Source organism: Shewanella sp. TC10, assembly GCF_009663145.1.
Taxonomy (GTDB): Bacteria; Pseudomonadota; Gammaproteobacteria; order Enterobacterales; family Shewanellaceae; genus Shewanella.
The window spans coordinates 1-57,671 of the sequence record NZ_VKHR01000022.1; the positions used below are offsets into that span (position 1 = coordinate 1).

Consider the following 57,671-nt stretch of genomic DNA (forward strand, 5'->3'; position numbering starts at 1 on the left):
CTTCCGATCTCACTTGTGAAAAACTATCCATAACCAATACAGGCACATTCGATGGTGAAGTGTACAGTAAACGTATGGAAATCTTAGATAACGGCCAATTTATTGGTTACCGCAAAGCTTACGATGAGAGCCTAGAGCACAATAGCCTTCTTAATGAAAAAGTTGTTAGCCCAAGCGCTGAAGCATCTGTAGACAATCCTCAGCTTTCTGCTGTAAATGTATAGACTCCTGTAGCGTTAATCTTCTTTTAAAAGATGTTCTTGTTGCCACTCGCGTAATAACTCAACAAATTCTGCGGGTGGCCTATCAAGGCTATCAATCGAAACATACAGATGAAAGCCTAAATGACTCTCTAGTGTCTGGCATCGATGACCGAACATCGCAAGTACTCCTCGATACCTATCGCCATTGACGACAAGTGGCGTAAACTCCGCTCCTAAGTAGGTTTCTAAGCTCTGTAAGTCTTCATCTTGCGTTGCTGCTGTCATCAGTAGTGGACGTTGCTCTGTCAATAGGCCTGTGGCTAATCGAGGTGAAATACAATCGAGGATCGGGTTTATCTGTTTTAATTTAAAACCAATGTATGGCAGTTCTATTAACTCAAGGTTCTGAGTCACACGTGACACATCCACTCTGTGAATATTGTTCCAACCAATGTGCACCGTACCTCGATTGTGAAAGTAATCTAGGCCATTTTCAGTAAGTTTAAAACTCGCTTTGGGCTGGTTAATCTTGGCAATACCAAGGATCAAACTCACGCTACCAAAACCAAATAGAACAATGCCTATACCAAATAAACTTTTAGCATTAATGAACAGGATAAGGCTGATAAATAGCGCCAAACCGCCAAAAACACTAAGCGTTATGCCGTTTCTTTTACCGAATGGACTGATTAGTAATGTTTTTGTGTCAGCAAAATTCTCATTAGACATTGGTAATAAACCCTTTAATTTTAATCCAAAGCATACCCACATATTCATGAATTGAGCGCTGAGAAATAAATAAGTTTCCTGCACTAAAACGCCACCAGTATCCAGGTGAGCTTAAAAAGTTGGTGGGTGCTGCAACAGGGGATAATTTATTTGCAGTAAAAATCATCATAGAACGAGGCATATGGGTTGCCGATGTCACTAATATAAAAGGAGTATTACCGATTAGGCTTTTCATTGATTGTGCCTCTTCAATGGTATCTAAGGCCTCTGGAAAAGTAACAATACTTTGCTCTGGCACGCCTAACTCTATCGCAGCTTGTTTCATAATGAATGCGTGGGGAGTTGGGGTTAAGCCACCACTCCAGCCACTTACCACTAAAGTGCATTGATTATCAGCCAATCTAAGTTGTCTAATCCCTTCAGACAACATTGTTAATGCAGTTGAGGATAATTGCTGAACAGCACTTATTTCAGGGTTTTCACGATGCCCTGAGCCTAAAACCATCACATAACAAGCATCGTCATTGATTTGAGCTAGAGGCAGTTCATTAACAGGATATTGAGATTCTAAGCTATTTGCGAGGTTGGCAGAAATAAAAGAGTTGCTCAGTAACATCAAGGTAGAAATGCCCAGTAGCAAACATAACTGACCAAATGATTTGAACTTTTTAGCTTGGAAACGCCAAATGAAAAGTGCGAACAATAAACAGATTAATATAAACGGCACCGGCATGACGAATTGCGACAAACCTTTTTTAAACCAAAACATCAATTTCATCTGTTTTTATCTGCTTAATTAGAAGTATCTGAATTGTAATTCATCTATTGTATCTACTGTGGCTGCAGAATGCGAAAATATCAGGTTATCATGCGATTAAACACCTAGGGTTCAATAAAAATGGCGCTTTAACAGCGCCATTTTTGATTTCAATGAGTATAAAAACGAATGACTAGTGTTCGTTTTTGCCCCAAAGCCAAGCTGCACCGCGCACACCTGAAGAAGCGCCAAATTGGTTTTTAACCACAATCGTGTCGCATTCTCTTCCTACCACATACTTAGGTAGCACTTTTGGAAGCTCAGTATAAATAGCATCGATATTAGATACACCGCCGCCTAATACAATCACATCAGGATCAATCATATTAATCAAATGTGCTAGAGAGCGGGCTAAACGATCGATATAGCGTACAAAAGCTTGTGTGGCTAAAGGATGACCTTCTGACATCATTTGTGAAATTTGAATACCGCTATCAGCTTCACCACCAGCACGGCGGAAGTCTCGAACCCAACCTGTACCAGAGATAAACGTTTCAATACAATCTTTATTACCGCAAAAACATGATGTTGAATTGAACTCATCTGGAGTCATCCAAGGTAGCGGATTATGTCCCCACTCACCTGCAATACCATTGCCGCCGCCATGAACTCGGCCGTTAATCGACAGTCCACCACCACAGCCAGTTCCGATAATGACACCAAACACCACACCTTTTCCTGCAGCAGCGCCGTCAACAGCTTCTGAGACAGCAAAACAGTTAGCATCATTAGCAACGCGCACTTCTCTATTTAGTCGAGCACTTAAATCTTTATCAAGTGGATGACCATTAATCCAAGTGGAATTTGAGTTTTTAACTAATCCAGTAAAAGGTGAAACGACACCAGGGATCCCAACTCCTACGGAGCCTTGTTGATTTGTTTCAGCTTCGGCTTCGTCCACTAAACCAATAATGGCATCTAAGGTACTAGGATAATTTTTAGGGGTCGGTACACGTTTGCGAAACAGTTCACTACCGTCTTCAGCTAACGCCACTAATTCTATTTTTGTCCCGCCAAGATCCACACCCATGCGCATCATAACTTCTCTCTCCATTTAATTATAATTTGTAATTAGATACGCACTTGAAGCTGCAGTTTTAAGGTGTAATTACAGTACCGATGACTTATTTATCAATGTGCTACCACTTTAATACCCATTGATTTACAAGTTTATTTTTCAATACTAAAACGCGTTACGCTCAAACCACTTTGGTGATGCTGCTATAAAGTACGGATTTAAAATATCTTCTTTTTGGTTGTACTCAAGTGGGGTTAATTCAGGATGCTTAAGCACCTTACCACCTGCACTCTCTAATACTGCTTGTGCTGCACCTGTGTCCCATTCGCTAGTTAAGCCTAAACGTGGGTAAACATCTGCATTGCCTTCTGCTACCAAACAAAACTTTAGCGAGCTACCAACGCTTTGCATTTGGTGCTCACCAATATGAGCAACGTATTCAGCAAGCCCTGGACTGATATGTGAACGGCTCCCCACAACAATGGGTTTATCGTTAACTTGCTTATCAGTGATATCTAATGTTTGTGTTTTACCGGCAGTTTCAAGCCAAGCACCCTCAGTTAAAATACCTGAATAACATTTATCCAATACGGGTGCATACACTACGCCAGCTACTGCTTTTCCCTTATGGATCAACGCAATATTGACAGTAAACTCACCATTGCGCTTTATAAATTCTTTCGTGCCATCTAACGGATCAATTAACCAATAGGTTGTCCAACTCTTACGAACATCCCAATCGATATCAGCCGCTTCTTCACTCATCACTGGAATATCAGCAAAATGCTTATCAAGTTCAGCAACTATTACGTTGTGACTGGCTATATCAGCAGCGGTTACAGGACTATCATCTTGTTTGTGCTCCACTTGCAAGTCTGGCTTCGAATACACTTGCATAATGGCTTCACCCGCTTGTTTTGCTATGGTGACAACAGTTTTTAGTTGCGCTTTAGATAAACTAAATTCTTGTGCTAATTCTTTATCAGTCAAAGGGTATTCCTCAGAAAATACCGACATTTAAGCCGGGAAATGATCGACACATATTATGCCATTGACCGTATTAAAGATTTATAACTATTTAGTTTGTCTTAGACATTAAATTAAAATCACATTCATACTCGATTTAATGACTATTCTTATTCAATAAAAGCTTAGTCTTACTCAACTAAAGCTTAGTCTTACTCAATTAATGCCTAATCTCTTTGCTGATGCACTATCATTTTCAATCATTAGCCAAAGCTTATTGTTACTTATTTGTAACGTCAGCTTGATAGTAAGCCAAGAGCGAAGAGCTTAAAACCCTCAACGCCTTGACTGCATTCGTATTCAAACTTTTTATCTCGAACTCGAGTTATCAAATACCTCTTAAACTGAGTTCAGGTTATTTAGTCAGTTTTACGTTATCAACTTGCATCACCACACCACTTTGATTACCCCATGCAGGAAAGATAACTAAAGGTGTATCCACTTGAGTTAAATCTAAACTCGACCCTGTATTGGCAACAACATCAGCAAGCATAATCTTATAATGAGTCCAAGCCCCGACTTCAGGAGTATTAATTGAAAAATCTCCAGAACTACAAGGATGTCCACAATCAATTTTAATATTAAAATCCCTTACTTCCCGCGGATCTGTAGTCACATTCAAATCAAACTCAAGGTAATTAAAACTACTCACATCTTGTTGAAAGTTAGTGCTTTGAAAATACACAACGGCTTCGTTTGTGTTAAAACTGAATTGGCTTACAAGATTATTGTCACCACCAACATCGACCTGCTCAATGGCAACACTACCTGTCGCAGCATAATGGCCAATCGCAAATGGCGCTTTTACTGTGTCGTCATAAACAATTAATTCATCAGATTGAGACACTTCATATTCATAGCGCACATTATCAATTTGTAGGCTCATATTACCTAAAGGCTCTATCACAAAAGGATTGGTTACCGATGCTAAATCAGCAAAGCTCCCCGGTGAAAACCGATTGCCACTGGTGACAAGTTCAGCAATAGGTAAGCGAATTTCAGTCCAAGTATTTAGTTCGGGAATATCTATACTGATATCACTGACATTAGGCCAACCGCTGTCTATTTTAACTAACAAGTCAACGTCGGTATCCGTGCTCATCACGTTCAAATCAAACACTAAAACACCATTTGCCGACCAATGTGATAAATCTGCCGTTGGCGGATAGGAGAAATAAGCATTACCCGTTGCGCCAACCTTGTCTAACTGCAACACTTCGCCGCGCCCTTCGACTTCAACAGCGGTTAAAGTCACTGCATTGTCAGGGTTATAACTGTCTAAGCTTAAACCTTCAGCAAGTGCGTCTTCGTATAAAGTAAACACAGGTCCAGCGCCGATATCCGTTGAAGGCGTGGTAATTTCTGGCGCCACATGACCTTCGACAATTTCAGCATTTTCATCAACAGATGCGCAGCCTTGTCCTGTTTCAGGTGAGATACTACATTCATACACACGTACGTAGTCAACTTCTAAAGTTTGCGGAAAAACACTCTCATCCACACCAGTATTGTTGACATTAGCCGCCCAAGTTCCGCCAACAGCTAAATTTAAGATCATGTGAAATGACTGATTATATGGGCCATCTTCTAGTGCATTTTGAAGATTGCCATCACTATCGGTATATTGACTGTACCAACCTGTTGAGCGTTGTGTAGCAAAGTGAACATCATCAACGTACCAACGAATTTCATCTTTTTCCCATTCAAGGGCATAAACATGAAAATCATCAGCAGGGTTGGCCCCTTCTGGCAGTGAATACTCAGCACCTGAATAAACATTCCCAGGCCATGCTTTGCCGTAATGCAAAGTACCGTGAATTTTCGCTTCAGGTTCTGAGCCCTCGGTCACCACTTTTAAATTAACCGCCTCCATAATATCGATTTCACCAGAACCAGCCCAAGGGCCATAAGCCCAATCAGTGGGTAACATCCATATTGCAGGCCATGTTCCTTGGCCTTGAGGCATTTTGGCGCGAATTTCAAAACGTCCGTACTTCCAGTCACCTTTATTGGTGGAATCTAACCTTGCTGAAGTATAAGGCTGCTGTTTTGAGGTATCATCTGCATCGTAATTCGGGTCTCCTAAAGCCACGGCTGGACCACTGAAATCTTCACGTTCTGCGGTGATCACCAACATACCGTCAGCAACCTTACTGTTTTCATCACGCTGGGTATAACATTGGTGTTCTTGATTGCCCCCACCATAACAATTGTGAGCTAAATTCCACTTATCTAAGTCAATACTGGTACCATCAAATTCATCACTCCAAACCAGAGTCCACGCACTCTCTTGTGGCTGTTCGACGGTGTTATCGACAGGAGCGGTATCATTGGCTGCCTCTACTTCCGATGAACTATCTGAACCACAACCAATTAATAATACGGCAGCGACACTGACACTAGTGAGCGTTAAAGCTGGTGTTAATTTTTTCATTTTCCCCCCAAGGAAATAGCAAAAAATCTTGAAAAAAATCCAACAAAATCCCTTACAAAGTTAATTGCAAGTTCACAGCAGTGCAGGAGTAAAACCAGTTAGTCTTGACCGAAATAAAGACTAACTGGCATAAGGTTATTTAAGGAGCTGGACAGCTAATTGTGGCGTTATCTGCAGCATTTGGCACGATGAATAAATCACTGAAATTGATTTCAGCTTGGCCATCAGTAGCAAGATAAAATGGCGTGTTAATGTTGCTAAAGTCCACTTGCTTATTCGCAAAACACTTCAAATCAACACTAATCGTTTGCCAGTTTCCAACTGATGAATTTAATGCCGCTGTAATATCAACATCCGCGCGGCAATCTCGATCACATGCCATGCCTAACATCACAGGTTTTTCAATCTTATTAGTCGTTTTAATCAATACAGAAAGTGCGGCATTATTATTTGAGTAAGCTCGTAAGTCCCGTGGGAAGTTACTGATTAAGCCAACAAAGCCAAGCTCTGTTCCATTAAAGTTCACTAATCGAGCATCTTCTTGTACTGCTTTATCAAAGGTTCTTAAAGTTAATGCATCATTTTGCTGAATACTGCTACTCACCGTTTCCATTGAGGTTTCAGTACCCACAATCAGTTTCCATGGTGCTTTAACCGCACGCTCAAATAAAGCTAATGTTTCAAGCTTTGTTTCAGAGGCAAAGTTATCTTCTGAAAGCGTATTCGACACTTCACTTTTCTCACCATATTTAAGGCCGTAACCATAGGCAAATAAAGGTTGGTAATCTTCATCGTTTACATTAACTGAGGTCTGCTGCGGGGTTATTGGCCATGAGAAAGAAAGCTTACCCACAAAATCCGCATTCACTTTACCGTCAGAATTTGAAAATAACACTTGAGCCACACCGTCACCTTCAGTCCCCGGTAACCATGCCGCTACAAACGCATCTGATGCATTTAATTCAGGGTTAACCCACATTGGGCGGCCACTAATAAACACTGATACAACAGGAATACCTTGTGACTTTAATGAACTAAGCAAAGCTAAATCACGTTTGTCACCACGTTGATACTCAAGGTTATCAATGTCGCCATTACCTTCTGCATATGGCTCTTCGCCAAACACAACAATGGCAACGTCGGGTTTGTTCGCCGCATCAAATTGGCCATCAACACTTAACCAGCTTTGCCCGCCTGCTGCTTTTACTGTTTGTTCAATACCTGCATAGATAGACGTTGCACCTGGGAAGTCTTCATTTAAATTATCAGTTCCCTGCCATGTGATGCTCCAACCGCCGGACTGCTTACCTATGTTATCCGCTGCATCACCTGCTACCAGTACTTTGGTATTGGGTGCTAAAGGTAAAATGTTGCCATTATTTTTAAGCAACACTAATGATTCACGCACCGCTTGTCTTGCCACATCACGGTGAGCTTTAGCACCAATTAATTCCGTTTTACCTGAAATAGCGCGATTAGCAGGGCTTGGTTTTTCAAATAAACCAGCTCTGAATTTAACTCTAAGAATACGACGTACTGCATCATCAACTCTTGCTTGAGTGATTTCTCCCGCTTTCACTTGGGCAATCGTATTGTGATAAAGCGGTTTCCATGCACTCGTTGGCACCATGAATACATCAAGTCCTGCATTCGCAGCTTGTGCACAAGATTCATTAGTACATCCATCAACTTGTCCATGACCGTTCCAGTCACCTACAACAAAACCGTCAAAGCCCATTTTATCTTTTAACACATCATTGAGCAGATACTTCTCACCGTGGATTTTTTTACCTTGCCAACTGTTAAATGAGGCCATCACGGTTTGTGCACCTGCGGTTAACCCGCCGACATACCCCTGAGCATGGATATCAAATAAGTCTTGTTCTGAATCTAAGTTCTGGCCTTGATCTATGCCTTTCTCTGTACCACCGTCACCTAAAAAGTGCTTAACGGTAGAAATAACATGTTGATCTGATAAAAAGTCATCACCGACTTTGCCTTGCAAGCCTTCAACAATTGAGTGGGAATACGCTTTAACAATACGAGGATCTTCTGAGTAACCTTCATAGGTTCGTCCCCAGCGATCATCACGAACTACAGCAACCGTTGGTGCAAACACCCAATCAATGCCGGTTACCATCACTTCTTTAGCGGTTATTGCGGCAATATCACGGATCAAGTCGGGATTATTCGCAGCACCCAAACCAATGTTGTGTGGAAATAGCGTTGCCCCAATCACATTGTTATGACCATGAACCGCATCTGTGCCCCACATCGTAGGGATAGAAATACCATCAACGCTATCGTCAATGGATGCTTGATACATATCTTCAGCGAGCTTAATCCAGTCTGCTGGAGTTGCATGCTTATCATCATTTGGATATGCACCGCCGCCATTTAAATATGAGCCGAAACCATATTTACGCATATCTTCAACCGTGATATCGCGAATTTCAGGTTGGATCATCTGAGCAACTTTTTGCTCTAAGGTCATCTTTTCCATTAGCTTAGAAATACGTGCCTCTAATTCAGCATCTTTCGCTAACGGAATATCTAAAGTAGGCCAAATATCAATGTTATTTTTGACAGTGCTAGCAGCTTCATTTGTTTCTGAAACTTCCACTACTACTTGTTTATCTGACTCCGCTTCAGCTGGCATAGCCTTTTTATCATCATCCGAGCAAGCAGACAGCCCAACCAATACGGCGATGATTTGCAATGGCAACGTTAATTGCTTCCTTGCGATAACCTTATTTGCCTTTTTCATAAAATTTGCCTTATGTATTCTTGTCATAAATTCTAATCAGGTTGCCAGAATGCTCGTAGATGCAGCATTCACGGCAAATATTTTAAATTGCTTGCGGGCGTTTCGCTTTACTGCCAATTAAACCGTAATAAGCAATAAAGGCATAACACACTAGCGGTAAAATGAACGCCAGTTGAATGCCAAATGTATCAGCTAACATACCTTGAAGTAGCGGAACAATCGCACCACCAACAATTGCAAGACACAACACACCTGAACCCTGACTGGTATGTTGTTTTAAATCTGCCAACGCTAAACTGAAAATCGTTGGGAACATAATTGAATTACATAATCCCACTAATAATAATGCCCACATTGCCGTGGTACCTTCTGCAAGCATTGCTACTGCAACTAACAACACTGCACATGTCGCGTTAAATGCCAGTACTTTACCTGCAGCTATTTTCTGCATCACTAATGCCCCAATAAAACGACCAACCATCGCTCCGCCAAAGTAGTATGCGATGTACTTGGCAGCTTGTGCTTCAGTAAAACCGCCTATATCAGGTTGGGTTAAAAAGTTAATTAAAAAACTACCAATCCCAACTTCTGCGCCAACATAAACAAAAATGCCCACTGCGCCTAATACCAGATGAGGATATTTCCACGCACTGCCTGTTGATGTTGCATCAGCATCCGTTTTTTGCTCATTAATACCAAGAGTTGGGAGTTTAAGGACGAAGAAAATAATCGCTAATACACATAAGGCGCCAGCTAACATTAAGTAAGGCACTTGCACTGTACTGGCTTGATGAACGGCTTCAACAGTCGCTGTCGATACAGCCGAATCAGCAACACCTGATTCTGTGCCATGGCTCATGTTGCTTAAAATAAGGTAACTACCAAAAAATGGTGCGACCGTTGTACCTAACGCGTTAAAAGCCTGGGTCATGGTCAATCTTGAAGAGGCCGTTTCAGCAGGCCCAAGTGCGCTAACATATGGGTTTGCTGCGACTTGTAAAATAGTAATCCCTGCAGCAAGCACAAAAAAAGCACTCAAGAACATCCAATAAGATGCGTAACTGGCAGATGGATAGAACATCAAACAACCCACACAGGCAATCGCAAGCCCTGTCACAATCCCCTTTTGATAGCCAATTTTCCCGACAAGGTGCCCAGCAGGAATGGATACAATAAAATAGGCACCAAAGAAACAAAACTGGACCAACATGGCTTGGGTGTAGCTTAATTCAAACATATTCTTTAAATAGGGAATTAAGATGTCATTTAAGCAAGTTAAGAAACCCCACATAAAAAATAATGATGTTAATGCCATCAAAGCAAACCGAAAATTCCCAGTTTGATGAACACTCCCCATTTCTGCAGCATCTGCATTTAACGGTGCGTTAGCCATGACATTTCCTCTTTAATTATTATGTATTTATGGTTTAAGCCAATCTGAATTCTGTGTTCTACATCTTTTGTAGTATGTAAACAGCTTGTTTCGAGAATTATCTAAATCAATTATTGACGTTTGGTTAATTAATCACTAACCTCGATGTAAGCGCTTTCATTTTTAACATACCGATAACGAAAGTCAACGATTTTTATTAGTAAAAATTGTAACAGCACCTCAGTAACCGCTTGTGTTCAGGCCATTGAAGCGCTGTAGGCAGAATTACATCAGAAACATATTAAGTGAATAATAAATATGAAAATATCATTACCATCAGATTCTAAAATGCACTCAAAAGGATTTACTTTTGGTGTTGCAACCGCCTCTTTTCAAATTGAAGGAGCGGCTGATTCTCGCTTACCTTGTATCTGGGATACCTTCTGTGCAACCCCAAATAAAATCCGTGATGCTTCTGACGGCAAGCAAGCTTGTGAGCATGTGGCATTATGGGAAAACGACGTTGAGTTAATCAGTTCATTAGGTGTTGATGCTTACCGATTATCGATATCTTGGGGAAGAGTCATCAACCAAGATGGCAGCCTGAATCCAGATGGAGTGAGCTTCTATATTAATTTGATGGATGCGCTTATCAGTAAGGGAATTAAGGTATACGCCACGCTTTACCACTGGGATTTACCGCAACATATTGAAGACCAAGGCGGATGGCTTAACCGCAATACTGCATACCTATTTCAAGATTATGCCGATAAAATTACCCAAGCGCTGGGTAACCGCGTGCATTCTTATGCCACTTTAAACGAGCCATTTTGTAGCTCTTACTTAGGCTATGAAATTGGTATTCATGCACCAGGGCTTGCAACTAAAGCTTATGGTCGTAAATCAGCACATCATTTACTACTCGCTCACGGCCTTGCCATGCAAGTAATCCAGAAAAATAGCCCAGACTCTTTAAATGGTATTGTGCTGAATTTCACCCCTTGTTACCCCTATTCACAAAATCCTGCTGATATAAAAGCCAGCCAAATTGCAGATGATTATTTCAATCAGTGGTATATCAAACCCATTATGTTTGGTGAATATCCATCAATCATCGATGATTTTGATGATGGTGATAAGCCAGATATTTTTCCTGGTGATATGGATATCATTAGTCAACCAATCGATTTTTTAGGGATCAACTTTTATACCCGCGCTGTATATCAAGCCTGCAGTGACAATCAGTTTATCCAAATCGATATGAAAGATGCCCCTAAAACCGATATCGGTTGGGAAATTTATCCCGCCGCATTTACTGACTTATTAACCAGCTTGCATAAAACATATTCATTACCACCGATATATATCACTGAGAATGGCGCGGCTATGGACGATAAGATCGCCAATGATGCAGTGAATGATTTAGACAGACTTGAATATTATCAAGCCCACTTAAATGCCGTGAACAATGCGATGGAGCAAGGCGTTAAAGTTGATGGCTACTTCGCTTGGAGCTTAATGGACAATTTTGAATGGGCAGAAGGCTATTTAAAACGCTTTGGAATCGTGTATGTTGATTACCAAACTCAAAAAAGAACCATAAAGCGCAGTGGACTTGCCTACCGTGACTTTATCAGTCAAAGAACTGTTTAGTTGAAGCATTTTTTATGCTCGACACCCTATATTAAAATAATAATGACCCGAAAGAGGTTCGCATGATTAGCGTTAAAGAAAAAATAGCCTATGGATTAGGTGATACAGCCAGTAATATTGTGTTCCAAACTGTAATGTTGTTTCTAACCTTCTTTTATACTGATATTTTTGGAATTTCACCTGCATTCGTCGGCACTATGTTTCTTGCGGTGCGTTTTATTGATGCGATAACCGATCCTCTTATGGGGGCGTTAACCGACAGAACAGAAACTAAATGGGGTAAGTTTCGCCCTTACCTCATCTGGTTCGCACTTCCTTTTGGATTGATCAGCGTACTTGCTTTTACTACACCAGATTTAGCTGAAGAAGGTAAAATGATCTATGCCTTCGTCACTTACACGGCGTTAATGATGGTTTACACCGCCATTAATATTCCTTACTGCGCTTTGGGCGGTGTATTAACCGCTGATCCTAAAGAGCGTGTTTCTGTGCAATCTTACCGATTTGTATTTGCCATGATTGGCGGATTAATGGTATCGGCGTTAACTTTACCTTTAGTAGAATACTTTGGCCAAGGCGATCAAGCTAAAGGTTACCAGCTGACCATTGCAGCGATGAGCGCATTGGGCGTGGTGATGTTTATTCTGTGTTTTATGGGCACAAAAGAGCGATTACACCCACCTAAAGATCAAAACTTAAGCTTCAAAAAAGACTTCAAACTACTTTGGCAAAATGACCAATGGCGTATTCTGTCAATTGCAGCGATCTGGCTATTATCAGGCATGGTACTTAAAACCAGTTTAGCCATTTATTACGTGAAGTATTATTTGCATATGCCAGATTCAATTACCTTATTCATCACCCTAGGGATGATTGGTAATATTTTCGGCTGTATTTTGGCTGAACCACTGGCTAAAAGGGTTTGTAAGGTAAAAGCATATATTACGATTCAATTCATAGCCGCAGCTCTATGTATAGCGGCCTATTTCGTCTCAGGCGATCAAGTTGAAATCGCATTTGCGCTGTTTATTTTATGGGGCTTTACTTTCAATATGGGCACCCCACTACTATGGGCGAAAATGGCAGACGTAGTTGATTACGGCCAGTTTAAAACTGGGGTAAGAATTACCGGAATGATTTATTCATCGGTGATTTTCTTTATCAAGTTAGGTGTCGCTATTGGCGGCGCGGCAGCAGGTTGGTTACTCGCGCTATATGGTTATCAAGCTGATACCGAGCAAACACAAGCAACTCAACAAGGGATTTTGATTTCATTTACTATCTACCCTGCTGTGGGATCAATTATCGTTGCTATCGTCATGAAGTGGTACAAGTTAGATAATGAGCAAGTTGAGAAAGTACACGCTGCAATTACTCAATAAATGTGTTCAGTAGTCACTTATAAACCTTATATGACTAATGAATAATTATTTAAAAATTGTAGAATTTTATTAATTACAGAGCTTGATACAATTGATACGCTCAACAGATAATACTGTATATTTGGCGAACTGATTTATTAATGTTCGCCAAATAAAACGGTTTTTTAATGATTGTGCTAAATAGTTCATGCTAGTCTAACCGACGTTTTGACTCTCATCATTAGCTAGACAGAATTAAATAGGGATATATGGCGACAATATATGACGTATCAGTTTTAGCAGGCGTTTCACTCGCGACAGTGTCACGAGTGATGAATAACAACACTAAAGTCAGCGAAAAAACGAAACAGAAAGTATTAAGTGCAATGGATCAATTGGGATATCGTCCAAATACCATTGCGCAGTCCCTTGCGTCTAGCCGCTCTAATAGTGTCGGCGTTTTAGTCTCCCAGCTTGATGGTCCTTACTATGGCCCAATGATGACTGAGATTGAAACCGCTCTTCGTGCTGGCAATAAACACGTCATTATTGCTGCGGGTCATAGCGTAGAGTCTCAGGAAAAAGACGGTGTTGAGTTTTTAATGAGTCGTGGCTGTGATGCACTAATTCTTGACGTGGAAGCTGTTGATGATGAATACCTGATTAAGCTGCACCAGGGTGATACACCCATTGTGCTAATTAACCGCTATATCGAAGAAATTAGCGATTCTTGTGTTTATTTAGATAATGATCTTGGTGGTTACCTCGCCACCAAACACATTCTCAGCCATGGACATAAAGACATTGCGTATATCTCAGGCCCTAAATTTAAACTCGATGCCCAAGATCGCTTATTAGGCCATAAACGGGCATTAAAAGAGTTTGATGTCGAATTTGATGAGCAACTGTGCTTTGAGGGAGACTTTAAAGAACACAGCGGCAGTTTGGCGATGGAACACTTACTTAGCGTCAAAAAGACCTTTACCGCTGTGGTTTGTGCTAACGATCAAATGGCCTCTGGGGCTATTGCAGTTTGTCTTGAGAAGGGCATGAAAATACCCGATGAATTATCTTTCGTCGGTTACGATAATATTCCCTTCCCACAATACATTTCACCTAAGCTAACAACTATTAATAACCCGATTCATGAGATGGGAAAAATGGCTGCATTTTGGGTATTAAAGCATGTATATAACGACCCTAAAGCATCGGTTGAGAATACATTTATACCTACTTTAATTGTTAGAGACTCGGCAACAAAACCTGATAGAGAATTTTAATAATTTATATTAAAACCGTGTTTTTATTTTAAAGCGCGGTTTTTTTTATAAATTCTTTTAACCCAACCCATTAGCCAACCTCTTGATCAGTGTCGCTCCCCTCCTCTCTTTTCATTTGTTTTGTAGAATATCTATCAACATAAAAATAGCTTTCCTGACTCATTTTGACTTGAATAATTAACCGTAATTTTGAGCAATTCACCCTTTCATGAGCCGTCAAAACCTTTGGCTATTTGTCATACAAAATGCACCTTAATAGTGATGTAGCACCTTGAAATTGTTCTTGAATAAAAATTACCTTCCTAGATCAGCAACAACTCACCTCTCTAGCGCAAATTAAATAAAAAAAATGTAAGCGCTATCACAAAATTATTTCATTTATTATTTTAAAAAAAATGATAAAAATAATAATTATTAACCTTAAAAATCAGCAGCTTAAGCTAGTGTTAATTGTATCCTTTCAAAAGCAAGGTTAATAGATTGTAATAATTACTAGTAATTATTGTTGACGCTGTTAACAAATTAATCTAGTTTTATGTAAGCGCTTACATTAACTTTTACATAAAGGCTTTTAAAAGCGTTTAAAAATGATGAATAAACACATTACGTGAATACGTAATCCGAATAAAAAAATCAGAGAGTAGTAGCCTGAGATCTAGTCGAGGGGAGACTTAGATGAAATCTAGAACATTTAAAAAGACCAGAATTGCCACTAGTTTGTCGGTAGTACTGAGTGCAAGTACCATGATGCCAGTATTCGCAGCAGATGAAGTTGCTGTAGATGAAAACATTGAAGTACTTCAAGTCACGGGTATTCGCGGAAGCTTAATTAAATCAATGGATTTAAAACGTAGCTCTAACGGTATCGTTGATGCAATTAACGCTGAAGATATTGGTAAGTTCCCAGACAGTAACTTAGCTGAGTCTTTGCAACGTATTACCGGTGTATCAATCGACAGACAAAATGGTGAAGGTAGCCGAGTTTCTGTTCGTGGTTTCGGTGCAGACCAAAACTTGGTTATGCTCAATAACCGTCAAATGCCAGTAACAACCGGTTCTCGCTCTTTTGACTTCGCAAACATTGCATCAGAAGCAATTAGTGCTGTTGAAGTTGAGAAAACAAGCCAAGCGAAAAACTCAACTGGTGGCATTGGCGCAACCATTAATGTTCTAACTCATCGCCCACTAAGCTCTCCAGGCCTTAAAGCAACATTCGGTGTTAAAGCTGTTGATGATCAATCAACTGATGAAGGCTCTGTTACACCAGAACTATCAGGTTTATATTCAAATACATTTGCTGATGGCAAATTTGGTATCTCTATTTCTGCGAGTTACCAAGAACGTGAAAGCGGTAACCAACAAGCACAAGTCGGTACTGGCTGGCGTAGTTTCCCAGGTATTGTTGACCAAGACTGGGGCGGCGATAACGCTGAATGGGGTGGTGTACCAAAAGATGACAATCAAATTAACCGCCCAGGTGAAGATGATGTGTACGCTGTACCACAAACCACAGTTTACCGTTTTGAAGAGCAGCAACGTACCCGTACTAACGGTCAGTTAGTATTGCAATACGAGCCAATCGACTCTTTACGCGCAACACTTGATTACACATACATGCAAAATGATGTTGATACCCAGTCTCATGATGTATCTGCATGGTTTAACTTTGTTCCAACTCAAGAAAGTACTTGGTCTGACGGCCCAGTTTCTTCTCCATTGGTTTATTCTGAAACTTACCCTGATGGTGGCGCTGATTTATCAATGGCTGCTGGTGATTACGGTACTCGTGATGAAAGTGGTTCTTTAGGTTTTAACTTAGAATGGGATGCGACTGATAACTTATTCTTATCATTGGATTACCATACTTCTGAAGCAGAGCGCTCTCCAAATAGCCCGAACGGTAGTAACAGTAACTTAAGTACAGCTGCATTTATTCGTACAAGCGCAGCAACAGATTTCACAGGCGATGTACCAGTTTTAGCTGTTGGTGGTGGTAATGCTGTTCGTCCTGAAGATATGCGTGTTACCGGTTCAGTATTTGGTAATGCTCGTAATAAATCAGAAGTTGAGCAACTACAAATCAATGGTACTTACGTATTTGAAGAAGCAGGTAGCATCGACTTTGGTATCGCAGCAACTGACGTAAATAATCACTCTCAATCAGTTAACGTTCAGCGTAATGACTGGGGTGGTGTTGGCGCTGAAGGCGACTTTGACCCTTCATGGTTCCCAGCGGGTAGCGTTCAGGATAAATTTGATGGTTCACAAGGTGACTTCTCAGATTATGAAGGCTCTGCCTCTATTGACCCACAAGATGTGATTTTCCTTTGGGACTTCGAAGCGGTTCGCGCTCGTGCTGCAGAATTATATGGTTCAACTGCTGTTGGTGATTGTGGTAATGGTTTCTGCCCATCTACTGATTATGCAAGTGATACCGACAGATTTACTCAAGAAGAATCTCAATCAGCATACGTTCAATATAACTACGAAGGCGAATGGGGCAATATGCCATTTGATGTTCACTTCGGCGTACGTTATGAGAAAACTGATGTTGAGTCTAAGTCAGCAGTTTCATCTTATGACCAAGCGACATGGATTGCAGAGACAGAGATTGCACTTGAAAGCACTACATCTGATAACCGTGTATTTGGTACTCAAACAGGTTCGTATGATTACTTCTTACCAAGTTTCAACTTCAATATTGAAGTGGTAGAAGATGTTTATCTTCGTGCTGCATACAGTGAAACAATTGGTCGACCAGACTACACCTCTATTCAAGGTGGTACCTCAGTCGGTACTCTAGCAAACCGTGGTGGTGGTAGTGGTGAATCAGGTAACCCAAGCCTACTTCCACTTGAATCAACTAACTATGATTTCTCTGGTGAGTGGTACTACGCAGATGCAAGTTATGTCTCAGTCGGTTACTTCCGCAAAGACGTAACAAACTTTATTGATAGTAACCCTGTCAATTCTACTATCTATGAAATCCCAGACCCATCAAATGGTGTTTACGTTGCTGAAGCTATTGCCGCAGGAAATGTAACAGCAATTGATCAGCGTCAGTGGATTTACGACACTTATGGTGCAACCGATCCAAATGTCACTCTAAACCCAGATAACGGCAATATTGAGATCACTGGTAACCCTGGTGACCCAAGCCTTAACTTTGTACTAACTACCCCTTCTAACAGTAGCGACAGTTCTGTGATTGATGGTTGGGAGTTCGCTGTACAGCATTTCTTCGGTGAATCTGGATTTGGTATGCAAGCTAACTACACGTTAGTAAATGCAGGTGATTCTTATGACAATTTCAACCTAAACCGCCCTGGTGATGACCCGCAGAATGTATTAACCAATATCAGTGATACGGCAAACGTTGTTGCTATCTATGAAAACTATGGTTTCTCAGCGCGTCTTGCATGGAACTGGCGTGATGAGTTCTTGAACTCTACAGGAGACGGCACAGGTGCTAACCCATCATATACTGAAGAATACTCACAAGTTGACTTCAATATTGGTTATGACATCGCTGCAGTTGAAGGCCTAACAGTATTCTTTGAAGGTTTAAACATTACTGAAGAAAATACGCGTACTCATGGTCGTTCATATACTCAAGTGCTTAATTACACCCAAACAGGAGCCCGTTACAGTCTAGGTGCGCGTTATACATTCTAGATTGAACACTTTGTAAAAATGTAAACTAAGGTCGTTTGAGGTGACTATCATGGTCACCTCTTTTTTTAAGCTACATCCGTTTGCAACATGGACGTTGCACCTTTTTTATGAACTTACAATTCTCTTTCATTATTACAAATTATTACTTACAAACACTTGTAAGCGATTGAAAAATATTCAATGCTAGTCGAGCACTAGCAAAAAAGATAACTCTAACGATACGAATTAAAGTTACTAAAACAGGCCTTTACTACAAAAAATAAAATAGGCATTTTATGGCACAAGCGATTCAAAACATTATTATTGTTGGCGGCGGCACTGCGGGTTGGTTAACTGCGGGAATACTGGCTGCTGAACACAACGCTGATAATGGTAAGTTATCGCCCTCCCCTAAGCTCAATATAACCTTAATCGAATCCCCTGATGTGCCCACTATTGGCGTCGGAGAAGGCACTTGGCCTTCAATGCGAACTACCCTGAAAAATATCGGTATCAGTGAAACTGAATTCTTACTGAGTTGTGATGCAAGCTTTAAACAAGGCTCACGTTTTATAAATTGGACTCATGCCCAAAAAGCTAGCGGCAATTCAACAGAACATTATCTCCACCCTTTTAGCTTACCCATTGGCACTAACGAGTTAGATCTTTGCCCTCATTGGCTAGCACATAGAGACCAAGTTAGCTTTGCCGATGCAGTCGGCCAACAAAATCAATTAAGCCAATTAAGTTTAGCCCCCAAACAAATCACAACGGGCGAATACCAATTTCAAAATAATTATGGCTACCACCTCAATGCAGGAAAATTTAGCCAGTTATTGCAAAAGCATTGCACTGAAAAGCTTGGCGTGACTCATATTCAAGACCATGTCTGCACTATTCATAAATCAAAAAATGGTGATATTAGTCATTTATCAACGAAACAATCTGGTGAACTCAGTGCTGACTTTTTCGTTGATTGTACTGGCGTTAAGTCTCTATTACTGGGTGAGCAACTTAATGTCCCTTTTATTTGCCAAAAATCAGTTTTATTTAATGACTCAGCTCTTGCTGTACAAGTGCCCTATCCAAATAATGATACTGAAATAGCCTCTTGTACCCATTCAACTGCACAATCAAACGGTTGGATTTGGGATATTGGTTTACCTACAAGGCGTGGGGTCGGTCATGTTTACTCATCAAGTCACACAGACCAAGCACAGGCTGAAAAACAGTTAGTTGAATACCTAAAGCCGACAATCAATATTGATGCGGATAATCTTGAAATCAGAAAACTATCTATAGCGCCTGGCCATCGACAAGTTTGTTGGAAAAACAATTGTATGGCTATCGGCATGGCTTCAGGCTTTATTGAACCTTTAGAAGCCTCTGCATTAGCCTTAGTTGAGTGGAGTGCCAATACCTTAGCTCAGCAACTGCCTGCAAACAGACAAGTCATGGACATTGTTTCTGCCCGAGTCAATAAAAGGTTCAGTCAGCATTGGCAGCAGATTATTGAATTTTTGAAATTGCACTATGTACTCAGTAAAAGAACCGACAGTGATTATTGGCATGACCATCGAGAGTCTTGTTCTATTCCTGAATCATTACAGCAGCAACTTGAACTATGGCGCACTCAAGCACCAAATAAACATGATATCCAGCATACTGATGTGTTATTTCCCGCAGCCAGTTTTCAGTTCGTGCTCTACGGAATGGCGTTTCAAACCATGTTGCCGAGCCAGTTAAAGCCATCGCAACAAAACAGAGCTCAGCAGCTTTTCACTGAAAATATTAAACGCACTCAAGGTTTAAAGCAGTTATTACCTACCAACCGTGAGTTGCTAGCAAAAATAGCACAATATGGATTACCTAAAATTTAGAGCAAGGCTTAAATAAAATTCAAACAAGACTTAAAACAAAACTTAAAACAAAGAATAGTAAACCAACAATAAACGAATAATAAGCACAGCCAAGGCTGTATTTGATTAGGGTGTCAGCATGAACAAACCAGTATTACTTAATAGCGTAGATCATAAAGATTTAAAAATTATCACTGAACGCTCAGAAAAGTACGGTGATAATCTTTGGTACACGGTGACTTTCCCAGCAGAATTTAGAAGCGTACAAGCGCACTATCCTATCTTTTTTCAAAAAGACTCAAATACCGGCCAATTCTATTCAATTGCCATGTTTGGATTTCAACATAAAGAAAATTTATTCCTACAAGACGGTAAATGGCAAGCGGCATATATCCCGTTAACTGTTCGTCGCCAACCATTTTTAATCGGTCAGCAAACAGTACAGGAAGATGGTGTTGAGCAAATTCAACGAGTAATCCATTTAGATCCTAACAACCCAAGGATCAATGAAGACCAAGGTGAGCCGTTATTTTTCCCATACGGTGGTAACACTCCTTACCTTGATGAAGTCGGTGAAATGCTGGAAACCATTCACCACGGCTTAATTGATAGCAAAAATTTCATTGATACCTTAATCAAACTAGAGTTACTTGAGTCGTTCACTTTAGATATCGAATTAGATAACGGTGAAAAACATCAAATGATTGGTTTTTACACTATCAATGAACAAACCCTTGCCACGCTTCCTGCGGAAACACTCGCTGAACTGCATCAGCAAGGTTATTTGAATGCGATATATATGACACTGGCATCCCAATCTAATATCCGTCAATTACTGAACTTCAAAAATGCTCAGACAAGTGCTTAACCCTGTATCAGGCATATCTATAAGGTTGCTGTAAATGGATACCAAACTGACAGTAAGAGTGATTGAAAACAACTCAGTGAGTGACATCATTGCTGTGATTGAGTCAATCAATGAGCCGGTTATTTTTAAAAGAGCATGTGCCCACTGGCCTCTAGTGGAAGCTGGCCTTAAAAGTGCTGAAGATGCGGCTCAATACTTACTGTCTTTTTATCAGCAGACCCCAGTAACTGCTTATTACGTGGCACCAGAACATAAAGGCCGCGTATTTTATAACGAGCAAGTCAATGGCTTTAATTATCAGGCTGCTCAGCTCAATTTAAATCAAGTAATTGAGAAGCTGTTTGCTCACCAAGATGATGCATTGCCGCCAAGCATTTATATGGGTTCAACTGAAATTAATCATTTTTTGCCCGGGTTAGCCGCTGAAAACAGTTTACAACTTGAGTCAATCAAGCCATTAACCAGTGTTTGGTTAGGTAATCAGTCTCGTATTGCAGCTCATTTTGATTTTCCGCAAAACTTAGCTTGTAATGTTGTTGGAAAGCGCACCTTTACCCTATTCCCGCCCGAACAAGTGAGTAATTTGTATATTGGCCCGATGGAGTTTGCCCCGGGTGGTCAAGAAATCAGCATGGTCGATTTTGATAACCCTGACTTTGACAAATACCCCAAATACAAAGATGCCTTAGCTGCAGCGAGAACCGCTGAACTTGAAGCTGGTGATGTGCTTTATGTGCCCAGTATGTGGTGGCATCAAGTCAGTGGGATAGAGTCGTTCAATGTGCTGATTACCCATTGGTGGCGTGATACTCCGGCGTACCTTGGCAGGCCCAATAATGCCCTAGCAATGGCGATGTTAAGCCTTCGTTCATTGCCTAAAGCGCAAAGGCAAGCTTGGAAAGCCATGTTTGACCATTATGTTTTTGAACATGACGATGATGATGTTAGCCACATCCCCAAAGAAGCCCAAGGGATGCAAACCAAGCCACTTGATGAATTAAACGCTAGAAGATTAAGAGCTGATTTGATCAACAAATTAAAACGATAGGCTCTAAAGCATCATGCTTTATTGCTTGTTCATTAAAGATTTCAGATACGAATAAAGCGTTAATTACCAATGAGTGATTTAACCTTAAGGAAATACAGTTATGCAAAACCAAGCCTCCACTTCAGAAAGAGCGACTAGCGCAAAGAACAAACCAATTAAGAAAGTGGTCATCGCCGGTGGTGGCACCGCAGGTTGGATGGCAGCGGCTGCATTAACAAAATTATTAGGTAAAAACCTAGAAGTTGTTTTAGTTGAATCTGACGAGATTGGTACTGTAGGTGTCGGTGAAGCCACTATTCCTACATTACATATATTTCATCGCTTATTAGGTATTAAAGAACAAGATGTCATGGCGGCGACTAATGCCACCTTCAAGCTTGGGATTTCATTTGAAAATTGGCACGATGTGAATAAGAACTATATTCACTCATTTGGTTTTCTCGGTAAAGATTGTTGGGCCTGTGGCTTTCAGCACTTTTGGCTCAAGGGTCAGCAAAGAGGCATTGTCAGTGAAATAGGCGATTATTGTACTGAGCACTTAGCTGCTCGTGAAGGCCGCTTTGCCGTTTTACCAAATCAAGACTATAACCATGCATATCACATGGATGCGACCCTTTACGCTAAGTTTTTACGTGCTATCGCGGAGCAACATGGTATTACTCGTATCGAAGGTAAAATTTCAGATGTGTTGCAACACGAAGATACAGGCAATATCAGTGGCTTAAAATTGATGTCTGGCGAGCTTGTGGAAGGTGATTTATTCCTGGATTGTACTGGTTTTAGAGCCATGCTGATTGAAGGAACATTGAATACAGGTTTTGATGACTGGAGCCATTGGCTTCCTTGTGACAGCGCCATAGCTGTGCAAACAAAAACCACAGAAAAACCGATTCCTTATACGCGCTCAATCGCCCGAGACTCTGGCTGGCAATGGCGGATCCCACTGCAAAGCCGTACTGGCAACGGCATCGTTTTTTGCAGTAAATACATGAGTGATGAAGACGCAAAAACCACCCTAATGAATAACATAGAGGGCGAGCCGTTAACCGATCCCCGAGTGATCAAATTCCGCACTGGTAGCCGCCGTAAAACCTGGCATAAAAACTGTGTCGCAATTGGTTTGTCATCTGGCTTCTTAGAGCCACTTGAGTCCACCAGCATCCATCTAATTCAACGAGGTATTGTGCGTCTTCTGCAAATGTTCCCTTCACAAGGGATTGTTGAGGAGGACATTAATGAATTTAATGAGCAAACTCGTACAGAAACTGAAAACATCCGCGACTTTATCGTATTGCATTACAAAGTGACAGACAGAACTGATACCCGCTTTTGGCGTTACTGTAAAAACATGACTGTTCCAGCCTCATTGCAACACCGCATCGATATGTTTGATGCTTCAGGGAAAGTCTATAAACACGGAAACGAGTTATTTGGTGAAAGTTCATGGATCCAAGTGATGATGGGACAAGGTCTAGCGCCGAAACAATATCACCCTATTGTCGATATGATGGAAGATGAAGAATTAGAACACTTTTTAGGGTCTATTAAGGCTAAAGCCAAACAGAAAGTGGCCAATTTACCAGATCATTACGATTTTGTTCAGCATTACTGTAAATCTAAAATGCTGTAACCAATCATCTAACGGTCAATAAAAATAAAGGCAGTAAGCTTGTTATGACGCAGTCGAAAAACCAAACAGAAAGCTCTCAGACATCGAGTAGTCAAGAGAACAAGGTTAATGCTGAGGCTAAGCCATCGACATTAAATTCGATGGTCATGGTAAACAAGCCAATAAAACCTGAAATTCATTTTATTGGAGAGTCTAAAACTCCGGTCATTGTGATTGACGACTTTACTGCCGATATAGCTGATTTACAGCACTGTGCTAACCAAATCGACTTCACTTTAGATAAAGGCTCTTACTACCCAGGCGTAAGAGCAAAGCTGCCAAAAGATTATGTCATCGAAGTACTCAATCAAGTATTCCAATTGATTTATGATGTATATAAAATCCCTACTAATCTTCGTATAAAACCGCAAGCGACCTACTTTTCATTAATCAACCGTCAACCTGAAAGTTTAACCACCTTGCAGCGCATTCCACATTTTGATACTCCTGCACCTTATTATTTTGCGTTGCTGCAATACCTTAATGCTAGCCCCCATGGTGCGACCGCTTTTTTTAAACACGGGCCAACCAATTTTGAACGTATCACTCAATCGAATATGGATGAATACTTTCGGGCTGCAGAGCCTTATTTGCAACAGTTAGCCCCCTATCCAGCTAAGTATTTTGTCGACAGTAATGAGCAGTATCAGCAATATCATCAAATTGAATATAAACAACATCGATTAGTGATTTACCCAGGTAACTTATTGCATTCGACTTTAGTTAATCAGCAAACTGATATCGACAGCAATCCGAAAACAGGCCGCTTAACGGCAAACATATTCATTAATGTCAGTTAGCTTTACCACTACATTAATTTCATCAATTTTCTAAATGCTTTAAATAATCAATACTTAAAAGGGAGCCTCAGATGACACCGATAAAACGGTCAAAAATGAAAGCGCTTACAAAGAATAAACTTCGAGCTGTGTCGATGTCTGCTTCAATGCTGATACTTAGCAGCTCAGTTAGTTATGCCGACTCTTCCAATACTGCAGATTCATCAAGTACAGTGAAACAGTCACACGCATTATCAGTACTGAGTCAAAGTGAGCAACAACGTTTACAAAGTCGTTTATCAAAGGTTGAATCTGAAGTAGAGAGACTGTTACCGCAACTGACTTTGGAAGAGAAAGTATCTTTAGTCCATGCTGGCGGTAAGTTTCATATCCCAGCCATTGAGCGGTTAAATATCCATGAAATGTGGATGTCAGATGGTCCCCATGGTGTACGTTATGAAATCGACAGAAACTCATGGGCACCTGCTGGTTGGACTAATGATTACTCGACTTATTTGCCGCCTCTTACTGCAGTCGCAGCAAGCTGGGATCCAAAAATGGCAAGCCTACATGGCAATGTATTAGGCGCCGAAGCGCGTCATCGTAATAAAGATCTTATTCTCGGCCCAGGCGTTAACCTTGCTCGCCTGCCATTATACGGTCGCAACTTTGAGTATATGGGTGAAGACCCATATCTTGCTGCCACATTAGTCGTCCCAACTGTTAAAGCCATTCAAGCTAATGATGTCGGTGCAACCGTTAAGCATTATGCGCTAAACACTCAAGAGCTAAACCGTACTGGCGTCAATGCAAAGCCAGATGAACGTACGTTACGAGAAGTCTACTTACCCGCTTTTGAAGCGGCAGTAAAAGAAGCTAACGTTTATGCGATTATGGGCGCTTATAATGAGTTTCGCGGTACCAATGCCAACCAAAGTCATCACCTAATCAAAACAATTCTTAAAGGTGAATGGGAGTATGAAGGCGTTTTGCTAACCGATTGGAATGTTGATATTAATACCTATGATGCTGCAATGAATGGTTTAGATATTGAAATGGGCACCGCTGTCGAAAGTTATGATGAGTACTTTTTAGCAGCCCCGTTACTTGAAATGATTAAAGCTGGCAAAGTACCAGAGTCAGAGCTCGATGATAAAGTGCGCCGAATTCTGCGAGTTCAATTAAGTATCGGGATGATGGATAAGCAGCGATTATCGGGCGAGCGAAACACACAATCACATCGTGATGATGCTCGCACCATTGCGACCAATGGCGTAGTGCTATTAAAGAATGACAACCAGGTATTACCCCTTGATGCGAATAAGGTCAAAAACATCTTAGTGTTAGGACCTAACGCTGATAAACGACATGGGTTCGGTGGTGGTTCATCTGAAGTAAAAGCTTTATATGAAATTAGCCCACTTGATGGTTTAAAAGCAAAGTTTGAGCAAAGCAGCAACAAGGTCAACATTCAATACATGCGCCCTGCTAGCAGCCAATTTATGCCAATACCCAATGATTACTTAACGACCCGCCATTGGACAGGCACACCTTCTTGGCAAATCAATTACTATTCAGATAAACAACTGACGAAATTATCAAGCGAGTCTTGGATTGCAGATCCTCAATTTGACGCTAAAGGACAGCCTCAAAATGTTGAAATTTTAGCGAATATCAAGCCAATGGAATCAGGCAGCCATTCATTAAAAGTGCTTGGCGACGGACAAGTATCGCTATTTGTTAATGACGAATTGTTACTGAACGAAAATGCTAAACAAACCACAATTATCGATAAAGAAGTCAAACTAACAGCAGGTGAAACCTATGCCTTTAAATTAGTATATCAAGGTGACAGCAAGGTAACCCTAGGCTGGGAGACACCCAACAGCCTATATAATTCAGAATCTGAATATTTAACAGCGGCTAAACAGGCTGATGCTGTAGTTTATTTTGGCGGCTTAAGCCATGCAGATGACAGGGAGTCTATCGATAGACCTGATATGGTATTACCTGGTCAGCAAGATGAAATTATCAATAAGCTAATCAAAGCGAACCCTAATACTGTGGTATTCATGATTGGCGGATCTGCGGTTGAAATGCCATGGGCTGAAAAAGCAAATGCTATCGCTTGGGGCTGGTATGGCGGAATGGAAGCGGGTCATGCATATACAGATATATTATTTGGTGATGCGAACCCAAGCGGTAAAATGCCGATAACCCTTCCTAAAAAACTGCAAGATACTGCACCTATTTCGCTAAATGATTATAACGAGACAGAATCCTTATATTCTGAAGGTGTATTTATTGGCTACCGTTGGTTTGAACAACAAAAAATTGCTCCTGAATTTCCGTTTGGACACGGGCTTTCATATAGTAAGTTCACCTACGAAAATTTAACGTTTTCACAGAGTAAATTAAAAGGAGATGAAAGCTTAACTGTCAGTGCAAATATCACTAACACGAGTAAGGTTGACGGCGCAGAAGTAGCGCAACTTTACTTGTATGATGTTAAATCAAGCGTGCCACGGCCATTAAAAGAGCTTAAAGGCTTTGATAAAATTTGGCTTAAAGCGGGTGAAACAGGCCAGGTTAACTTTACTCTCAATCAACGCGACCTTTCCTTCTGGGATATCAATACTAATGACTGGTTAGCAGAATCTGGCGAGTTTAAAGTTATGATGGGTTCATCAGTTGAGGACATTCGATTACAAAAGAGTTTTCAATATCAACAATAACGAAATAGAAACAAGCTAAACTCCATCCCTCAAACTACGTAAACCGAGTAAATTAAATCTCGGTTTACGTTATTTATACTTCAGGCTTTTGTTTCAAGTTTTGTAGGCTCTGTTTGCTTTAGAGTTTTAAATATGCCCAATAGAGCCATGCCGAACACCATATAGAACAACTTAATGGCAGAAAACTCTAACGTCACTATTGGAGAATCCAAATGTCTTGATAACTCTTTAGAAGAAAAAACTTCAACAACGCTTAATATTAAAGGGTAACTAATCAGCAATAGAGCAGATAGCTTTAAAAAATGTGTAGATATTGGATATGATATGTAACGTGAGATTAATACAAGCGATAAGCCCATAATACTATTACTAATTAGCAGCAACCCTGCAGCTATTCTAATTTGCGCTTCATTAGCCCCCTTTGCAAATGGGTACACCTCTAGTAATTCTGCCATATAACTCATTGGCTGCAATACTCCCCATAATGGATAAAGTACAACAATTGCTGCAGCGGTGATTAACAATCCTTTGATAATAAACATGACTCTTCCCTAAACTATTTGTATACCTTACCTAAAAGCGCTGTTAAAGACACAAATAGGTATTTGAAGTTAAATAAGACCTGATAGCTGACCGCAAGTTCCAGTATTTAATCACAAACCCTATTTAACTTTCTGTTTAACTATTATTGAAGCGACAACTAGCAACATAGCAATGGCAAAAAAATCGACGAGATAACCTTGTCCCTGAGAAAAATTACCAAAAGGCATTGCGAGCGAGAAAGGCGCCTGAAAGGGAAAGAGCTCATTAAGTGGTAAAGGCCTTACGACTTGTGTAGCAAACAAAACTAACAGAGGAACAAGTCCCAATCGGTTTCCTTTAAGTACGCAGTAACTCCCAACAAAAGGAATGACAATAAACATTTGACAATAGCTGAATTGATAGAACCATTGTTCATGGGTCGGCTGGGTGAACATCAATAACATAGCAGCAATGAAACCATATAGAATTAATAAGACTGCTGATATTGTTTTAAGCATAATACATCCATGTTTGTCGTTATTTTTTCAAGTCAATTTGTAATCTAAGCAAATCCATAATTTTTTCAGCACATGATGAATTACCGTACTGTTTTAAAATATGTGCTGCGCACTCTGCGGTACATAATCCACCCTCTAGCTGATTCCTTCTTAACTTATAAATTGAATCTTCGGAGTTGTTAATGGACACTTTGTTAAGCGTTTTTAAATAAGGGCTTCGATTAAAGATTTTACGGGCTTCTTGCCACGTGGAGTCAATGATGATTAAAGCATCGAAATCCGATATAACTTTATTATTGGCAGCTACTTTTGCGTTACCAGAGTTATTCTCTGTTTGTTTATCTTTTTCAGTCTCAGGAAAAAGTAAACCGACACTAGACGAAATGATTAACTCAATTAATGCCTCATTGGGTTTTACTCTATCCCACTCAATTACCCAAGCATCTTCATCAAGGACTTGTTTGACCCAGCGCCCTGTATTATTGGGCCTAGTGATTTCTTTTTGATGAGTAAGTAATATGATTTTCATTTAACGGGTTCAGTAAACAAGGTAGTGAATAAGAGGGACATTGCATTGCTATATTTATTTAAGATAAGCTCAGCAGTCAATGTATCAGGAAGCACAATTATAATGGAACTCCAGCAATCTCTCAGCCTTTTATTTACCATGTTAGTGTTGGCTTTGGTTCCTGGCCCTGTGGTATTCGCTATTATTTCACGCTCTTTTTCCCATGGTTTAGTTGCAGCAATGCAGTTGTTTTGGGGAGTATTATTAGCTGACTATCTATTTATTTGTATTGCACTATTTGGACTAACGGCTTTAGCCAATGTTATGGGCCCAGCCTTTGTTGTCATCAAATATTGTAGTGCAGCATATTTGTGTATCTTAGGTTTACAACTCATCACTTCAAAAACTAAAACAGCTGAAATCCTTGAAGTTAAAAAGCCGGGATATTCAAGCGGCTTCAAACATACATTGACTGGCTTAATGATTGGATTAAGTAATCCTAAAGCAATAATTTTTTATATTGGTTTTTTCCCCGCTTTTGTTCCATCAAACAATATTAGTATCAATGACGTCATTCTTGTTATGAGTATTGCCACCCTTTCTTTTGGCAGTGTTAATTTTTGTTACTCACTCATGGCCGTAAGAGCTAAAAAAGTTTTTAGCTCTGCGAAAGCCAATTTGATTATAAATAAAGTCGCTGGCAGTGTGATGCTAATTGCTGGAATACTTATAGCATTTAGCATTTAGCTTTCGCTAAATCATATTAATAAACTGAACACGATATTTAATCATATTGACCTCTGTCACAATTTAATCATTACTTCGTCTTAGCTTAAAGAAACCCTTTTAAATGTTGTCATTAAGATCTATTGTTAATTTATATAACCCGAAGATACAACCATATACACACAAGTGTTGCAAAACGTTGTTATTCGGTCTGTATACAAATGAATCTATTCTCACATTCAAATCTAGGTATTAATATATCTGAACTCATTACATTCTGTTTAGTAAAGGAATCATCTCATGATTATTGAAGTCAAAGTTCACTGCAGTAATTGCAAAGAGCATCTGATGACCAATAGCAAATTCTACCCTGATGGTTTTTCTGATTGCCTTTGCCCGAGCTGCCACACTCGATGTCACTTTAGTCAGACTGTTGAAGAAATGATTTCTATATCCAAATGGTACAACCCATTAACCTGGGGAAAATTGAAACCTATTTCGCAGCTCAGTCACAAAGCGATCTAACAACTTTATATCGAGCAAATATTTCACTGTTCAATATTTCTCTGTCCATACCTCTCTGTCTATTTTAACCCAAATCGATTCAAGAGCTGTTCAGCTTATATAAGCTATTTTTAGTTTTTTACTAGGGCCGCACACGTTTAGGAAAAGTAAAGTTATGCAAGTATATTCTTCAGTCAATAGTCAACCAGCTAGCAATTCAAGTTCTGTAAATACTACTGTTGCACCTTCTAAATCTATCGATTCAGCTTCTTCTAATGGCTTGCCTTTGAGCTCTGCTGTTTCAGCGACTCAAGCTACTCCTCAAACTGATACCGTAACAATCAGTGCCAGAGCGATGTCTATGTCGTTAAACATGTCTACTTCGAGCACCGAAACGGCTAATGACTCAACAGTCCAGCCTGCTTTACCAAACGATGGTGAAAAAGTTGAAAATTATGTTCATTATAAGAAAGCTCAAGCTCAGTATCAGTTCTATTCTGATTTAGCAGGTGTTGCTAATGGTAGCGATAGTTCAATGAGTGCGACTTCAGCTTATATTGTAAAAAATAATGATGAAGCAAGAGCCGCAACGGTTCAGGCTGCCAATATGAACAACCAACAAGATATGTTGAATACCTATATTGAAACGACTCAAAGCATAAACGAAAGCGTATAGGTTTTTAATTTTAAATAACAATCTTAAACTACGTATCCGTAACTATCATTTTATGTTACAAGCAGTAAATTAAATGCTTAAGTATTAGTTGTAATATTCAATAGGCTGTTATCATTGTCGATAACAGCCTATTTTTTATTTGATGTATTACAGTCATTATAATGAGTACAAAATGAAGTTAAAAATACTAGCAGGGATAGCTTTACTAAGCAGTTTTTCCACCCATGCAGCTTGGTGGATAGAACCAACCGACTTACCACTTCGCGCAGACATTCAACTATTAGCCGACACTGGCATTATTCTTCAACCTGTGACGACGTTTCCATTGATGTGGTCAGGGATAAAGTCAGACCTTGATAACGCAGCTGAAAGCCCGATGACGGTTCATCAAAAAGACGCTTATCATCGTGTTATGCGCGCCTATAACAAAGATCATCAAGCAATAAACCTTGGCGCCAGTCTATCAGGTGCGAATGAACAAGCGCGCTTCATTGGGTACGGCAATGATTATCGAGATAAAGCAGAAGTTGAGTTCACAGCAGAAGTGACTCAAGACTGGTTTAGTGGACGCCTTGCAGCGAGCTATCACTACGATGCCATTGATGGCAACGAATCACGCCTTGATAACAGTTTCGCTGCGGTAAAACTCGGCAATTGGATTGTGACCGGTGGCGCTGTCCAAAAGTACTGGGGGCCTGGCTGGGATACCGGTTTAATTCAAACGACAAACGCTCGCCCAATGCCAGGGATTACCTTTTCAAGAAACAACAGTAATGCGTTTGAAACGCCTTGGTTGAATTGGATTGGCCCTTGGACATTCACCACCAGCTTTAGCCAAATGGAAAGCGAGCGCTATGTTCCCGATACTCAACATTGGGGCGCACGCGGTACCTTTAAACCTATCTCTAAGTTAGAGGTTGGTTTCTCTTGGACCATGCAATGGGGCGGCGAAGGCTATGGAAATAGCTTATCAGACTGGTGGGATGGCCTGACAAATGGCGGTGTAGATGAAGGTGATGAAGTCAATGGTCAGGAGAACATGCTTGCAGGTTATGACTTCAGATGGTCAGATACCGCATGGGGCGTGCCATATGGCATTTATTATGAGCGTATCCATGAAGATTATCACAATGGAAAAAATAGGCTGATAAACGCATCTAACATGGGCGGCGTTGATATTTATATTGCCGAGTTAAGTACCCGATTTTTTGCTGAGTACTCTGATACAGCCGCATCATGCGGAATAGAATCGGATGTTTACAACTGTATGTATGAGCATGGTTTTTATCGAGACGGTTATCGTTATTACGGCAGAAGCCTTGGTAGCACATACGATAATGATTCGCGGGTTGTGGTGTTAGGTGGTATTACTCAACTTGAACATGGCCAAAGTCTTAGTACTAAGTTCCGCTATGCTAAATTAAACTTTGATGGCAGCGATGTAAGTTATCCTGAAACATCTGAAGGCGGTAACCCAGTTTCACCTGGTCGATACGAACGTTTATACCAAATTGATGCAAGCTATCATCGCCCATTTTATGAAGGAAAACTAAAACTTGGCGGTACAGTTGGTTACAGTGAATATCCTGAGATTGAAACAAGTAGCGATTGGGAAACCACCTTTTATGCTGGTTGGGAACGTGACTTCTAAACAGTTCATATCAATAGCGTAAACTCAATTCTTAGGATTTACTAAGCTAAAGCATTAAAAAGCCCATCAACTGTGATGGGCTTTTTGTTTACTGCCTTTTATTTACTGTTTCGAGCTTTAGATTCAGCTCATTAAAGCCCTTTATCTTCCCACTGCTGCTTTTTACGATAAATTGTCGATGGGCTCACATCTAACAGGGCAGCAGCTTTAGGAATATTGCCATCACATTGAGAGATGGCAGTTTCAATGGTTATTTTTTCAGTTAACCAAAGTGGCTGGATGTCTTCTTCAGAAGTGATTGCATGAACAAACTGTTCATTAAGCGCAACTGAACTGCTTGTACTAGAACTTGGTATTTGTGCACTATCCATATTATTTGAATGAGACTGAACATCAGGCTCGGATTGAGATAGATGGCTGGCATTAATTTCAGTCACTGTCGCCCCACCACTATTTTGTAACTGAGTCACTGTTTCATTCACTACTTCAGGTTTATTCAAGGTTAATGCTGAAGTCACCTGCGCAGGAAGCATGGTTAAACTGACCTCATCAGCAATGTTAAGCACCACAACCTGACGTATTACATTTTGTAGTTGACGGACGTTACCTGGCCACGAATATTGGGTAAAACAACGTTCAACTTCTGAACTAAAACGCTTAAAGGTTTTACCTTCTTCTTTACTATATTGTTTTAATAGCTTTTTAGCGATTGAAATAACATCTTTACCGCGCTGTCTTAATGGCGGAAGTTCAATAGGTATCACGTGCAATCGATAGTATAAATCCTCTCTAAAGCGACCTTCTTGTACTTCTTTCCAAGGATCTCTGTTGGTTGCACTGATAAATCGGACATCAACTTTTTCTTCTTTGCTGCCACCGACTCGCTGAAACACCCCAGTTTGAATAAACCTAAGCAGTTTACTTTGCAGCTCTAAGTCCATCTCACATAGCTCATCAAGAAACAGAGTGCCGCCATCAGCACGAGTTGCAGCACCATCACGATTGCTGACAGCGCCAGTAAACGCACCTTTGGTATGGCCGAAAATTTCACTTTCAATTAAATCTTTGGGAATTGAAGCACAATTAAGCGCGATAAAAGGTTCTTCAGCCCTTATACCTGCTTCATGGATCGCTTGGGCACAGACTTCTTTACCCGTGCCGCTTTCACCGACTACAAAAACTGATGCTTTGCTGTTTGCAACACAATCAATGGTGTTATAAACCGTTTGCATAGCAAGTGAGTCACCAATAAAGCCATGAAAATTTGTTTTAGGTAAGCTGTTTTCATAATTCGAAACTAATGCGAGCAAATCACGTTGTTTGAGCGCATTTCGCACTGTGATTGATAGCCTTTTACTATCAAAAGGCTTAATTAAAAAATCAAACGCGCCAGCACGCATAGCATCAACAGCTAAATCAATCGTGCCATGTGCAGTGATCATGATAACCGTAATATTAGGGTATTCTTTTTGGACTTTAGTCAAAATATCCATACCAGACATATCCGGTAATTTGATATCGAGTACCAGTAAATCAGGCTGTTTTCGGGCAAGCTCTTTTAAAGCGTCTTCACCAAAATTGACATGGGTGACTTCTGCGCCTTCCGCGCACAGATACTCACTGTACAACGCACCTAATGACATACTGTCTTCTACAAGAATGGCACTAAATCCCATGTGATAATTCCTTTTTTATTTCAACTTTTCTATTCATCTGATTCAATATTAAACTTGTGCTTAATTTGAGATAAACTTTGTTCAGCAACGATAAAGATATCTTCAAATAAGCTAGATAATGGCTCGTCACTCGTTCTTGATGCAGCTTCTAATTTTGTGGCTATTTCTGAAAGCTTTTGCGCACCAAAACTGCCTGCACTGCTTTTTATGGTATGCACTTGATCTTCGATCTCATCACGGTTTCCTTCAGGGGTAAGCGCTGCTAAAGTATCGATTCTCATTTTAGTTTCGCCGTAAAATACTTTCATCATTTTAGCTAAACTGGCTTTACCTACGGCTTGTTCCAATTCATCAAACACTTGTTGATTTAATAATTCAGCTTTCAGATCATCACCTTTGGCATGACTAGTTTCAGAAGCATCAGTTTCTTGAGCCTGTAAATCAGAGCTTAACTCATCAACTGGGGACTCAATATTTGAAGCTTCTTCTTGGTTATTAGATTCAGTGTCTAATGCAGCATCGAGTTCTATATTGTCAGGCTCGTTTAGCACTAATTGCATTCCCATCCCCATTTCAGGTTCTTGCACTACTCGGGCTAGCCAATGACTCACACCTTTAATCAAGTCTGATTTATTAACGGGTTTACCAATACAATCTAACATCCCTACAGCTTTACAAGCCGCAATTTCCTCACTAAACACATTCGCCGTCATTGCCAGTACTATTTGATCGGGTTTGTGGGCTAAAATTTTCTGACAAGCCTCTAGTCCATCCATTTCAGGCATTCTGATATCCATCAGAATTAAATCAAAATCATGTTTTAGGCCAAGCTCTACAGCTTCAACACCATTGTTTGCATAGGTCATCACTGCGCCTTCGTTGGTTAACATAGTGCCAGCAACCATTTGGTTTGCGGGACTATCTTCAGCCAATAAAATTCGACAACCATTTGGTAAGCTTACTGCTTTCTCTAAGGATTTTTCGTGGGTGTTTTCAGCAGTAGCACCACTGATAAGGCTGAGTAACATCTCACGACTAAGTGGTTTACTGACTGACTCTTCTATACCAAGAGATGTGATTAACCCTTGAGCATCATTGTTCACTCCCGATGACAATGCCGAGATATAACCTGTCTCGAACAAGTAGTCACTTCTTAACAAGCCAATATCTTTTTCTTTCGCTTCAAGTAAACAAGCATCATCAAGCATGACTAAATCAAACCGGCCACGGACACGTGTGCTATTGAATACATTGGTAACTTGATGTTCATACTTGGTCTCGACGCCGTATTGACTATATTGTTTCTTAATCAATTTACACACAGTTTCGTCTGGGTGAATTAGTAGCACTCTTGGGCGTTCTGGCAACCTTACATTATGGTTAGTCGCTTGACTTGATTCATCTAGTAAAACAGACAGCGTAAATTGACTGCCTTCACCGAGTTTGCTGGTAACAGAAATCGAACCACCCATCATTTTTGCTAACTCTGAACAAATCGCTAAGCCTAAACCTGTACCTGCATAACTGGTTGTGTGAGTATCATGCACTTGAGAGAACTCTCGGAACAACTTCTCTTGAGAAGCTTCACCAATCCCAATCCCTTGGTCAGTAACACGGCAACATAATTCAACTTTGTCATTACCACGATTCGGGATCCACATTTCAACAGAAATACAGCCACTGGTTGAAAACTTAATCGCATTATCGACTAAGTTTTGTACCACCTGTCTAATTCGCTGCGCGTCACCCACCAGCATTTGCGGCACATTGCGATTAATATAACTCGCTAGATGAACCCCTTTATCGTGGGCTTTATGGGATAAGATTTGCAGTACTTGAGCAACAAGTTGATCAGGCTCAAACTCTTTAGGTTCTAACACCATTTGACCGGCTTCAATTTTAGAAAAATCAAGAATGTCATTAATCGTGCTTAATAAAACCGAGCCAGCTTCTTTAGCCGTGCGGGCATACATTCTTTGCCCTTTTTCTAGACTTGAATCCAGTAATAAATCAACACTGCCTAACACGGCATTCAGTGGTGAGCGAATTTCATGACTCATGGTCGCTAGGAAACGGGATTTAGCCTTACTGCCCTCTTCAGCTTGCTCTTTTGCTTGGCGCAGCTCTTCTTCTTTAGATTTTTGCTCTGAAATATTACGTAAAAATGCGGTGTAATACATTTCATCACCTAACTGAATAGGAATCACCCTTAATTCCACAGGAAATTCATCACCCGCTTTGTTATGTGCCGGTACTTCTATTCGATTATTAAGTACCGGGCCCTCACCTGTCTTTCTATGGTGTTCCATGCCATTTTTATGTGCTTTATGAAAGCCATCTGGAATGATGAGGTCCTCTAGTAATTCCCCCAACGCCTCCTCACGTTCATAACCAAACAATTTCACCGCTGCCGCATTAAACTCTTCCACACGGCCAGCTATATTAATGGTGATTAACGCATCATGGCTCGCTTCAAGAGTCGCTAAGTGAATAGATTGGGTTCTCGCTGCGGATGCTTGTTCGCTCTTGAGCTCAGAGACGTCTTTGATAAATCCAAGAAACAATATTTCCCCATCTATTTCCATCTTAGAAATAGATAATTCAATTGGAAACAAATGACCATCTTTATGCTGCGCTTGTAATTCCCTTCCACGGCTAAAACCAATTATTTTGGCATCGCCTCCATTCAAATAATCTTGAATGTAGCCATCATGCATAAACCGATCAGCCATCGGCATCAAGATTGAGACGTTCTCTTCAATGAGCTCTTCTTTTTCATAACCAAAAAGTTTACTGACCGCATTGTTAACTTCATTAATCACGCCATCTACATCAATAATTACAAAACCATCAACCGCTGAATCTAATATGGTATTAAGCCGGACATTCGCGCCTTTTAAGTCATGGCGTTCTTCATCAACGGTTTTAAGCATTGCATTAAAAGCATTGGTTGTGTCGGTAATATCTTGAGTGCCAGGCTCAGCAACCTGTACTCCCATTTCTCCCTCAAGCACTCTTTTAGAAGCATGTTGAATATTGAATACATGCTTAATAAGACGTAAACCCTGAAACCAAGATAAAATAGAAATAAGGATAATCACCAGCAGCATCAAAGCACTATATTTCACAGCAACATTTTCAACACTGGTATCAAACTCGACAGTATTAACCATCACCTTAATATCAATGCCATTGCCATTATTTGATTGTGCTTCCACTAACACTAAATCTTCAGTTCGTACTGATAAATCTGGGGCTAGCAGTTCAAAAACACCTTGGAGATTTCTCTGCGCGGCATATAGGCGAGTGCCATCTTTGAATATTTGTACCGATTCGATATGACTAATTTGGTGTTCTTCTAAAGACTGTTTAAGAAGTAATATAGATTTGCGGGGCTGATTGACATCAACACTATTAGCAACCAATACAGCTGACAAGTGACCCTGTTGCTGTATTTCGGCTTGATTGGCTACCTGAATAACGCCAAGACTGTTGTAAATAAGCATTAACAGTAATGCAGCTTGCATTAACCCTATGGCGATAATAGCTTTTAATCTAAAAGACAAATTCCTTCTCCTAATGCCGCTTACAAATCTATCCATGTTATTGGGAAATAACCACTATATATCCAATATAAAGCATGCCACAACTCACTATGGAACACCTCGTTGCATTTTGCAAAAATTAATTTGCAAAATGAAAATACGCTATATTGCACATTGCGAATAATCAAATATAACTATGATAATAAACAATAAATAAATTTAGGAACATAAATTGCTTTAACTCTCTATACCTCTTTATTTTTAGGAAACAGCTATGCAAAATGCAAGTGCTCCTGCAAAAAGAATGTCAATTTTATTAGTGGAAGACACTTTTAGTGAGCGTTATTACATTGCTAGCCTTTTACAAAGCTTCGCACCTGAAGGCGTGGAGTTCATCATCACTCAATGTGAAGACGGGCTTACGGCACTTGATACCTGTAAATTACATAATTTTGATTTGATCATTAGTGACTGGCGCATGCCGAATATGAGCGGAGTCGATCTGTGTAAGCGTTTAAAAGAAGCCAACAACCCTGCATTTTTTATATTGTTAACCGGTAACGATAAAATTCAAGATATGGTTTATGCCATGGAAACAGGCGCCGACGACTACATAACTAAGCCGTTTCTTGCATCAGTGCTTAAAGTAAAAGTTCAGGCAGCAGTTCGATTGATCCAAGCCAAGCAGTCAATTATTGATAGCAAACAAAAGCTTGAGTCTATACTCAGTGATAAGCAAACAGAGCTAGAACAAGCCGCTTTACTTCAGCGTTCGCTATTACCGAAAGAAAACTTAGCCTTTAATGACTGGCATGTTAGACATTACTTTGAACCTGCAGCTGAACTCGCTGGTGACATATTCCAATGTTTTACCATTACTGATGATTGGATTGGCTTTTATGTCATTGACGTTTCAGGTCATGGGGCACGCTCTGCCATGCTGAGCTTTACTCTTGCTCAAGGCCTTTCTCCGCAGCGAATGGACTGGTTACTTCCAGCAGAAACCTTGATGCAAAGACTCAACCTCTTATTTGATGATCCTGCAAATCTCGGCCAATTCGCTACAGTGATTATTGGTAAAATTAATACTAAAACCCACCAACTTCAGTTGTGTAATGCCGGTCATCCAATGCCTTTGGTCATCTCTAAGTATGAAATAAAAACACTCGATGTTCCCTCAGGACTGCCGATAGGCGTAGATAAAAACAGTGAATATAATACGGGTGAATATCAGCTTAATTCCTCAGAGCAATTACTATTATTTTCAGATGGCGTTTATGAAGTAAATCATCCTCAACATGGCATGTTTGGATTAGAGAGATTCAAACAACGCTGCTTTGAATCTAGAGAAATGCCAGCCAATAAATTTCTTGAACATTTAACTTATGTATTAAATCTGTGGAAACAAAATGAACCACAGGATGATATGTCGCTTTTGCTTTTTAGCGCCCCTAAAGACGATAGAGCAGACTTTGAAGTTGAAGACATGTTAGTTAATAGCACTTTATAAATAGCCACTTTTAAATAGCTGTTTTTAAATAGCTAGTTTTAAATAGCTGTTTTTCAATCACAGCGAATACAGATTAACCAGAGATGGCTCAGCAAGTGATGAGAAAAATGCTTCATATTTAAAAGTGGTCATATTAAAAATTAGTCATATTTCAAAGTAGTTTAGTTTAACAAATCAAAGCCATATATTTTGTCTTCATCAGGCTTTTAAGGATGAGTAATGAACAACTTACAAATGAATATTTCATTGAATGAAGTAGCACCAGAAAAGGTTTACAACCAAATTGAAGCGTTTTTACTGACTCATGACATAGAAACACAGCTAAGGTTTAAAATCATTTTATGTATTTTAGAATCGGTAAATAATGTTATTCAACACTGCCCTGATAGCGCAGAGACAATCACTGTCATGATTCAAAACCAGCAAGATAATATCGTTATAGATATCCTAGATAACACTGACTTTGTAAAATTATCAGCACCTAAAAAATGCCCAGAGATTGATAAGCCCAATGGCAGGGGATTATGGATTATGGAGCAATGGATGGACCAAGTACAAAAACAAGCAACTGTGCTCGGCACACATTTACGACTTTCTATGCAAAAGCAGCCAGCCTAATATTGTTATAAAATGTACTAGCTCAGACTTGATCATAGTGCGATATTTATGCTGCTGTTTAGCTATAGGTTTGGGCCAGAATCAGGACTCAAAGGTCAGAGCATAAATTGATGCACTAATTAGTTTTGATGGAATCGATTGGTCAGTATTTGAGATAACAAGACCCCAAATAACGTTTTATGTGAGCTGACTAATTAACCATGTTTTAAGGCCAAAAAAGGCAAACATTTCGGCAATGGCAGCATCAAATGGTTTATTGACCGTATAGAGAACTCTATTAACATTAAACCTAACTCATTTCAGTACATAAATGCGTTTGTAAAGACCGGTTAAGGGGCTTGATAGATGTTATTTACAACCAACAAGAAGAGAATCAACCCCAGAATAATTATACCTACACCTATTGCGCAACCCCATAAAACTGTAAAGCCTATAAATCTAATTTTTTGGCCTGATATGGAGAAGTGCTTCGGTGCTAATGTTAATGGCCAAATATTACTTTGAATTGATAAATCCCGCTTCGGAGCAGAAGGCAGAATGTGTTTATAAAGTAGTTGAGGAAGAACAATAATAATTAAGAAAAATGTAAAGGCCAATAAGCCTAAAATATAAAACATTATCGTTTCCATGATCACCAAACCTTCCTTAACACCTAACGCCCGCTTAAGCGGACAAATTTTTTTGGTTATAATGTGGAGCGAATCGGAATCTAACCAACTGTTTTTTTGTTCCGTTTAAATCGCTTTTTAAGTGCCAATTATCAGCTAAACATTTTGATTGAAACGGATTACATCCATATCATTTCCATATGCCATTGCCAATTTGTCGGTGTCATTAAAAAAGAAAGTAATCCAAACATTATTCATTCTCTTTTCCCAATTTGATGACTGCCCATACCTTGCTAGATATAGTTTTATCTTCTTTCTCTTGCCAAAGAACGTTAAACGCCCAGTAGGATCGTTATACCAAACAGAGGAAGCAATTCCATTCTTTTCATAAACAGCTACTTCAAAGAATTCTGTCGATATCTTGTAAGACACCTCTTCATCTTCTACTGTTTTAGAAATATCATCCTTTGCATTCTTGAGGATATCCAAAGCATCAGATATTGGAATACCTAATGGGACGTGAGGAGTTTCTATTTTTCCTGACCATATACCACGCAAATTTAACAATTCCTTTTAGCATTTAACGAAGTTAGCAGCGGCCGTTAGCAGCGCCGCAGTGTAGGTGTTTGTGTTGTGCTAGCGTCAGCGTGAAAGCACATAAGCAAACGCCGGAACGGAGGTCCAGCACCTTAGGTGAGATGTTGGCTAACTTTGTTATACGCTTATTGACAACCACCCGCATTTTTGTATGTTTCATAATCTGTTGAAGAAACATACCCCCACTCTTTATCATTTTTCTGCTCATATGCCTGTTGTGCGACAAACAGTATGGCCTCGAATTCCATATCTTTAGGGAATTCCTTTGGATTGTCTAAGATATGCTGAAAAAACTCTTTGCCATTGGCTACGACAACACATCTGGAATAGAGAAAACCATCTACAGAAAAGTATTTTTCATCGCTGATATAAGCGTCTTCGCCTATTTCTTTCGCATGCGCTTTAGTATCAAGTGCGTGGAGCTTTTGCGTCAATAACTCTTCAAATTGAAATATTTCTTCGTCAGATTTCTGCGACAAACAGTCTACGACTGGCTCTACAACGAATTCGTCGTCCCCGGACTCATCCCAATTGAGCATTCCGATAATGCTCCAGAATTCATTTTCGCTCATGACTCTCCTTACGTATAATGCCTCATTAAGAAGCGAGTTTAGGCTTGATATAATTGTGACGAAGGAGCTCTGCAAGCCTTGACGAGCCTCCCTTTAATGACTTGTTATATTTTACTTAGCACACCAGTGTGATTGAGTATCGGCTGTGCCCAATTGTAAAAATCAGATGTGCCAGAATCCCAAGGCCACAAACCTTTGGTAGTAGGCCAAATCATTTGCAGCACTTTAAAATTATCCCCGTTGTGCAACCATAAGCCCCAACCTAAATATTCTTTGTAGTGTGATTTATCAACCTCGATAAAACACACATCAAAATCACCAAGAAAATTTGAATAGAATTTCCCGGGTTCAAACGATTCACCCGCAAGCAGTCTATCTTTGTAGTTATTAACTACAGAGTGAGCCAAATCGTTATTTAGCCCGACAATTAATAAATCTGGTTTATTTTGCTTTTTGTTTATACCGATAGAGTAGGTAAATTCTGGCTCTTCTTCACTTTCCATGACTTTCATAACATGACAACCAAATTCATCAATATTACTTAGTGCTTTTTGATCCTGCTCGTTCACCAAACTCTCCGTAAAATAACGCCCCATTCAGGGACTGATAATTGTTGGCTAAAATATGAAGCGGAGCGGAACCAGCCAACTGTAATTTGTCCCGCTTGAACACCTTGCTATGTCTGCTCAAATTTACGGTAGAAACGAGTAAAATAGTAGTAAAGCACGAAACTGCCAGCAACATTTGTAAATACTATTATTAGAAAACCGATGAATGCTTTTATCCAACCAAGGTCTGATCTATGTAGATATAGGCCCGCCAAAGCAACAATTATTAGCGCAGCCATATTGCCAATGAGAGTGATAGATAATCCAATATGAATTACTCTCAGCACACCTGTAAGAATGCTGGCTGGTGTAAAAAGGAACACTAATGCTAGCAGGAAAAACGATATTATCAGGGTTTTCCAAATGGATCTGAGCTTTTGATTCATGAGAAATGTTCAATCCTAATGGTGGCATAACGCCCATTTAAGGGGCTGATAATAGTTTGCTAAAATTGTGAAGCGAAACCGAGCAAACTGTTAGCAGTCCCGCTTTAAATTCTTGTTATGTGTTTTTACACCAAGCCAAATTTAGCTAATATAAACAACAGTATAAAACCAAAGTTTAGACCTAAACCACCATAGCAAACCAGACGTCTTACATAAAGTCGATTAGGTTCATACCATTTAGTTTGAAATAAATGTGGGACTTGCCAAATCTCAAAATTGCGGCAGTCGTATTTTTCTTTTAACGATAGATTAATAGATTTAGGCGCAAGCAAAACACCTGTAACAAAAACGACAAAAGAAACAGCAAGAAGAATTAAAATTAAAACTAGCATTTAGAACTCCTTCCTAGAGAAACACATAACGCCCATTTAAGGGGCTGATAATAGTTTGCTAAAATTGTGTAGCGTAGCGAAACCAAGCAAACTGTTAGCAGTCCCGCTTTAAATTCTTGTTATATGACGCCTTCAACACGTTTTTCATTTGTGCCAAATGTCCCCAGCCAGATAAATAAAAATGCAAAAGCCATATATTTAAATACAAAAGCATAAAAGCCCCAATCCTCACCTTGCACAGAAGTATATCTACTCGATTCAGCTATACCCGTTGAAAACGCAATATAAACTTTGTGCAAAAACGGAGCTGATATTAATAAGCAAAATACTCTTATAGGCCAAACCCATTTGGCTTTAATATATAGCTTCATTAATTTCACAGGTCTCAAATAACACTCCCAATTATTCAGGCATATAACGCCCACATTAAGGGGCTTTTTATTAGTTTGCTAAAATTGTGAAGCGAAGCGGAACCGAGCAAACTGTAAAAAGTCCTGCTTTAATTGCCTTGTTAGGTTTAAATTTCTGCAAGGTACAAAGCTATAAGTTCTAGAGACCAGTAGCTAAATAATAAACCAAGCTTAAACTTCATATGCAAGCTAGAGTAGAGTCGAATTTTATCGGGCTCAACTAATGGTTGGTTTAAGTGATGCCTTTTTAACGCACCAAAAATCGAGTATGCAATCGCGATAGGTAAAGGTAATAACATAAGAGGAATTGACGTATACCAATACCCAATTAAGGGAATTCCAATTAGAACCCAGTCACCAAAAGTGATCATGGGATATTTAGACCTAGCTTGCACCAATACTCCTTTAAACCTAACGCCTCATTCAGAGGCTTTTAATTGTTGGCTAAAATGAGAAGCCAACTGTAAAAAGCCCTTTGCAATGCCTTGTTAGGTGTTTTTGCGCTATCACTTAAAATTTAATTTTCAGACGCATCTTCATGCCATATTTGTTGAATCTTAATGCCTTTATCAAAAGTTTTATCACTATCATCTGAAAAATGCACTTCAACTCGAATATCATTTTCATCATCTGATAGTTGAACCCAATCAACCCACTCGATAATTGGGGAGACTGTACCATCTGAGTTTACTATTCGATAACCTTCACCAAGGTTTTCTGACATAACACTTTCAATTTTATCTTCATTCATAAGATACTGCCTGACAATCCATGACACCTAACGCCGCATTAAGGTGCGAGTAGCATGGCATAAACTTTGGCGAAGCCAAAAATGCCATGCGTTACGAGTCACTCTTAAATGCTTTGTTATAACTCAAACCCAAATTGGCAGCTGATAGATTTTTCCATTTAGATCCACAACTACTGCTTCGACGTATACTTGATGGTTGTCAGCACGATAAGCCGATATATAAAATTCATCAAAGCATTCAATGGGCAAACTGTGAGATTCGCATAACTCGGGTAGCCACTTGCGATAAGCAAGAACCGTCTTACGCACTCTAGGCGTTAGCTTAAACAGCTCTTCATCTTTAGCTGGAATCCAACTGATCCTGACTAAATCACCTGCTTTAAGGCTAACCAGTTTGAAGATATCATCACGGACAAACCCACCATCGATGTAATTTTCGCCACTAAAAAATGATAAGGTGAAGTTCTTAGCCACACCTTTGATATTCTTCAGTTTCACAATTTATCCTTGAGTTATAACAGCTTATTAGCGAGAATTCCGATAAACACCCATTGGCTACTTACCAAAATTGAACCGCTTCATAGATTAATTTGTTAATATTTTTAACAACTTAACAGCCATCATAATTTAAATCAATCGTCGAAATAGTGGATGAAACCGAGAATAGAGATAACCGAGAATTATCTTGGGTCGTTATGTAAACCTCCCGTAGGGTAAAATATTTATTTTTCAACGGTATAGATTTGTTTGATTGGTAAATCCGAGAATTGTTGCTTTTACATAACGAGAAGCAAATGCTGTCAATTTCAGCTTTTTAAATATAACTGTATATAAATACAAGTGTATAAAAGGCTAACAAGCTTTGGGCTGAAACGAGTTATCCGTTTATGTTTTGTACTTCATCTATATTGACTCAATTTCAGTAGTCCATGACTGCAATTTAACCCATTGCCTGCCGCAGGCTATCGTGCAAGCACGACTGTGACACGCTGCAAGTTCATCCCTGAAAGCTCGGCCATGACGTCCATGTCATGAACGGTCACAGCCGCGCTTACACCCGAATTTTCATCTCTTCGATTTGACTATATTCGCGACGACTTAAAGAGCAAAAAGATACAAATCTAAAAGACTCAGTTTGAATTGAGGACGCAGAGAAAATAGCGTGAGCCTGACAGGACGTCAGGCTAGCTTTCGCGGTGCAGAGACACCCCATCGGAAGCGTTAGCATTTTCACTCTTTGCAATAAAGAGGTGGCCGAAGCAGTCTACAAGCGAGGTTAAAAGCTGGATGATTCTCCGTTGGAAATTTTGCTGTTTAAATTTCGCCGGAGCTGCGGAGCCTAATTCTTAAATAAAGAGTATAGAGGGTATTACTGTTGATACCCTCTTGGTCGGGTGTGGGTGGAAAACCCACGACCTTGATTTAGATTCTATTCAAATAGAAATCATTAGCTGACTAAAGCTGCTAACAAGTTTTGGAGCCACCAATTCAATACTTCATTTACATATACTCAATTTCAGTAGGCCATGGCCAGACTCACGCGATTTTCTCGATTGCCTCAATTCAAGTTAAGTATTCAATCCTTTAAAAGATTTTTTAATCTAGCAATAACAAACGAACCTGCGGGCTCAATGGCCTCCGTTGGAAGTGTCCGAATGCGTTGAGCTAATTTTCGTGATGGAGGCAGGACTGATGTGGTCAAGTAAATCTGTACACGCTTAGGGGAGTTATTATCATGCCGCCATTTCAGCTGCCGTTGGGGTCATATAATTATTGTAACTATGCCCGCGTTTTGTATTGTAATGTTTCAATATGTAGTTCAGCACATCATGTTTTGCTTCATTAAAATGTTGATATCCGTTCTTTGGCATCCATTCCGTTTTATAGCTCCTAAAAAAACGCTCCATTACGGCATTATCCCAGCAATTACCACGGCGGCTCATGCTCTGATTGATTTGGTATTTCCAGAGCATTTGTCGATACTGAAGACTGCTGTAGTGACAACCTTGGTCTGAATGAAATAATAGACCTTTAGGCCGTCCACGACTTTCAAAAGCCATTCTTAAAGCTGCACAGGTCAAATCTGTATTCGGACTATCAGCACAAGCCCAGCCAACTATTTTTCTCGCATATAAATCCATGACTACCGCTAAATATAACCATTTTGTTCCAGACCAAATGTAGGTGACATCACCACACCAAACCTCGTTTTTAGCGTTAACATTAAATTGTCTTTTTAGCAGGTTAGGAGCTATTTTTGACTCACTTTTAGCTATTTTGTATCGATGCTTTCTGAGCTGAGTGCTCACCAAACCTGCATATTTCATTAAACTTGCAGCTTTATAGCGACCGACATTCTCGCCTTGCTGATTTAATTGACCCGCAATGGTTCTAGCGCCCGCAGAGCCTCGACTATCACTGTGTATCTCAATAGCTTGCTCACATAGTCGCTGATAATCAGGATTAACTATACCGCGATGTTTTAGGTGATAGTGATAGCTACTTCGTGGCACATCAAACAACTGACATAGTTGTTTAACAATGCTTTGCTCTCTTGATAGTGACTCAATTAACGCTATCGTTTGATGTTGTCTTGCATTAAGAGAGCGGTAGCCTTTTTTAAGATGTCTTTCTCCCACTCAATCTTCTTAATCCTGGCTTCTAACTCTTGAATTTTTCTCTGCTCAGGTGTCATGGCTGTCGCTGTTGGCGTTATACCTTCAAACTCTTCTGATAACTGCTTTACCCAACGCCTAATGGCTGTTGGGCCTACGCCAGTCGCTTCGCATGCTTCACGTACAGAATAGCCTTGTTTAATCACAAGATTAGCCGCATCAATTTTAAATTCTGTTGAGTAAGTAGGTTGAGTCGTCATCATTTTTACACCAATTTATATTAAGGGGAGTTTACCCCATATCGGTGTACAGATTCATTAAGCCACAACAGACGCCGACATAGCCTCAGTTGAGCCATGGATGGCGAATCTGAGGCGGTAGTAAATTCGCTCTATAGCATGAGGAACAACACTTCGCCGGAGCGGCAAGGGATGTCGAGAAGGGAAATGCTGTTGTTTCCCTTTCGTCTGGTGTGGGCGAAGCGCCACGACTTTGATTTTTTTTCAAATGATAACTTCTAAATTTGAAACAAGCTTTGGAGCAAAAACGACTTACCTGCATCTGCTTTGTACTTCATCATTATTAGTTCTGTTACTGAGAGTCATTACTTCTATCTAATCCATTGCCTGCCGCAGGTCTGTTCGGCTTCTTTGAATCTCGCTCATCACCTTTCAACTTGAAACATAGTTGCTCAATAGTCACTGATTTCATTCTTCACGAATAAATATTCATCTTTTTGCAATTTGCAAAACGCGATAACTAGCATCAAAACCGTGTTGCAAACAGCAATTAACCTCATTGCAAACAGCAAACCTTCAAACCAAACTAAAAACAAAATACAGTAAACCACTGATTTTAAACAACATAAATTCTGGCACGCTAACTGCAATATCTAATTACAAGCACAAGAGCATCATTTCAATCAAGGAGCACGTTATGAAATTTGAATTAAAAGTAGCGCAACATGCAAGTGTAGTCACTCTACCAATCAGAATGTTCATGGCGCACACACCGACATACAGAGCAGCACTTATTGACTATATCGATAGAGGACACACCCGTTTAGTTATCGATATGCAGCACCTTGAATATATTGATTCAAGCGGATTATCAGTATTGATATCAGCACGTAATCAAGCGCTCAATTACCAAGGCAATATTGTCTTACTGTCACCTAGCCCAGCAGTGAGATCACTCATTGAGCTAACACGTTTACATCATATTTTTGAAATTTTTGAAACCGAAAAATTAGCACTCGAATTCTTAAGACACAGCAGCATTGTTGAAGAATCTGATTTTGATAAACGTGTCATCGCCGATTTGGCTAGCTAATTAATAACAAAGCAATTTATTTAAACCGTTCTAAACTCAACGTAAAGGGAATAACGCAATGAAAACGATTAATACATTAATTTCAGTCGCTATGATCGCAAGTTTAACCGCTTGCGTTACCCCTTCGCAGCCAGCGCAGCAAGACGTTTGTGATTTAGAAAATCAACTAACAAGCTGTCATTATTTTGGTCAGCAAACACCTTACAACCGAAAAGTAAGTGCTGTAATGTCAAACCACACAACCTTTCCAACAGCGCCAATATTTGGCAATAAAGAGATGGTTGTAGACACAGAGAATCAAGCTCTATCGTTATCTGTAGGTGACAAAATTTCGGTAAAAATCCTTAATGGTGAAGAATTTAGTAAAGATGTTGAAGTCGATGCCGATGGTAATATTTATCTACCATACTTGCCTACTATTTCAGCAAAAGGATTAACACTTAAACAGCTAAATACTTATATAAACAAATTATTAATAGATGAAAATCTCATGCTTGCTCATGCTGTTCGCATTAGTATTTTACCCATCAGTTGGGCACCAATTGAAATTACCACTTCGGGTGCAGTGTTCGAGCCTGGGCAGCATATGATTAATAAAAAACTACCAATAGAATTAAAAGATGATGGCAGTAACTATGCAGGTGACCAAGCCATTAAACGTAGTATTGGTGCAGCCGTTAAATCGTCGGGCGGAATTAGACCAGATGCAGATATCTCTGCAATAAAAGTCATCCGTAATGGACAGGTTTTCAATATGGATTTACGTGGTATGCTAACTGGTGAGAAAGTACCCAGCATGACATTAATGGCTGGGGATCATGTCCATGTTCCATCAACACATTCTTTTAATGATCAACTCGCTAGACCATCGCAATTGACAGCACCAGGGATCAGGGTATTTATGTCAAACTTAACACAGCCAGCAAGCTCAAATAGTCAATCAGCCGTCGACCGTGAGGCAACTCGTTTCCCATACGGTACACGTTTATTGAATGGAGCTATCGCAGCAAACTGTGTCGGTGGTGCTCAATCTACTAATGCGAGCCGTTACGTCATACTTGTCACTAAAAACCCACTTTCAAATGAAATTGATATTGTAGAACGCTCAATTGATGGGTTAATCCAAAGTGCATGGAACGACCAATCTAACCCAGTGTTATTACCAGGCGATGGATTAGCTTGTTATGACTCTCGCGTTACCAATATGCGTGAAATAGCCAGAACCGTAACAGAATTAGTGGTACCAACTACCCTTATCGGGTGGTTGTAAGGAGCCAGCAATGAGCCGAATTCATGATGAAGAAAAGACTCAGAACAGCACGGAAAGCCAAGCTAACGAAAGCCAAGCTAAAAATCCGGCGATTGAAAAAGCCATTGCTGACAGTCAAACAAATGCTCAATCTAAAAATAGTAAAATGAGCCCAAATGACACCGAAGAGCAAGACAGCGCTGAAGAAAGCTACAAAGTCGATAACAGCGAAGAACACAGCAGTTTTTCTGAATTAGCTTATTTATATTGGATAAAACGTGCCACATTAGAAGGCAGCAAACTCACACCAAAACGTCGTAAACGTCTTTACCTTAAAACAGCCTTTGGCGCATTACTGATAATTTGGCTTTTAGCTGGCTTATTTATCGTACTTGCGCCAACAAAATATGTGAGTAAGTGGGTGTTAATTTTACCTGGTGCTGCAGCTGGTTCTTCACTAAGCCTAGATAGTTTAGGCCAAGCCACTACATCAAGCATTTCGCCTTATATGAGCTCAGCAATCGATCCTCGACAAAATTACAAAGCACTTTCAATGAGCACTTTATTGATGGAAAGTGCGGCGCATTATCTGGATTTACCCAAATCAGCAATAAGTAAGCCCAAGCTAAAATTACCCAGTCAAACAGGGTTAATGGAGTTCAGCGTCAAAGCTGCGACGCCGGAAGCAGCACAAGAACAAGCCTGGGCTATGTATCGTTCATTACAAAATATTCTCAACGATCTTCGAGCTGACGAAATTGGCTTGCGTGAGGTTGGCATTAAAAAAGGATTGGCTGGTTATTCTAGACGAGTCAAAGAAACCCAGAAACAGTTACTGGATTTCCAATCTGAACGTGGGCTAGTCACGCTGGATCAATTCAAGGAACTTGCGGTAACAATTGAACGCCTAAGACACAGCAAAGTCACTATGCTAGCTGAACTAGAAGGATTAAACGCAAGTTATTTCCTTTATGAAAACCACCTTGGGCTTACAGATGCCCAAGCGGCAATGTTGCTTAAACTAAACAATGACAAACTGTTTCAACAATTAGTTGAAAAACATAATACTGCCAATACGGTTTATATTGAAAATGCAGGCCGATTAGGTGCTCGTCACCCGGTATTAGTTTCTCTAAAAGCTGAGTTAGACAGTATTTTAGATAGCATGAAAAAACGTTTTAATGTGGTGATTGGTTTTCAAGATGAAAAGTTATTGATGATGCTAACCCTTGACGATGTTGATGGTCGAGCTGAAATGATGCAAGAGTTCATTACTATCGCCTCTAACCGTAAAGCAGCGCAATCTGAAGTCGACACATTATCAACCCAAATAAACCAATGGGAACAACGTTTACAATACAGCAATGATGATGCAGCTAAACTTGCCGACTTGCAAAGAGAGCATCAATTAGCGACTGCGGTATTAACTTCTGCAATGGCCAAAATGGATGTAGGTAAGTCCGATATTTATACCGCCTACCCAATGCTGCAATTATTATCTGCACCCAGCTTGCCATCTGCACCCGACAAGCTAGCCGTTTTACTGATTGCGTTCGGTGGATTGTGCGCCTCATTCATGTCACTAGTAGGATTAAGCATTTTATGGATTCGCAAACCATTACTGCGGAAAATGTTGACGAAAAAATCATCTACAACTGCATAAGTTTTAGTTACTTATTTTGGTTGTTAGGTGCGTTATATGTCATTGCACCAGTGATTGCTTGGATTCTATTTTTACGCTTAATTTATAAAAAGCTCGCCCGCCAGCCGGTGTCGCGCATCAGCATTACCCATTATGTTTGGGTTTTAGGCATGTGGGTCATGTTAATTGCGTTGGTCGTCGGCCATCTGCAATTTGGCCTTGGCACAGGCAAGCTCATCAAATCCTCTATCGGTTGGGCTAAAGGCTGGGCATTACTGGCAATATTTCCCCTTATTGGTTGTCTGAGTATCAGACCTGAAATCATTTATCGCGCCAGTTGCCATGTATGTAAACACACAGTAATTCTATTTCCCGTGTTTTTAATAGCTTGGAAAGCTGGGTTACCCAGTACTTTATATGTTTCACCACTCAGTATTATTGGTGGACCAGGCCCTGAGTTTTTCAGCGTGAGTTTATACGAAATAGATCCCGGTAGCGGCGTGCCCCGCTGGCGCTTATTCACTCCATGGGCACCGGCTTTAGGCATGTTAGGTAATTTATATTTTATTTTTGCCTTACAAGAGAAAAACCAAAAATGGAAACGATGGGGTCTTGCTGGCAGCCTACTCATGATTTTAATATCGCAATCACGCTTGGCTATTGCATGTTATTTGGCCTTAATAGGTTTCTTTTCTACACTGCGCTTTGTGCGTTCGCCTTGGTTATATCTACTGCTCACTCCTGTCATGTTATTTGTCGGCGTTATTGGTGAAGCGACCATCACAAAAATTGAGCAAAGTATTTCAGCAGTAAAAGCGGCGCGTGCAGGTTCCACTCGTGTAAGACAATCATTAGCGGACATCGCTGTTGAGAGGTGGATGAACGAAGCCGTTTATTTCGGTCATGGTATTGTCGAACGTGGGCCTCACATGGTGGAATATATGCCAATTGGCTCACATCACACATGGTACGGATTACTGTTTGTCAAAGGACTTGTTGGGGCAATAGCGTTAGCCATTCCTATGTTAGTGACTTTCTTCGTTCTATTAAGCAAGTTATTCAGTAACCCATTAGCAAAAGTCGGCATGGCAATTTTACTGATGCTTGGTTTATACACCTTTGGTGAGAACTTAGAAATTTTGGCTTACTTGTTTTGGCCTGGTTTGATTGTACTAGGCATGGCATTAAAGGCAGAAGAGCCGGAAGTGGTATTTAATAAAGCTAAAGCGCTTGATGAGGTTTAACTCGATGGCAATCGCGAAACAAAAGAAGCTACCCTCAGGGTAGCTTCTTTTTAATATAAATGAGCAATGATTTTAAACTACTGGCTGCATTTCATTAAGAATAAACTGCTCTACAGCACCTTCTGTGGCTTTGGCATAAGCAGCGATATGACTATTCTCCATATGGGCTCGCCATAACTCACGAGACTGCCAGTTCTCATAAAACATAAAGTGAGCTGGGTTATCATTATCTTGATGCAAATCGTAATTGATGCAGCCTCGCTCTACGCGAGTTGGATCAATTAACTTTATAAGCTCGGCTTTTACTAATTCGATTTTGTCCGCTTTAGCAATGATATTAGCAACGATGGTCAATTGGCTCATTTATAATCCTGTTCACTCATGTTGATGATACTTAAAGGCGCCAAATCAAATCAACGACCTAAAACGTCTTTTCCTATGCTGTGTTAAAGCAATAATCTAACATCTGTTTTATTAAAGAATGGTCAGAACTTGCTCTTTCGATAAACGAGATTTAGGTAAGTTTGCATTATAATCTTCAGAGCTGTGATGGTAGCCAATCGCTAATGCCACTTCACATTTGAATCCGCCTAACTCTTCAGCAAAGATTTCACCAATTAATTCGCTATCAACGCCTTCCATCGTCGTTGAATCGATACCAAGACGCGCTAAAACATGCAGAGTGTTACCTAGTGCTAAGTATGTTTGCGACTTAGTCCAAGCAGCATTATCGCCTTGTTCATCGGTATTTAAATCAACAAAAGCGAAAGCTCCAAATGCAGCTTCTCTGTCTTCAGCTTTAGTGCGTTTGTCTTCAATCCCCTTATCTACCACTTTGGCATAATCATCTCGGTTATAATTTGAATTATGAGCAAATAAAATAACCTGTGAACAAGCTTTTATATGGGGTTGATTAAACTGGAAATTATTGGCGAATGTATCATGCATTCGCTGTTTTGCTGCATCACTTTCAATCACAATAAACTTCCAAGGTTGTGAGTTTATTGATGATGCCGATAATCTCATTGCTTCATACAGGACTTCGAGATCTTCTGCTGAGACTCGTTTATTTGGATCGTAACGCTTAGTTGTGTAGCGACCATTTAAATCTGAAATAACTGGATGGGTCATGCTCTACTCCATGTGAAACTTGGTGTTTGGTTTGTATTTTAATTGCTAGTGTTTAGATATAAGCATATGAAAAATAATCTTTTAGATGCAGCACTATTTATTTATCGCCACTTGATTGAGCATCCCATACTGGCAGACTGTTGCTGGGGTCCTTTGCCTGTTTCAGCTATCATTTTCATGGCATTGAGCAACTCAGGTGTGCGACTACTGTCATCTGCCATTTTGGCATCATCTAATCTGCCTCGATATTGCAATTCGCCGTCTTTATTAAAACCAAAAAAATCTGGAGTACAAACAGCATCATAAAGTTTGCCAACACTTTGTTGTTCATCCACTAAGTAAGGAAATTCAAAGCTGTACTCTTTGATAAAAGCTTTCATATTTTCAGGTGAATCGGCAGGAACGGCTTGATAATCATTAGACATCACAGCTAACACATTTATGCCCTGCGACATTAATAGCTTAGTGTCCTCAGCAAGGCGATGACCAATACGTTTTACATAAGGGCAATGATTACAAATAAACATCACCAATAGCCCTTTATTGCCAAGGTGTTGGCTCATGGTAAATGATTCGCCAAATGGGTCTTTCAAAGTAAATTCGGGGGCTTTCCAGCCAAAATCACAAATAGGGGTATCAAGTAACACTACATCATCTCCTAAACTTAAATGTCTGCTGAGCTTGGTTTAAATGTACGGCCTAAGTGCTAAGTTTTAGCTCTAAGCGAAAAGCTTAAAAAACCTTATTAAACAGTATTATTGTAAATTAGCCTGTTAACTATGTCGGGTAAACAGCTTAAAGATTGAAAGAGATTCTTATTATTTTTGATAATCACATGACGCAGCTATTAATAGCTTGTCTCTATTTGAGATTTTATATACTCACACCACATTGGAGTATCTCTTGGCGGTACTTCAGATTGTCCCCGAACACCTAACTTAAATTCAATAACCGACTGCCATTCTTCTGAACCTATATCAGGTCCATGTCCTTGGCCGTCACCAGAGGAAATTAGGCGCTCAATTTCAGAAAAATATGTCATATCACACTTTATATTAGGGCTAGCCATTGGCTTGTTAGTATCTGTTTTCTTTGTATCGCTCACTTGTGCGAGGTCTTCTTGAGTTGAGTTAACGGGTTGCTCACTGCATCCAGTTAGTATCGTTAAGGCCAAAATCAACAAGGACAAAACCGTTATATTAAGACTTTTCATATCACCTCTGTAATCAAATCGCTTATCACTTCGCTTATAGCGAATAAACTTATCAAACCTTTCTTGTTTCAATATTAATCTAATTTCTGGTTACTTTTAGTGACTTCTCGTTACTAAAGCTTTCGTGACTGAAGCTTCTGTTACTAAAACTTCTGTGATTGAAGTTTTGTTGCTATAGCTTTTGTGGCTGGAACTTTTGTAGCTGAAACTTTTGTAGCTAGCACTTTCGTGAAGATATTTCTATAAAGAAAGCCTTCATAAATATTTTATTAACCCTCAAATAAATACCGCTAACGATTGGTTTTAACTCGATTGCAATCTGCAAAACAACTATCCCAAATTGCTAAACACAGTTTAGAGCAATTTACAAAAACACAAAATAATCAAACAAAACAAACACTTAAATTTTGGCACGATAACTGTAATACCTATGTATCGACGCAACTTGCTTTCAGTTTCAATCAGCAATTTGCAATTCATATATAAAGGTAGCGGTTATGCAAAACATCACCAAGCTTCAAGTTGAACAGAAGCCATCGCTGAATCAAAAGCTATCGCTTAATGAGATGCTAAGTCATGGCATTCGTTCATTAGGTAAAAACCTTTTGTGGTTAGCGAGCGCACAGTTCAGTGGTCGAGTGGTGAGATTAGGCGCAAGTGTTATTACCGCACGTTTACTTACTCCTGAGATATTCGGTCAAGTTGCCATAGTGCTAACTTTGTTCGAACTAATCTGTACTCCAACAAGACGTATCACCTCAGCGGCGTTAATTCGCATGAATGATGCTGAATTTACCGATAATTTAGCCAGCGCCAATACCATCAACTTTGCATCTTGTATTAGTGCATTCGTATTAATGAGCTTAATCAGCTTGCCGTTAGCTTATTACTATCAAGATACCCAATTAATACTGCCTATACTGTTTGTTGCCAGTAGTTACTTATTGCTTCCATTTGGCATGTTGTACGCCACGGTTAATTTACGTAATAACAATATGCGTAAAGTGGCAAGTGCAAACCTTTGGCAAACAGTCGGTGACGGCGTGTTAACCGCAATATTGGCCCTAAGCGGGTTTGGTATTTGGGCAATCATAATCCCTAAAGTGGTCATGGTGTTTGTGTGGATTGTTATCCATAAAAAATCAACTCCGTTACCAGCTTTTACCCAAGCGGTTTCGTTAGAACGCATTAAATCATTACTCACCTTTAGTGTTCCAGTTAGCTTAAGCGACTTAATCAACACCTTAAGACAGAGTATTGATTACCTAGTCATTGGTTACTTCATGGGTGTTGAAGCATTAGGTGTTTACTTCTTTGCTTACAATGTGAGTTTAGGGGTGAGTTTAGGCTTGGTTCAAAGCTTTGGCACCGCTTTTTACTCACACCTTTGCAGTAATAAAGATGAAGCAAACAGCCAAGCAACAATTCAATCAGCACAGCAAAAGTATCGCAATAGCGTTATTGCGATTACAGCAATCGCTGCGCCAATCATCATCTTACAAACCAGCTTAGCGCCACTGTATGTTCCATTTGTCTACGGTGAGCAATGGTTAAGCACTGATGCAATATCGGTTTTCGTTTACTTATGTTTAAGCGGCTTAGTTCGTCCAATGGCAGAGGCTGCAAGTCAGTCACTACTCGCTAATGGACATAGTCGTTTGAACTTCAATTTAAATATCGCCATCACCGCATTGCTAACTCTGGTAATCAGCATTGCAAGTCAGTTCGACTTAACCACAGTCGCATTGAGTGTGATGGTCACTTATTTAATCACTATGCCTTGGCTTTGCTGGTACAGCAGCCGCATCTCATTTAATCGATCAACTGTTAAACACAGTTAAGGAAAACATTATGACTCCAAGAATCTCTGTAGTAATGCCTGTATATAACGTTGAGAAGTTTGTTAAAGCGGCAATCGAGTCTGTACTACACCAGACATTTGATAACTTTGAATTACTGATTATCGATGATCGAGGTGATGATCGCAGTATTCAGATTTGTAAGCAGTTTATTGGCGACCCACGAGTTCATATTATTCGTCACGCTAAAAATAAAGGCTTAGCCGCTGCGCGTAATACCGGTATCCGTCATGCATTAGGAGAGTTTGTTGCTTTTATCGATTCAGACGATTTATGGCACTCAGAAAAGCTAGCTCGCCATGTAGAGCACTTAGATAGTGACAGCCAAATTGGTTTAAGCTTTTCTCGTTCAAGCTTTATCGATTACGACGGTAAATTTATTGATTTTTATCAAATGCCTAAACTAAATGATATCGATGCAGCTCACTTACTTTGTCGTAACCCTGTTGGCAACGGTAGCGCTCCAGTTATTCGTCGCAGCACATTAAATGACATCCGATACCAATCAATGAGCACAGCTGAACGCTATAGCTGCTATTTCGATGAAACTTTCCGTCAATCGGAAGACATTGAATGTTGGTTACGCATTGCAGCTACCACATCTTGGAAAATCGAAGGTTTACCTGAGCCTTTAACCTATTACCGCTTAAATCATGGTGGTTTATCTGCAAACTTGATGAAGCAGTATGCTTCATGGGAAAAGATGATTGAAAAAGCTCGTGATTTTGCCCCTACATTACTCGCACGTCATGAAAAAGCAGCTAGAGCGTACCAATTACGCTACCTTTCAAGACAAGCGATTCGTTTAGGTGATGGTAAAGCAGCGGTTGAATTAGTGAACAAAGCAATTTCTACTTCACCAAGCATTTTACAGGCTGAAACAGGCCGTACATTGACTACTTTAATTGCAGCATATGCACAATGGGTCATGCCAGCTTGGGGTTATATCGTTATCGAGGGAGTGGGACAAAAATGCATTAGCATCATGCAAAAAATGCGCATATCCCGCGACGGTGTCACCAGCGATTTCATGCAAGATAACAAACTTTAACTCCTCATAAGCACTCTTATTGGATTTACAGAGGCTTGGTATTTATTAACACAAAATCCAAAGAGCATTAAATGAAAACTACTTCCCTGTTCTGGCTTTGCAGTATCGTTCGCATTCTGCAAGGTCAGCTTTTTATCTGCGATAAACTTAAAACAACCTCTCCCCGAAATACAACAAAAATCATATAAAACATAACCTTAAAAAATTGGAACGTTTCGTGCTTTAACAAGGTATCAGACTAATAAAATCGTCCTTGTGAGGCAAAACATGAAAACAAGCCAAATT

49 protein-coding genes (1 of these 49 running past the window's edge) are annotated in these 57,671 nt (G+C 40.0%); 23 read left to right on the forward strand and 26 right to left on the reverse strand.

Annotated elements, in window-relative coordinates; translation table 11 throughout:
- A partial coding sequence (locus FNZ24_RS21465) for a polymer-forming cytoskeletal protein (protein ID WP_228768436.1) occupies positions 1-224 on the forward strand: 224 nt, incomplete at its 5' end.
- 12 nt (positions 225-236) lie between these two features.
- Here FNZ24_RS21465 and FNZ24_RS09510 read toward each other — a convergent pair.
- The 7 genes from FNZ24_RS09510 to FNZ24_RS09540 form a co-directional block, all read right to left on the reverse strand.
- Positions 237-932 carry a DUF2982 domain-containing protein gene (locus tag FNZ24_RS09510; RefSeq protein ID WP_153914248.1) on the reverse strand — a complete coding sequence of 232 codons (696 nt, stop codon included), beginning with the start codon at positions 930-932 and terminating at the stop codon, positions 237-239.
- Positions 925-1,710, reverse strand: a complete 786-nt coding sequence (locus FNZ24_RS09515; RefSeq protein ID WP_153914249.1) for an ElyC/SanA/YdcF family protein — start codon at positions 1,708-1,710, stop codon at positions 925-927. Before FNZ24_RS09515 ends, FNZ24_RS09510 begins: the two co-directional genes overlap by 8 nt.
- Positions 1,711-1,882: 172 nt before the next feature.
- Positions 1,883-2,788 (reverse strand): fructokinase, encoded by a 906-nt coding sequence (gene mak / locus FNZ24_RS09520; RefSeq protein WP_153914250.1) that lies wholly within the window; start codon positions 2,786-2,788, stop codon positions 1,883-1,885.
- 144 nt (positions 2,789-2,932) lie between these two features.
- The gene (gene cysQ / locus FNZ24_RS09525) at positions 2,933-3,757 is read right to left on the reverse strand and encodes a 3'(2'),5'-bisphosphate nucleotidase CysQ (RefSeq protein WP_153914251.1); all 825 of its coding nucleotides are present in this window, start codon (positions 3,755-3,757) and stop codon (positions 2,933-2,935) included.
- A 391-nt stretch (positions 3,758-4,148) separates the two neighbouring features.
- Positions 4,149-6,227 (reverse strand): glycoside hydrolase family 16 protein, encoded by a 2,079-nt coding sequence (locus tag FNZ24_RS09530; protein ID WP_153914252.1) that lies wholly within the window; start codon positions 6,225-6,227, stop codon positions 4,149-4,151.
- 139 nt (positions 6,228-6,366) lie between these two features.
- A complete protein-coding gene (locus FNZ24_RS09535; RefSeq protein ID WP_153914253.1) occupies positions 6,367-8,994 on the reverse strand; it encodes a glycoside hydrolase family 3 protein in 2,628 nt (875 codons plus the stop codon).
- An 82-nt stretch (positions 8,995-9,076) separates the two neighbouring features.
- The gene (locus tag FNZ24_RS09540) at positions 9,077-10,387 is read right to left on the reverse strand and encodes a sugar MFS transporter (RefSeq protein ID WP_153914254.1); all 1,311 of its coding nucleotides are present in this window, start codon (positions 10,385-10,387) and stop codon (positions 9,077-9,079) included.
- Positions 10,388-10,684: 297 nt separating this feature from the next.
- On the opposite strand from FNZ24_RS09540, the gene FNZ24_RS09545 reads away from it, so the two are divergent.
- The 10 genes from FNZ24_RS09545 (at position 10,685) to FNZ24_RS09590 (ending at position 27,272) form a co-directional block, all read left to right on the forward strand.
- A complete protein-coding gene (locus FNZ24_RS09545) occupies positions 10,685-12,019 on the forward strand; it encodes a GH1 family beta-glucosidase (protein WP_153914255.1) in 1,335 nt (444 codons plus the stop codon).
- Positions 12,020-12,081: 62 nt separating this feature from the next.
- Positions 12,082-13,401 (forward strand): glycoside-pentoside-hexuronide (GPH):cation symporter, encoded by a 1,320-nt coding sequence (locus FNZ24_RS09550; protein WP_153914256.1) that lies wholly within the window; start codon positions 12,082-12,084, stop codon positions 13,399-13,401.
- Between the two features lie 248 nt (positions 13,402-13,649).
- Positions 13,650-14,660 carry a LacI family DNA-binding transcriptional regulator gene (locus FNZ24_RS09555; protein ID WP_153914257.1) on the forward strand — a complete coding sequence of 337 codons (1,011 nt, stop codon included), beginning with the start codon at positions 13,650-13,652 and terminating at the stop codon, positions 14,658-14,660.
- A 675-nt stretch (positions 14,661-15,335) separates the two neighbouring features.
- The gene (locus FNZ24_RS09560; protein ID WP_153914258.1) at positions 15,336-18,335 is read left to right on the forward strand and encodes a TonB-dependent receptor; all 3,000 of its coding nucleotides are present in this window, start codon (positions 15,336-15,338) and stop codon (positions 18,333-18,335) included.
- Between the two features lie 275 nt (positions 18,336-18,610).
- Positions 18,611-20,194 carry a tryptophan halogenase family protein gene (locus tag FNZ24_RS09565; RefSeq protein ID WP_153914259.1) on the forward strand — a complete coding sequence of 528 codons (1,584 nt, stop codon included), beginning with the start codon at positions 18,611-18,613 and terminating at the stop codon, positions 20,192-20,194.
- Between the two features lie 118 nt (positions 20,195-20,312).
- Complete coding sequence (locus tag FNZ24_RS09570) at positions 20,313-21,041, forward strand: SapC family protein (RefSeq protein WP_153914260.1); 729 nt, start codon at positions 20,313-20,315, stop codon at positions 21,039-21,041.
- Positions 21,042-21,075: 34 nt separating this feature from the next.
- Positions 21,076-22,089 carry a cupin-like domain-containing protein gene (locus tag FNZ24_RS09575; protein WP_153914261.1) on the forward strand — a complete coding sequence of 338 codons (1,014 nt, stop codon included), beginning with the start codon at positions 21,076-21,078 and terminating at the stop codon, positions 22,087-22,089.
- A 100-nt stretch (positions 22,090-22,189) separates the two neighbouring features.
- Positions 22,190-23,719 carry a tryptophan halogenase family protein gene (locus tag FNZ24_RS09580; protein WP_153914262.1) on the forward strand — a complete coding sequence of 510 codons (1,530 nt, stop codon included), beginning with the start codon at positions 22,190-22,192 and terminating at the stop codon, positions 23,717-23,719.
- Between the two features lie 44 nt (positions 23,720-23,763).
- A complete protein-coding gene (locus FNZ24_RS09585) occupies positions 23,764-24,558 on the forward strand; it encodes a DUF6445 family protein (RefSeq protein ID WP_228768437.1) in 795 nt (264 codons plus the stop codon).
- Between the two features lie 71 nt (positions 24,559-24,629).
- Entirely contained in the window at positions 24,630-27,272 is a 2,643-nt protein-coding gene (locus FNZ24_RS09590; RefSeq protein ID WP_228768438.1) for a beta-glucosidase, read from the forward strand.
- A gap of 80 nt (positions 27,273-27,352) precedes the next feature.
- Here the strand turns inward: FNZ24_RS09590 and FNZ24_RS09595 are convergent, their stop codons facing one another.
- From FNZ24_RS09595 to FNZ24_RS09605, 3 genes are all read right to left on the reverse strand, one after another.
- Positions 27,353-27,814: a hypothetical protein gene (locus FNZ24_RS09595; protein WP_153914263.1), complete on the reverse strand. Its 462-nt coding sequence runs from the start codon at positions 27,812-27,814 to the stop codon at positions 27,353-27,355.
- A 120-nt stretch (positions 27,815-27,934) separates the two neighbouring features.
- Positions 27,935-28,312: a hypothetical protein gene (locus FNZ24_RS09600; protein WP_153914264.1), complete on the reverse strand. Its 378-nt coding sequence runs from the start codon at positions 28,310-28,312 to the stop codon at positions 27,935-27,937.
- A gap of 19 nt (positions 28,313-28,331) precedes the next feature.
- Complete coding sequence (locus FNZ24_RS09605) at positions 28,332-28,841, reverse strand: tRNA-uridine aminocarboxypropyltransferase (RefSeq protein ID WP_153914265.1); 510 nt, start codon at positions 28,839-28,841, stop codon at positions 28,332-28,334.
- A gap of 102 nt (positions 28,842-28,943) precedes the next feature.
- Between FNZ24_RS09605 and FNZ24_RS09610 the strand changes: the two genes are divergently transcribed.
- The 3 genes from FNZ24_RS09610 to FNZ24_RS09620 all read left to right on the forward strand — a co-directional run bounded on the left by FNZ24_RS09610 (position 28,944) and on the right by FNZ24_RS09620 (position 32,377).
- A complete protein-coding gene (locus FNZ24_RS09610) occupies positions 28,944-29,567 on the forward strand; it encodes a LysE family translocator (protein WP_153914266.1) in 624 nt (207 codons plus the stop codon).
- 658 nt (positions 29,568-30,225) lie between these two features.
- Positions 30,226-30,726: a hypothetical protein gene (locus FNZ24_RS09615; protein ID WP_153914267.1), complete on the forward strand. Its 501-nt coding sequence runs from the start codon at positions 30,226-30,228 to the stop codon at positions 30,724-30,726.
- Between the two features lie 172 nt (positions 30,727-30,898).
- Positions 30,899-32,377 carry a capsule assembly Wzi family protein gene (locus tag FNZ24_RS09620; protein WP_153914268.1) on the forward strand — a complete coding sequence of 493 codons (1,479 nt, stop codon included), beginning with the start codon at positions 30,899-30,901 and terminating at the stop codon, positions 32,375-32,377.
- A 131-nt stretch (positions 32,378-32,508) separates the two neighbouring features.
- Here FNZ24_RS09620 and FNZ24_RS09625 read toward each other — a convergent pair whose 3' ends face one another.
- Both FNZ24_RS09625 and FNZ24_RS09630 read right to left on the reverse strand, forming a co-directional pair.
- Positions 32,509-34,053 carry a sigma-54-dependent transcriptional regulator gene (locus FNZ24_RS09625; protein WP_153914269.1) on the reverse strand — a complete coding sequence of 515 codons (1,545 nt, stop codon included), beginning with the start codon at positions 34,051-34,053 and terminating at the stop codon, positions 32,509-32,511.
- Between the two features lie 29 nt (positions 34,054-34,082).
- Complete coding sequence (locus tag FNZ24_RS09630) at positions 34,083-37,619, reverse strand: PAS domain S-box protein (RefSeq protein WP_194945029.1); 3,537 nt, start codon at positions 37,617-37,619, stop codon at positions 34,083-34,085.
- A 253-nt stretch (positions 37,620-37,872) separates the two neighbouring features.
- Here FNZ24_RS09630 and FNZ24_RS09635 point away from each other — a divergent pair, with 253 nt between their 5' ends.
- Together FNZ24_RS09635 and FNZ24_RS09640 are read left to right on the forward strand one after the other, a co-directional pair.
- Entirely contained in the window at positions 37,873-39,108 is a 1,236-nt protein-coding gene (locus FNZ24_RS09635; RefSeq protein ID WP_153914271.1) for a SpoIIE family protein phosphatase, read from the forward strand.
- A gap of 219 nt (positions 39,109-39,327) precedes the next feature.
- Positions 39,328-39,726, forward strand: coding sequence for an ATP-binding protein (locus tag FNZ24_RS09640; protein ID WP_153914272.1), 399 nt, complete (start codon positions 39,328-39,330; stop codon positions 39,724-39,726).
- A 329-nt stretch (positions 39,727-40,055) separates the two neighbouring features.
- On the opposite strand, the gene FNZ24_RS09645 is transcribed toward FNZ24_RS09640, so the two are convergent.
- The 10 genes from FNZ24_RS09645 to FNZ24_RS09690 form a co-directional block, all read right to left on the reverse strand.
- Positions 40,056-40,355, reverse strand: a complete 300-nt coding sequence (locus tag FNZ24_RS09645; RefSeq protein ID WP_153914273.1) for a hypothetical protein — start codon at positions 40,353-40,355, stop codon at positions 40,056-40,058.
- A gap of 135 nt (positions 40,356-40,490) precedes the next feature.
- Positions 40,491-40,892 (reverse strand): hypothetical protein, encoded by a 402-nt coding sequence (locus tag FNZ24_RS09650; protein WP_153914274.1) that lies wholly within the window; start codon positions 40,890-40,892, stop codon positions 40,491-40,493.
- Between the two features lie 164 nt (positions 40,893-41,056).
- The gene (locus FNZ24_RS09655) at positions 41,057-41,503 is read right to left on the reverse strand and encodes a DUF4240 domain-containing protein (RefSeq protein WP_153914275.1); all 447 of its coding nucleotides are present in this window, start codon (positions 41,501-41,503) and stop codon (positions 41,057-41,059) included.
- 104 nt (positions 41,504-41,607) lie between these two features.
- Positions 41,608-42,099, reverse strand: coding sequence for a DUF4262 domain-containing protein (locus FNZ24_RS09660; protein ID WP_228768439.1), 492 nt, complete (start codon positions 42,097-42,099; stop codon positions 41,608-41,610).
- Positions 42,100-42,622: 523 nt separating this feature from the next.
- Positions 42,623-42,889 (reverse strand): hypothetical protein, encoded by a 267-nt coding sequence (locus FNZ24_RS09665; protein ID WP_153914276.1) that lies wholly within the window; start codon positions 42,887-42,889, stop codon positions 42,623-42,625.
- A gap of 119 nt (positions 42,890-43,008) precedes the next feature.
- Entirely contained in the window at positions 43,009-43,278 is a 270-nt protein-coding gene (locus FNZ24_RS09670) for a hypothetical protein (protein WP_228768440.1), read from the reverse strand.
- Between the two features lie 128 nt (positions 43,279-43,406).
- Positions 43,407-43,694 (reverse strand): hypothetical protein, encoded by a 288-nt coding sequence (locus FNZ24_RS09675; protein WP_153914277.1) that lies wholly within the window; start codon positions 43,692-43,694, stop codon positions 43,407-43,409.
- Positions 43,695-43,816: 122 nt separating this feature from the next.
- Positions 43,817-44,050, reverse strand: a complete 234-nt coding sequence (locus tag FNZ24_RS09680) for a hypothetical protein (protein ID WP_153914278.1) — start codon at positions 44,048-44,050, stop codon at positions 43,817-43,819.
- A gap of 123 nt (positions 44,051-44,173) precedes the next feature.
- Positions 44,174-44,548, reverse strand: coding sequence for a hypothetical protein (locus tag FNZ24_RS09685; protein WP_153914279.1), 375 nt, complete (start codon positions 44,546-44,548; stop codon positions 44,174-44,176).
- A 1,235-nt stretch (positions 44,549-45,783) separates the two neighbouring features.
- Positions 45,784-46,928 (reverse strand): IS3 family transposase gene (locus tag FNZ24_RS09690; RefSeq protein WP_153914280.1). Its coding sequence is split into 2 segments (ribosomal slippage): positions 45,784-46,676 and positions 46,676-46,928, totalling 1,146 coding nucleotides; the frame shifts between segments, so codons are not numbered across the junction.
- Positions 46,929-47,601: 673 nt separating this feature from the next.
- Here FNZ24_RS09690 and FNZ24_RS09695 point away from each other — a divergent pair.
- From FNZ24_RS09695 to FNZ24_RS09710, 4 genes are read left to right on the forward strand one after another with little or no spacing between them, the layout of a single operon-like run.
- Entirely contained in the window at positions 47,602-47,997 is a 396-nt protein-coding gene (locus FNZ24_RS09695) for an STAS domain-containing protein (protein ID WP_153914281.1), read from the forward strand.
- A gap of 58 nt (positions 47,998-48,055) precedes the next feature.
- Positions 48,056-49,267, forward strand: coding sequence for a polysaccharide biosynthesis/export family protein (locus tag FNZ24_RS09700; protein WP_153914282.1), 1,212 nt, complete (start codon positions 48,056-48,058; stop codon positions 49,265-49,267).
- A 10-nt stretch (positions 49,268-49,277) separates the two neighbouring features.
- Positions 49,278-50,909, forward strand: a complete 1,632-nt coding sequence (locus tag FNZ24_RS09705) for a GumC family protein (RefSeq protein ID WP_228768441.1) — start codon at positions 49,278-49,280, stop codon at positions 50,907-50,909.
- Positions 50,849-52,132, forward strand: coding sequence for an O-antigen ligase domain-containing protein (locus FNZ24_RS09710; protein WP_153914283.1), 1,284 nt, complete (start codon positions 50,849-50,851; stop codon positions 52,130-52,132). Before FNZ24_RS09705 ends, FNZ24_RS09710 begins: the two co-directional genes overlap by 61 nt.
- A 72-nt stretch (positions 52,133-52,204) precedes the next feature.
- Here FNZ24_RS09710 and FNZ24_RS09715 read toward each other — a convergent pair whose 3' ends face one another.
- The 4 genes from FNZ24_RS09715 to FNZ24_RS09730 all read right to left on the reverse strand — a co-directional run bounded on the left by FNZ24_RS09715 (position 52,205) and on the right by FNZ24_RS09730 (position 54,476).
- Positions 52,205-52,495 (reverse strand): putative quinol monooxygenase, encoded by a 291-nt coding sequence (locus FNZ24_RS09715; RefSeq protein WP_153914284.1) that lies wholly within the window; start codon positions 52,493-52,495, stop codon positions 52,205-52,207.
- Positions 52,496-52,606: 111 nt separating this feature from the next.
- Complete coding sequence (locus tag FNZ24_RS09720) at positions 52,607-53,263, reverse strand: NAD(P)H-dependent oxidoreductase (RefSeq protein WP_153914285.1); 657 nt, start codon at positions 53,261-53,263, stop codon at positions 52,607-52,609.
- Between the two features lie 101 nt (positions 53,264-53,364).
- The gene (locus FNZ24_RS09725) at positions 53,365-53,910 is read right to left on the reverse strand and encodes a thioredoxin family protein (protein ID WP_153914286.1); all 546 of its coding nucleotides are present in this window, start codon (positions 53,908-53,910) and stop codon (positions 53,365-53,367) included.
- Positions 53,911-54,110: 200 nt separating this feature from the next.
- Positions 54,111-54,476 (reverse strand): hypothetical protein, encoded by a 366-nt coding sequence (locus tag FNZ24_RS09730; protein WP_153914287.1) that lies wholly within the window; start codon positions 54,474-54,476, stop codon positions 54,111-54,113.
- 497 nt (positions 54,477-54,973) lie between these two features.
- Here FNZ24_RS09730 and FNZ24_RS09735 point away from each other — a divergent pair, with 497 nt between their 5' ends.
- The 3 genes from FNZ24_RS09735 to FNZ24_RS09745 form a co-directional block, all read left to right on the forward strand.
- Positions 54,974-56,317, forward strand: a complete 1,344-nt coding sequence (locus FNZ24_RS09735; protein WP_153914288.1) for an oligosaccharide flippase family protein — start codon at positions 54,974-54,976, stop codon at positions 56,315-56,317.
- A gap of 10 nt (positions 56,318-56,327) precedes the next feature.
- On the forward strand, positions 56,328-57,386 hold the full coding sequence (locus tag FNZ24_RS09740) for a glycosyltransferase family 2 protein (RefSeq protein ID WP_153914289.1): 1,059 nt from the start codon (positions 56,328-56,330) through the stop codon (positions 57,384-57,386).
- A gap of 267 nt (positions 57,387-57,653) precedes the next feature.
- On the forward strand, positions 57,654-57,671 hold the beginning of the coding sequence (locus FNZ24_RS09745) for a WecB/TagA/CpsF family glycosyltransferase (RefSeq protein ID WP_153914290.1). Its footprint extends 1,950 nt past the window's final position; 18 of the gene's 1,968 nt are visible here — the first part of the coding sequence; it begins with the start codon at positions 57,654-57,656; its stop codon lies off the right edge, out of view.

What these genes read in the sequence shown, in the direction of transcription:
- FNZ24_RS09510 (WP_153914248.1), bottom strand. Translation starts at nt 932, where the DNA reads ATGTCTAATGAGAATTTTGCTGACACAAAAACATTACTAATCAGTCCA.
- FNZ24_RS09515 (WP_153914249.1), bottom strand. Translation starts at nt 1,710, where the DNA reads ATGAAATTGATGTTTTGGTTTAAAAAAGGTTTGTCGCAATTCGTCATG.
- mak (WP_153914250.1), bottom strand. Translation starts at nt 2,788, where the DNA reads ATGATGCGCATGGGTGTGGATCTTGGCGGGACAAAAATAGAATTAGTG.
- FNZ24_RS09530 (WP_153914252.1), bottom strand. Translation starts at nt 6,227, where the DNA reads ATGAAAAAATTAACACCAGCTTTAACGCTCACTAGTGTCAGTGTCGCT.
- FNZ24_RS09535 (WP_153914253.1), bottom strand. Translation starts at nt 8,994, where the DNA reads ATGAAAAAGGCAAATAAGGTTATCGCAAGGAAGCAATTAACGTTGCCA.
- FNZ24_RS09540 (WP_153914254.1), bottom strand. Translation starts at nt 10,387, where the DNA reads ATGGCTAACGCACCGTTAAATGCAGATGCTGCAGAAATGGGGAGTGTT.
- FNZ24_RS09545 (WP_153914255.1), top strand. Translation starts at nt 10,685, where the DNA reads ATGAAAATATCATTACCATCAGATTCTAAAATGCACTCAAAAGGATTT.
- FNZ24_RS09550 (WP_153914256.1), top strand. Translation starts at nt 12,082, where the DNA reads ATGATTAGCGTTAAAGAAAAAATAGCCTATGGATTAGGTGATACAGCC.
- FNZ24_RS09555 (WP_153914257.1), top strand. Translation starts at nt 13,650, where the DNA reads ATGGCGACAATATATGACGTATCAGTTTTAGCAGGCGTTTCACTCGCG.
- FNZ24_RS09560 (WP_153914258.1), top strand. Translation starts at nt 15,336, where the DNA reads ATGAAATCTAGAACATTTAAAAAGACCAGAATTGCCACTAGTTTGTCG.
- FNZ24_RS09565 (WP_153914259.1), top strand. Translation starts at nt 18,611, where the DNA reads ATGGCACAAGCGATTCAAAACATTATTATTGTTGGCGGCGGCACTGCG.
- FNZ24_RS09570 (WP_153914260.1), top strand. Translation starts at nt 20,313, where the DNA reads ATGAACAAACCAGTATTACTTAATAGCGTAGATCATAAAGATTTAAAA.
- FNZ24_RS09575 (WP_153914261.1), top strand. Translation starts at nt 21,076, where the DNA reads ATGGATACCAAACTGACAGTAAGAGTGATTGAAAACAACTCAGTGAGT.
- FNZ24_RS09580 (WP_153914262.1), top strand. Translation starts at nt 22,190, where the DNA reads ATGCAAAACCAAGCCTCCACTTCAGAAAGAGCGACTAGCGCAAAGAAC.
- FNZ24_RS09585 (WP_228768437.1), top strand. Translation starts at nt 23,764, where the DNA reads ATGACGCAGTCGAAAAACCAAACAGAAAGCTCTCAGACATCGAGTAGT.
- FNZ24_RS09590 (WP_228768438.1), top strand. Translation starts at nt 24,630, where the DNA reads ATGACACCGATAAAACGGTCAAAAATGAAAGCGCTTACAAAGAATAAA.
- FNZ24_RS09595 (WP_153914263.1), bottom strand. Translation starts at nt 27,814, where the DNA reads ATGTTTATTATCAAAGGATTGTTAATCACCGCTGCAGCAATTGTTGTA.
- FNZ24_RS09600 (WP_153914264.1), bottom strand. Translation starts at nt 28,312, where the DNA reads ATGCTTAAAACAATATCAGCAGTCTTATTAATTCTATATGGTTTCATT.
- FNZ24_RS09605 (WP_153914265.1), bottom strand. Translation starts at nt 28,841, where the DNA reads ATGAAAATCATATTACTTACTCATCAAAAAGAAATCACTAGGCCCAAT.
- FNZ24_RS09610 (WP_153914266.1), top strand. Translation starts at nt 28,944, where the DNA reads ATGGAACTCCAGCAATCTCTCAGCCTTTTATTTACCATGTTAGTGTTG.
- FNZ24_RS09615 (WP_153914267.1), top strand. Translation starts at nt 30,226, where the DNA reads ATGCAAGTATATTCTTCAGTCAATAGTCAACCAGCTAGCAATTCAAGT.
- FNZ24_RS09620 (WP_153914268.1), top strand. Translation starts at nt 30,899, where the DNA reads ATGAAGTTAAAAATACTAGCAGGGATAGCTTTACTAAGCAGTTTTTCC.
- FNZ24_RS09625 (WP_153914269.1), bottom strand. Translation starts at nt 34,053, where the DNA reads ATGGGATTTAGTGCCATTCTTGTAGAAGACAGTATGTCATTAGGTGCG.
- FNZ24_RS09635 (WP_153914271.1), top strand. Translation starts at nt 37,873, where the DNA reads ATGCAAAATGCAAGTGCTCCTGCAAAAAGAATGTCAATTTTATTAGTG.
- FNZ24_RS09640 (WP_153914272.1), top strand. Translation starts at nt 39,328, where the DNA reads ATGAACAACTTACAAATGAATATTTCATTGAATGAAGTAGCACCAGAA.
- FNZ24_RS09645 (WP_153914273.1), bottom strand. Translation starts at nt 40,355, where the DNA reads ATGGAAACGATAATGTTTTATATTTTAGGCTTATTGGCCTTTACATTT.
- FNZ24_RS09655 (WP_153914275.1), bottom strand. Translation starts at nt 41,503, where the DNA reads ATGAGCGAAAATGAATTCTGGAGCATTATCGGAATGCTCAATTGGGAT.
- FNZ24_RS09660 (WP_228768439.1), bottom strand. Translation starts at nt 42,099, where the DNA reads ATGGGGCGTTATTTTACGGAGAGTTTGGTGAACGAGCAGGATCAAAAA.
- FNZ24_RS09665 (WP_153914276.1), bottom strand. Translation starts at nt 42,889, where the DNA reads ATGCTAGTTTTAATTTTAATTCTTCTTGCTGTTTCTTTTGTCGTTTTT.
- FNZ24_RS09680 (WP_153914278.1), bottom strand. Translation starts at nt 44,050, where the DNA reads ATGAATGAAGATAAAATTGAAAGTGTTATGTCAGAAAACCTTGGTGAA.
- FNZ24_RS09695 (WP_153914281.1), top strand. Translation starts at nt 47,602, where the DNA reads ATGAAATTTGAATTAAAAGTAGCGCAACATGCAAGTGTAGTCACTCTA.
- FNZ24_RS09700 (WP_153914282.1), top strand. Translation starts at nt 48,056, where the DNA reads ATGAAAACGATTAATACATTAATTTCAGTCGCTATGATCGCAAGTTTA.
- FNZ24_RS09705 (WP_228768441.1), top strand. Translation starts at nt 49,278, where the DNA reads ATGAGCCGAATTCATGATGAAGAAAAGACTCAGAACAGCACGGAAAGC.
- FNZ24_RS09710 (WP_153914283.1), top strand. Translation starts at nt 50,849, where the DNA reads ATGGATTCGCAAACCATTACTGCGGAAAATGTTGACGAAAAAATCATC.
- FNZ24_RS09715 (WP_153914284.1), bottom strand. Translation starts at nt 52,495, where the DNA reads ATGAGCCAATTGACCATCGTTGCTAATATCATTGCTAAAGCGGACAAA.
- FNZ24_RS09720 (WP_153914285.1), bottom strand. Translation starts at nt 53,263, where the DNA reads ATGACCCATCCAGTTATTTCAGATTTAAATGGTCGCTACACAACTAAG.
- FNZ24_RS09730 (WP_153914287.1), bottom strand. Translation starts at nt 54,476, where the DNA reads ATGAAAAGTCTTAATATAACGGTTTTGTCCTTGTTGATTTTGGCCTTA.
- FNZ24_RS09735 (WP_153914288.1), top strand. Translation starts at nt 54,974, where the DNA reads ATGCAAAACATCACCAAGCTTCAAGTTGAACAGAAGCCATCGCTGAAT.
- FNZ24_RS09740 (WP_153914289.1), top strand. Translation starts at nt 56,328, where the DNA reads ATGACTCCAAGAATCTCTGTAGTAATGCCTGTATATAACGTTGAGAAG.